43 protein-coding genes (2 of these 43 cut by a window edge) are annotated in these 57,671 nt (G+C 70.3%); 11 read left to right on the top strand and 32 right to left on the bottom strand.

Annotation, left to right across the window (positions count from 1 at the left end; genetic code table 11):
• Both ACFVYF_RS32270 and ACFVYF_RS32265 read left to right on the top strand, forming a co-directional pair.
• On the top strand, positions 1 to 1,072 hold the 3' portion of the coding sequence (locus ACFVYF_RS32270; protein WP_389461105.1) for an ATP-binding protein. It extends 836 nt beyond the left edge of the window; 1,072 of the gene's 1,908 nt are visible here — the last part of the coding sequence; the start codon falls outside the window, past its left edge; it ends in the stop codon at positions 1,070 to 1,072.
• Entirely contained in the window at positions 1,069 to 1,749 is a 681-nt protein-coding gene (locus ACFVYF_RS32265) for a response regulator (protein ID WP_389461103.1), read from the top strand. The genes ACFVYF_RS32270 and ACFVYF_RS32265 overlap by 4 nt, the downstream gene beginning before the upstream one ends.
• 198 nt (positions 1,750 to 1,947) lie before the next feature.
• Here the strand turns inward: ACFVYF_RS32265 and ACFVYF_RS32260 are convergent, their stop codons facing one another.
• The 3 genes from ACFVYF_RS32260 to ACFVYF_RS32250 all read right to left on the bottom strand — a co-directional run bounded on the left by ACFVYF_RS32260 (position 1,948) and on the right by ACFVYF_RS32250 (position 4,878).
• Positions 1,948 to 3,018, bottom strand: a complete 1,071-nt coding sequence (locus ACFVYF_RS32260; protein ID WP_389461101.1) for an ABC transporter substrate-binding protein — start codon at positions 3,016 to 3,018, stop codon at positions 1,948 to 1,950.
• 179 nt (positions 3,019 to 3,197) lie between these two features.
• Positions 3,198 to 4,073 carry an ABC transporter permease gene (locus tag ACFVYF_RS32255; RefSeq protein WP_389461098.1) on the bottom strand — a complete coding sequence of 292 codons (876 nt, stop codon included), beginning with the start codon at positions 4,071 to 4,073 and terminating at the stop codon, positions 3,198 to 3,200.
• Positions 4,063 to 4,878 carry an ABC transporter ATP-binding protein gene (locus ACFVYF_RS32250; RefSeq protein ID WP_389461096.1) on the bottom strand — a complete coding sequence of 272 codons (816 nt, stop codon included), beginning with the start codon at positions 4,876 to 4,878 and terminating at the stop codon, positions 4,063 to 4,065. The genes ACFVYF_RS32255 and ACFVYF_RS32250 overlap by 11 nt, the downstream gene beginning before the upstream one ends.
• Before the next feature lie 160 nt (positions 4,879 to 5,038).
• Between ACFVYF_RS32250 and ACFVYF_RS32245 the strand changes: the two genes are divergently transcribed.
• Positions 5,039 to 5,731, top strand: coding sequence for a response regulator (locus tag ACFVYF_RS32245; protein WP_383288855.1), 693 nt, complete (start codon positions 5,039 to 5,041; stop codon positions 5,729 to 5,731).
• Positions 5,732 to 5,793: 62 nt separating this feature from the next.
• Here ACFVYF_RS32245 and ACFVYF_RS32240 read toward each other — a convergent pair whose 3' ends face one another.
• From ACFVYF_RS32240 to ACFVYF_RS32215, 6 genes are all read right to left on the bottom strand, one after another.
• Positions 5,794 to 7,386 carry a cation acetate symporter gene (locus ACFVYF_RS32240; RefSeq protein WP_389461094.1) on the bottom strand — a complete coding sequence of 531 codons (1,593 nt, stop codon included), beginning with the start codon at positions 7,384 to 7,386 and terminating at the stop codon, positions 5,794 to 5,796.
• Positions 7,383 to 7,946: a DUF485 domain-containing protein gene (locus ACFVYF_RS32235; protein WP_389461092.1), complete on the bottom strand. Its 564-nt coding sequence runs from the start codon at positions 7,944 to 7,946 to the stop codon at positions 7,383 to 7,385. The genes ACFVYF_RS32240 and ACFVYF_RS32235 overlap by 4 nt, the downstream gene beginning before the upstream one ends.
• A 74-nt stretch (positions 7,947 to 8,020) precedes the next feature.
• Complete coding sequence (locus ACFVYF_RS32230) at positions 8,021 to 8,704, bottom strand: response regulator (protein WP_389461090.1); 684 nt, start codon at positions 8,702 to 8,704, stop codon at positions 8,021 to 8,023.
• Positions 8,701 to 9,855 (bottom strand): sensor histidine kinase, encoded by a 1,155-nt coding sequence (locus tag ACFVYF_RS32225; RefSeq protein ID WP_389461088.1) that lies wholly within the window; start codon positions 9,853 to 9,855, stop codon positions 8,701 to 8,703. Before ACFVYF_RS32225 ends, ACFVYF_RS32230 begins: the two co-directional genes overlap by 4 nt.
• Positions 9,852 to 10,400 (bottom strand): DUF1453 domain-containing protein, encoded by a 549-nt coding sequence (locus ACFVYF_RS32220; RefSeq protein ID WP_389461087.1) that lies wholly within the window; start codon positions 10,398 to 10,400, stop codon positions 9,852 to 9,854. The genes ACFVYF_RS32225 and ACFVYF_RS32220 overlap by 4 nt, the downstream gene beginning before the upstream one ends.
• A gap of 389 nt (positions 10,401 to 10,789) precedes the next feature.
• Positions 10,790 to 12,913, bottom strand: coding sequence for a type IIA DNA topoisomerase subunit B (locus tag ACFVYF_RS32215; RefSeq protein ID WP_389461085.1), 2,124 nt, complete (start codon positions 12,911 to 12,913; stop codon positions 10,790 to 10,792).
• 439 nt (positions 12,914 to 13,352) lie between these two features.
• Between ACFVYF_RS32215 and ACFVYF_RS32210 the strand changes: the two genes are divergently transcribed.
• A complete protein-coding gene (locus ACFVYF_RS32210; RefSeq protein WP_369262824.1) occupies positions 13,353 to 13,583 on the top strand; it encodes a hypothetical protein in 231 nt (76 codons plus the stop codon).
• Positions 13,584 to 13,692: 109 nt separating this feature from the next.
• On the opposite strand, the gene ACFVYF_RS32205 is transcribed toward ACFVYF_RS32210, so the two are convergent.
• The 7 genes from ACFVYF_RS32205 to ACFVYF_RS32175 all read right to left on the bottom strand — a co-directional run bounded on the left by ACFVYF_RS32205 (position 13,693) and on the right by ACFVYF_RS32175 (position 25,021).
• Positions 13,693 to 14,511: a serine protease gene (locus tag ACFVYF_RS32205; RefSeq protein ID WP_389461083.1), complete on the bottom strand. Its 819-nt coding sequence runs from the start codon at positions 14,509 to 14,511 to the stop codon at positions 13,693 to 13,695.
• Between the two features lie 152 nt (positions 14,512 to 14,663).
• Positions 14,664 to 16,202, bottom strand: coding sequence for an RNA polymerase sigma factor (locus ACFVYF_RS32200; protein WP_389461081.1), 1,539 nt, complete (start codon positions 16,200 to 16,202; stop codon positions 14,664 to 14,666).
• Positions 16,203 to 16,607: 405 nt separating this feature from the next.
• A complete protein-coding gene (locus ACFVYF_RS32195; protein WP_389461079.1) occupies positions 16,608 to 17,495 on the bottom strand; it encodes a FadR/GntR family transcriptional regulator in 888 nt (295 codons plus the stop codon).
• 162 nt (positions 17,496 to 17,657) lie between these two features.
• Entirely contained in the window at positions 17,658 to 19,412 is a 1,755-nt protein-coding gene (locus ACFVYF_RS32190; protein ID WP_389461078.1) for an ATP-binding cassette domain-containing protein, read from the bottom strand.
• Between the two features lie 172 nt (positions 19,413 to 19,584).
• A complete protein-coding gene (locus tag ACFVYF_RS32185; protein WP_383288889.1) occupies positions 19,585 to 20,343 on the bottom strand; it encodes an NUDIX domain-containing protein in 759 nt (252 codons plus the stop codon).
• 142 nt (positions 20,344 to 20,485) lie between these two features.
• Positions 20,486 to 22,447, bottom strand: a complete 1,962-nt coding sequence (locus ACFVYF_RS32180; protein ID WP_389461176.1) for a glycogen debranching N-terminal domain-containing protein — start codon at positions 22,445 to 22,447, stop codon at positions 20,486 to 20,488.
• A 534-nt stretch (positions 22,448 to 22,981) separates the two neighbouring features.
• Positions 22,982 to 25,021 carry a DUF4192 domain-containing protein gene (locus ACFVYF_RS32175; RefSeq protein WP_389461076.1) on the bottom strand — a complete coding sequence of 680 codons (2,040 nt, stop codon included), beginning with the start codon at positions 25,019 to 25,021 and terminating at the stop codon, positions 22,982 to 22,984.
• 133 nt (positions 25,022 to 25,154) lie between these two features.
• Between ACFVYF_RS32175 and ACFVYF_RS32170 the strand changes: the two genes are divergently transcribed.
• Entirely contained in the window at positions 25,155 to 27,335 is a 2,181-nt protein-coding gene (locus ACFVYF_RS32170) for a RecQ family ATP-dependent DNA helicase (RefSeq protein ID WP_389461074.1), read from the top strand.
• 235 nt (positions 27,336 to 27,570) lie between these two features.
• Entirely contained in the window at positions 27,571 to 28,203 is a 633-nt protein-coding gene (locus ACFVYF_RS32165; protein WP_389461072.1) for a hypothetical protein, read from the top strand.
• Positions 28,204 to 28,727: 524 nt separating this feature from the next.
• Here the strand turns inward: ACFVYF_RS32165 and ACFVYF_RS32160 are convergent.
• The 3 genes from ACFVYF_RS32160 to ACFVYF_RS32150 all read right to left on the bottom strand — a co-directional run bounded on the left by ACFVYF_RS32160 (position 28,728) and on the right by ACFVYF_RS32150 (position 30,912).
• Positions 28,728 to 29,339: a hypothetical protein gene (locus ACFVYF_RS32160; protein WP_389461070.1), complete on the bottom strand. Its 612-nt coding sequence runs from the start codon at positions 29,337 to 29,339 to the stop codon at positions 28,728 to 28,730.
• Positions 29,340 to 29,407: 68 nt separating this feature from the next.
• Positions 29,408 to 30,109 (bottom strand): ribonuclease HII, encoded by a 702-nt coding sequence (locus ACFVYF_RS32155; RefSeq protein ID WP_389461068.1) that lies wholly within the window; start codon positions 30,107 to 30,109, stop codon positions 29,408 to 29,410.
• A 179-nt stretch (positions 30,110 to 30,288) separates the two neighbouring features.
• A complete protein-coding gene (locus ACFVYF_RS32150; protein ID WP_389461066.1) occupies positions 30,289 to 30,912 on the bottom strand; it encodes a TetR/AcrR family transcriptional regulator in 624 nt (207 codons plus the stop codon).
• A 179-nt stretch (positions 30,913 to 31,091) separates the two neighbouring features.
• Between ACFVYF_RS32150 and ACFVYF_RS32145 the strand changes: the two genes are divergently transcribed.
• Positions 31,092 to 32,639, top strand: coding sequence for an MFS transporter (locus ACFVYF_RS32145; protein ID WP_389461064.1), 1,548 nt, complete (start codon positions 31,092 to 31,094; stop codon positions 32,637 to 32,639).
• Positions 32,640 to 32,802: 163 nt separating this feature from the next.
• Here ACFVYF_RS32145 and ACFVYF_RS32140 read toward each other — a convergent pair whose 3' ends face one another.
• The 4 genes from ACFVYF_RS32140 to ACFVYF_RS32125 form a co-directional block, all read right to left on the bottom strand.
• Positions 32,803 to 34,476 carry a DUF4153 domain-containing protein gene (locus tag ACFVYF_RS32140; RefSeq protein ID WP_389461063.1) on the bottom strand — a complete coding sequence of 558 codons (1,674 nt, stop codon included), beginning with the start codon at positions 34,474 to 34,476 and terminating at the stop codon, positions 32,803 to 32,805.
• A gap of 360 nt (positions 34,477 to 34,836) precedes the next feature.
• Complete coding sequence (locus ACFVYF_RS32135; RefSeq protein ID WP_389461061.1) at positions 34,837 to 35,742, bottom strand: ADP-ribosylglycohydrolase family protein; 906 nt, start codon at positions 35,740 to 35,742, stop codon at positions 34,837 to 34,839.
• 12 nt (positions 35,743 to 35,754) lie between these two features.
• Positions 35,755 to 36,414 carry a histidine phosphatase family protein gene (locus tag ACFVYF_RS32130; RefSeq protein ID WP_389461059.1) on the bottom strand — a complete coding sequence of 220 codons (660 nt, stop codon included), beginning with the start codon at positions 36,412 to 36,414 and terminating at the stop codon, positions 35,755 to 35,757.
• A gap of 310 nt (positions 36,415 to 36,724) precedes the next feature.
• Positions 36,725 to 37,330, bottom strand: a complete 606-nt coding sequence (locus ACFVYF_RS32125) for a YdbC family protein (RefSeq protein WP_389461057.1) — start codon at positions 37,328 to 37,330, stop codon at positions 36,725 to 36,727.
• Positions 37,331 to 37,484: 154 nt separating this feature from the next.
• Here ACFVYF_RS32125 and ACFVYF_RS32120 point away from each other — a divergent pair, with 154 nt between their 5' ends.
• Positions 37,485 to 38,018: a TerD family protein gene (locus tag ACFVYF_RS32120; protein WP_389461174.1), complete on the top strand. Its 534-nt coding sequence runs from the start codon at positions 37,485 to 37,487 to the stop codon at positions 38,016 to 38,018.
• Between the two features lie 191 nt (positions 38,019 to 38,209).
• Here ACFVYF_RS32120 and ACFVYF_RS32115 read toward each other — a convergent pair whose 3' ends face one another.
• Together ACFVYF_RS32115 and nrdR are read right to left on the bottom strand one after the other, a co-directional pair.
• On the bottom strand, positions 38,210 to 41,104 hold the full coding sequence (locus tag ACFVYF_RS32115) for a vitamin B12-dependent ribonucleotide reductase (RefSeq protein ID WP_389461055.1): 2,895 nt from the start codon (positions 41,102 to 41,104) through the stop codon (positions 38,210 to 38,212).
• Positions 41,105 to 41,270: 166 nt separating this feature from the next.
• Positions 41,271 to 41,831, bottom strand: a complete 561-nt coding sequence (gene nrdR / locus ACFVYF_RS32110; protein ID WP_383288935.1) for a transcriptional regulator NrdR — start codon at positions 41,829 to 41,831, stop codon at positions 41,271 to 41,273.
• A gap of 506 nt (positions 41,832 to 42,337) precedes the next feature.
• On the opposite strand from nrdR, the gene lexA reads away from it, so the two are divergent.
• Positions 42,338 to 43,114 carry a transcriptional repressor LexA gene (gene lexA, locus ACFVYF_RS32105; RefSeq protein WP_389461053.1) on the top strand — a complete coding sequence of 259 codons (777 nt, stop codon included), beginning with the start codon at positions 42,338 to 42,340 and terminating at the stop codon, positions 43,112 to 43,114.
• Between the two features lie 278 nt (positions 43,115 to 43,392).
• On the opposite strand, the gene ACFVYF_RS32100 is transcribed toward lexA, so the two are convergent.
• From ACFVYF_RS32100 to ACFVYF_RS32085, 4 genes are all read right to left on the bottom strand, one after another.
• A complete protein-coding gene (locus ACFVYF_RS32100) occupies positions 43,393 to 45,369 on the bottom strand; it encodes an ATP-dependent DNA helicase (protein WP_389461051.1) in 1,977 nt (658 codons plus the stop codon).
• 333 nt (positions 45,370 to 45,702) lie between these two features.
• Positions 45,703 to 46,500, bottom strand: a complete 798-nt coding sequence (locus ACFVYF_RS32095) for a GNAT family N-acetyltransferase (RefSeq protein WP_389461049.1) — start codon at positions 46,498 to 46,500, stop codon at positions 45,703 to 45,705.
• 39 nt (positions 46,501 to 46,539) lie between these two features.
• Positions 46,540 to 48,705, bottom strand: coding sequence for an IucA/IucC family protein (locus ACFVYF_RS32090; protein ID WP_389461048.1), 2,166 nt, complete (start codon positions 48,703 to 48,705; stop codon positions 46,540 to 46,542).
• Between the two features lie 246 nt (positions 48,706 to 48,951).
• The gene (locus ACFVYF_RS32085; protein ID WP_389461172.1) at positions 48,952 to 50,481 is read right to left on the bottom strand and encodes a diaminobutyrate--2-oxoglutarate transaminase family protein; all 1,530 of its coding nucleotides are present in this window, start codon (positions 50,479 to 50,481) and stop codon (positions 48,952 to 48,954) included.
• A 478-nt stretch (positions 50,482 to 50,959) separates the two neighbouring features.
• Here ACFVYF_RS32085 and ACFVYF_RS32080 point away from each other — a divergent pair, with 478 nt between their 5' ends.
• Together ACFVYF_RS32080 and ACFVYF_RS32075 are read left to right on the top strand one after the other, a co-directional pair.
• Complete coding sequence (locus ACFVYF_RS32080; protein WP_389461046.1) at positions 50,960 to 52,189, top strand: trypsin-like serine peptidase; 1,230 nt, start codon at positions 50,960 to 50,962, stop codon at positions 52,187 to 52,189.
• 227 nt (positions 52,190 to 52,416) lie between these two features.
• Positions 52,417 to 53,616 carry a trypsin-like serine peptidase gene (locus ACFVYF_RS32075; protein ID WP_389461045.1) on the top strand — a complete coding sequence of 400 codons (1,200 nt, stop codon included), beginning with the start codon at positions 52,417 to 52,419 and terminating at the stop codon, positions 53,614 to 53,616.
• A gap of 93 nt (positions 53,617 to 53,709) precedes the next feature.
• Here ACFVYF_RS32075 and hflX read toward each other — a convergent pair whose 3' ends face one another.
• From hflX to ACFVYF_RS32060, 3 genes are all read right to left on the bottom strand, one after another.
• The gene (gene hflX, locus ACFVYF_RS32070; protein ID WP_389461043.1) at positions 53,710 to 55,203 is read right to left on the bottom strand and encodes a GTPase HflX; all 1,494 of its coding nucleotides are present in this window, start codon (positions 55,201 to 55,203) and stop codon (positions 53,710 to 53,712) included.
• A gap of 166 nt (positions 55,204 to 55,369) precedes the next feature.
• A complete protein-coding gene (locus ACFVYF_RS32065) occupies positions 55,370 to 56,854 on the bottom strand; it encodes a M1 family metallopeptidase (RefSeq protein WP_389461042.1) in 1,485 nt (494 codons plus the stop codon).
• A 91-nt stretch (positions 56,855 to 56,945) separates the two neighbouring features.
• Positions 56,946 to 57,671, bottom strand: the final stretch of a protein-coding gene (locus ACFVYF_RS32060) for a RelA/SpoT family protein (RefSeq protein WP_389461040.1). It continues 1,437 nt past the right edge of the window; the window shows 726 of its 2,163 coding nt (coding positions 1,438–2,163); its start codon lies beyond the right edge, outside the window; the stop codon is at positions 56,946 to 56,948.

Raw genomic sequence — 57,671 nt, 5'->3', positions numbered from 1 at the left:
TGTGCTGGCGGGCCGCGTCACCGGTACCGATCTGCTGACCGTCCGCGGCCAGCGGGTCCTGGTCGCCAACCGGATGCCCACCGACGACGGCGGTGCGGTCGCCACCCTGCGCGACCGCACCGAGCTGGAGCAGCTCGGCCGCGAGCTCGACTCCACTCGCGGTCTGATCGACGCGCTGCGCGCCCAGGACCACGAGCACGCCAACCGTATGCACACGCTCCTGGGTCTGCTGGAACTGGAGATGTACGACGACGCCGTGGAGTTCGTCGGCGAGGTGGTGGGCGACCACAGGGCTACGGCGGAACAGGTCACGGAGAAGATCCACGATCCGCTGCTCGCCGCCCTGTTGGTCGGCAAGGCCACCGTCGCGGCGGAGCGCGGCGTCGCCCTGTGGATCTCGGACGGGACTCTGCTGCCGGACCGGCTGATCGACCCCAGGGGGCTGGTCACGGTGGTCGGCAATCTTGTCGACAACGCCCTGGACGCCGTCGCGGGCACGCCCCACGCACGCGTGGAGGTCGAATTGCGGTCCGAGGGGCGGACCGCCGTGCTGCGGGTGCGGGACACGGGGCCCGGAATCCCGGCGGAGCGGCGGGAGTTGATCTTCACGGACGGCTGGTCCACCAAGAAGCCGCCGGCGCACGGCAAGCGCGGCATCGGTCTCTCCTTGGTGCGACGGCTCGCCGAACGCCAAGGAGGCAGCGCGCGGGTGGCCGAGGCGGCAGGCGGTGGCGCGGAGTTCACCGTCGTACTGCCCGAGGCCCTGACGGATCCGCATGCCATGGCAGATCCGGATGCCCTGACCGCGCCACATGGTCTGACGGATCCACATGGACTGACCGCGCCACATGGACTGATAGATCCACATGGACTGATGGATCCACATGGACTGACGGGTCCGAGTGGTGGCCTGTCGGATCCTGATCAGGATCAGGATCCCGAGCCGGGCGTGCCGGCCCCCTCCCGGCAGAGCGCCCCACCCGCCGCGCGCAACCCCGAAACGGCGCCCGCCCCCATCCCGTCCGCCCCATCCGCCCCACCCACCCGAGCCGCTCAGGAGGAGTCGCGATGATCGAGGTCCTGGTCGTGGACGACGACATCCGGGTCGCGCGGGTCAACGCGGCCTACGTCGAGAAGGTGGCGGGCTTCCATGTCGCGGGTGAGGCGCACACCGCCGCCGAGGCACTGCACCGGATGGAGACCCTGCCGCATCTGGACCTGGTCCTCATGGACCATTACCTGCCGGACGAGACGGGTCTCGCGGTCGTCCAGGAGATGCGCCGCCGCGGCCACCAGACCGACGTCATCATGGTGACCGCGGCGCGGGACATCGCCACGGTCCAGGCGGCCATGCGCCAGGGCGCGCTCCAGTACCTGGTCAAGCCGTTCGCCTTCGCGGGGCTGCGCGCCAAACTGGAGGCGTACGCGGCACTGCGCCGTACCCTCGACGTCGGGGGCGAGGCCGAACAGGCCGAGGTGGACCGGATCTTCGGCGCCCTCTCGGCAGGCGGGGAGACGGACCTGCCCAAGGGGCACTCCCCCACCACCGCCGAACTCGTCCGCCGTGCCCTCGTGCACGCCGAGGGCCCGTTGTCGGCCCAGGAGATCGCGGACCGGACCGGGTTGAGCCGGCAGACGGCCCAGCGCTATCTGAAGCTGCTGGAGCGCACGGGACGCGCCAGGCTGACCCTCAAGTACGGCGACGCGGGCCGCCCGGAGCACCGGTACATCTGGGCGACCCGCGCCTGAGGGCACGGCCACGCAGGCGGGGAAATGACCGCGCCCACCGCGCGTACGGCCGCCGTCGTCGGTGAAAAAGCCGACCGCGTTGCCGCCCTCGGTGGGCTGTCAGGGGAGAACAGCCGTACGCGCGGCCCGTATTTGAGACGTCGGGTTGAGTTGCCCGCGAGGAACGTCCGCCGTACGCGTGCACGCTCATCCCGACGCTCATCCCGCGGCCTTCGCGGCTTCGTCCACGAACTCCGTGGTGTACGTCTTGCTCAGATCCACCTCGGTGTTCTTGATGTTGGGGTTGAAGGCCTTGAGCACCTTCTCGACGGTCTCGGGGCCGTCGTCGGGCATCACGCCGTCCTTGGTGAACATCGGCATCGTGCTCTTGATCGCCCCGGCGTACAGCGTTCTGTTGCCCTGCGAGTAGTCGGCGGGCATCGTGTCCGCGATCTCGGACGCGCTGTGCGTGGCCATCCACTTGAGGGTCTTCACGAAGGCGTTGGCCAGCTTCTGGACCGTCTCCTTGTGGCTGTTCACCCAGTCCGTCTGCATGTAGAGGCTGGACGACGGGTACGGGCCGCCCAGCGCGTCCTGAGATCCCTTGGGCGTCCGCATGTCGAGGAGGACCCTGCCGAGGTTCTTCTCCACGATCGTCGCGACGGTCGGGTCCGTCGTCATGCCGCCGTCGATGGCGCCCTTCTGGAGAGCGGAGATGAAAGTCGGCCCCGCGCCCACCGCGACCGGTGTGAACTCGCTGACGTCGACGCCGTTCTTGACCGCGAGGTACTTGGTGAGAAAGTCGGTCGACGAGCCGAGGCCGGTGATGCCGAGCTTGCGGCCCTTGAAGTCCTTGGGCGAAGTGATGTCGTCCGCACGCTTGTTGGAGATGATCTCGACCTCTCCGGGCGCCCGCGAGAACTGCACCACGGACTCCACGCGCTTGCCCTTGGTCTGCAGGTCGAGCGTGTGGTCGTAGAAGCCGACGGCTCCTTGGACCTGACCGGAGACGAGTGCTGTCTCGGCCTGCACGCCGGCCGGCTCACTGAGGAGTTCGACATCCAAACCCTCGTCGGAGAAGTAGCCGAGCCGCTGGGTGAGCATGGCGGGGAGGTAGATGACCTTGTCGAGCCCGCCGACCATGATCTTGACGTCTTCGCCCTTGCCGCCACCCCCGTTGTTGCCGGAGTTGGCCGTCGAACTGGCCGCGTCATTGGCGCAGGCGGTGAGGGAGGAGACAGCCAGCAGTCCGGCGGCTGCCAACGCGGTGTATCTGGCGGGCTTACGCATGATCGTTCACGTCCTTGTGAGAGATGCGGGAGAGGCGTCGGCCGGTTCGGAGCGGTCGGAGCGGTCGGAGCCGGCGATCGAAGTCGACGGTCGAAGCCACCGAAGTCCACGGTCGGAGCCGGCGGCCGAAGTCAACGGTCGGAGCCAGCGGCCGAAGTCGACAGTCGAAGCCACCGAGGTCAACGGTCGGTTTCCGACGGCTTCCACCGGAAGATGCGCCGCTCGGCGAAGGTGAGCAGCCCCTCGGCCAGCAGCGCGACGACGGCGAGGATGACCATCGCGGCGTACACACCGGCCGCGTTGAAGGTGCCCTGTGACTGGGCGACGAGCAGGCCGATGCCCTTGGTGGCGCCGATGTACTCGCCGACGATGGCACCGATGAGCGCGAAGCCGAAGCTGACGTGGAGGCTGGTGAAGATCCATGAGGTGGCGGACGGGATGACCACCTGAAGGGTCACCCGGCGGTCGCTGGCGCCGAGGATCCGGGCGTTGGCAACGAGGTTGCGGTCGACTTCACGGGCGCCCTGGAAGGCGTTGAAGAAGACCGGGAAGAAGACGAGCACCACAGCCGACGCCACCTTGGAGGCGGGGCCGAGGCCGAACCAGATCACGAAGATCGGCGCGAGGACGATCCTCGGTATGGAGTTGAGCACCTTGATGTATGGACCAAGAACATCGGCGAGGAAGGTGATACGCCCCAGCGCGATGCCGAAGACGACACCGGCGATCACCCCGATGACCCAGCCGAGCAATGCCTCGTGGAGCGTGAACCAGATCTGCTCACCCAGGGAGCCGAGCGCCGTCCCGTGGGTCACCCAGGTGTCGATCTGGTCCCAGATCTTCGACGGCATCGAGAAGTTGAAGGGGTCGATGACCTCGGCCCGCGCGAGCACCTCCCACAGGCCGAGCACGGCGACCAGGAGGAATGCGCGGGCGGCGGCGACGATCACCTTGCGTCTGCGGGCGGCCTGAGCACGGGAGTACGCCCGGCCGGTCTTGGCGGGTTCGGTGCCCTTCAGCGGCACGACGGTTTCGGGCATGGTCTCAGGCGACATGGGCGGCACTCCGCTCACGGGTGATGCGGACCTCTTCACCGAGTGACTCCCAGATCTCGCGGTAGATCTCGATGAACCGCGGCTCCAGACGCACCGATTCCACCTTGCGCGGCCGCGGCAGATCGATGTCGAAGACGTGCTTCACGGTGGCGGGGCCCGCCGTCATCACGACGACCTTGTCGGCGAGCGCGATGGACTCCTCGAGGTCGTGGGTGACGAAGACGACGGAGGCGCGCGTGCCCTCCCACAGTTCGAGCAGCTCGTCCGACATGAGGGCCCTGGTCTGCACGTCGAGCGCCGAGAAGGGCTCGTCCATCAGCAGGATCTCGGGGTCGTTGACGAAGGTCGCGGCGAGCGCGACGCGCTTGCGCTGACCGCCGGAGAGCTGGTGCGGGTAACGGTCCTCGAAGGCCGTGAGCCCGACCCGGGCGAGCCATTCGCGGGCCTTCCGCCTGGCCTCCGCCTTCGGTACGCCGCGGAAACGCGGGCCCGCCATCACATTCGACAGGACCGTACGCCACGGGAAGGTGGCGTCCTGCTGGAAGACGAAGCCGACCTTGTCGCCGACGCCGGCGACCGGCTCACCGGCCACCAGGACCTCGCCCTCAGTGGGCTCCTCCAGACCGCTGACCAGGGTCAGCGTGGTCGACTTCCCGCAACCCGTGGGGCCCACGACGGCCACGAACTCGCCCCGCCCGACGCTCAGATCCAGTCCGCTGACAGCCGTGTGCAGTCCCCCGGACGGGGTCCTGAAGATCTTGCTCGCGCCCCGCAGCTCGATGGCGGGGCTGGTGTCTGCGCTCATGGCGGGGACCGTAGATGTGGCGCGCGCCACAGCATCAGTCTTCTGGTCGCAAGGCCTTCTTCTGCTTGCAAGAGTCTGTTGTGCTCGTTTTGCTCGCGCTACAACAGCGGAGCCGAAACACGGGCTTGATGCCCGACTGGCCTTGACAGAAAGAGGCCCGATGATTGACGTCCTGGTCGTGGACGACGACTTCCGCGTCGCTGAGATCAACGCCAAGTACGTGGGGAAGGTTCCCGGATTCCGGGTGGCCGCCCGCGCACACAGTGCTGCCCAGGCCCTCGCCGCGGTGGAACGCGCCCCCATCGACCTGGTACTGCTCGACCACTACCTGCCCGACCAGACGGGTCTCGAACTGGTCCACCGGATGCGGGAACACGGCCACGGCACCGACGTCATCATGATCACGGCAGCCAGCGATGTGACGACCGTCCAGGCCGCGATGCGCCTGGGTGCCCTGCACTACCTCGTCAAACCGTTCACCTTCGCGGCGCTTCGCACCCGTCTCGATTCGTACGCCGCACTGCGTCGCACCGTCGACCGCGTGGGCGGCCGGGGCCTGGCCGGGCAGGAGCAGGTCGACCGGATCTTCGGCGCCCTGAGAACCACGCCTGCTCCCCCGGCCCCCGGGCTCCCGAGCGGGCACTCGGAACCGACCACGGATCTCATCTGCGACGTCCTGCACCGCGCGGACCACCCGCTGTCGGCCCACGAGGTGGCTGCCGAGACCGGCCTCAGCCGCTCCACCGCCCAGCGCTATCTCCGCCACCTGGAACAGGCCGGACGACTCCATCTCTCCCTCAAGTACGGCGACACCGGGCGCCCGGAGCACCGGTACGCGTGGGTGACGCCTTAACCCCTTGAATCCGAACCCGCCGCTACGCCCTTGAGCCCCGCTGTACGCCCCTGGAGGGGCCCTCAGACCGCTCCCGCCCCGGTGAGCGAGCGGACCTCGGTCTCCGCGTGCTTGGCCTCGTCAGGGGGCTCGGCAGAGGTGACCGTGCCGAGCCAGCCCGCCAGGAAGCCCAGGGGGATCGAGACCAGTCCGGGGTTCTCCAGTGGGAAGTACTGGAAGTCGACGCCCGGGAACAGCGATTGGGGACTCCCGGAGACCACGGGAGACAGCACCACCAGGACCAGCGCGGGCACCAGACCGCCGTACACGGCCCACACCGCGCCGCGCGTCGTGAAGCCCCGCCAGAACAGCGAGTACAGCAGCACCGGCAGATTCGCGGACGCGGCGACAGCGAAGGCGAGGCCGACCAGGAAGGCCACATTGAGGTCGCGGGCCAGCAGACCGAGCCCGATGGCGACCACACCGATACCGACCGCGGCCAGCCGAGCCACCGCGACCTCGCTGCGCGGCTTCGCATGCCGGCGCCGCAGCGATGCATACAGGTCGTGGGCGACGGACGCGGAGGAGGCCAGCGTGATGCCGGCGACCACCGCGAGGATCGTGGCGAACGCGATCGCGGCGACGATCGCGAAAAGAACCGTTCCGCCCGTGGAGGATGCTCCGCCGCCGAGATCGAGCGCGAGCAGCGGGATCGCGGTGTTCCCGGCCGCGTTCGACCCTCGCACCGCGTCCGGGCCGACGATCGCCGCCGCACCGAAGCCCAGCACGATCGTCATCAGGTAGAAGCCGCCGATGAGCCCGATCGCCCAGACCACCGAGCGGCGCGCGGCCCGCGCGGTCGGCACGGTGTAGAAGCGGGACAGAATGTGCGGCAGCCCCGCGGTGCCGAGCACCAGGGCCAGCCCCAGGCTGATGAAGTCGAACCGCGCGGTCCACGTCCCGCCGTACTTGAGACCGGGTGCGAGGAACGAGTCCCCGTGCCCGCTGCGCGCCGCCGCCGCACGCAGCAACTGGTCGAAGTCCCCGTGAAATCGCACGAGGACGAGCACCGTCAGCACGATCGTGCCACCCAGCAGCAGGACCGCCTTGACGATCTGGATCCAGGTGGTGGCCCGCATGCCTCCCATCGACACATAGATCACCATGAGCGCGCCTACGCCGATCACGGTCCAGTTCCGCGCCGCCTCGCTCGTGCCTCCCAGCAGCAGCGCGACCAGGCTTCCCGCACCCACCATCTGAGCCACCAGATACAGAACGGACACCGTCACCGAGGACGTTCCCGCCGCGATCCGCACCGGCCGCTCGCTCATCCGGGCCGCCACCACGTCGGCCATGGTGAACCGGCCGCAGTTGCGCACCAGTTCCGCCACCAGGAACAGCACGACGAGCCAGGCGACGAGGAAGCCCACCACATACAGCAGACCGTCGTACCCGAAGAGCGCGATGAGTCCCGTGACACCGAGGAAGGACGCGGCGGACATGTAGTCGCCCGAGATGGCAAAACCATTCTCCATGGGCGAGAACAGCCGCCCTCCCGCGTAGAACTCCTCCGCGGAACCATGCCGGTTACGGCTCACCCATGTCGTGATCGCCAGCGTCACCGCGACGAACACGCTGAACAGCAGCAGTGCGAGGGTCTGATGGTGTCCGGTCATCGCTGACCACCCCCCGCACTCCGCGTCAGTTCCTGCGTGTCCCAGCGCAGGTCGAGCGCCGGCCGGTCCCTGCGCAACCGCGCATGCCGCGCATACGCCCAGGTGAAGAGGAAGGTGGTGAGGAATTGTCCGAGACCCGCGAGCATCCCCACGTTCACCGCGCCTGCCACCGGCCGGGCCATCAGCCCGGGTGCGGTCGTCGCGGTCACCACATAGCCCACGTACCAGGTGAGGAAGACGGCGACGCCCGGGATCACGAACCGCCGGTACCGGCCGCGCACTTCCTGGAAGGCCGCACTGCGCTGCACCTCCAGATAGATCTCGGCCGCACCACCGACCCGGCCCTCGTCCTCGCGGCGCGCCGGCGGTACGACGGGAGCCGGCGCTCCCGTCCCGTCCAACTCACCCCAGCCGGAGGCAAGCGCGTCGTACCAGGGGTCGTCGAATCCCACGCTGGTCTCCCCCGCCTGAACGGGGACACCATCACGCCCTTCGTGGTCCTCTGCCGGGCTCTCAGGTCCCTCTCCGCGCAGGCGGGGACGACCGTTCCTTGACTGCATGCCCCAGGATGGGCAGATCGCGGAGATCCGGGGCTCTTCAATCCGTGCTCTTCACTCCATCAGGTGACGCACTTTCATGATGGCCGCGCCAGGCCCTTCCCGTAGGCGTAACGGACCGCCTGCGCACGGTCCTTGAGTCCGGTCTTGGCGAACAGATTGTTGATGTGGGTCTTTACCGTGGCGGTGGAGACATGCAGCTTGCGGGCGATTTCCTGGTTGGTGAGGCCTTCGGCGATCAGTACGAGCACTTCCGTCTCACGCGTGGTGAGCCCGTCCGGCGCCGGCGCGGGCTCTGGGGGCTCCCGCTTCGGCTGCGGCTCCGACAGCCGCTCCAGCAACCGCCGTTGGACACTGGGTGACAGCCCCGCGTCACCGGACAGCACGCTTTCCACCGCCCGTACGATCTCCTCGCCGCCCGCGTCCTTGGTCAGATAGCCCCGGGCCCCGGCTCTGAGCGCGGGGAACAGCGACTCGTCGTCCGCGAACGTCGTGAGCACGACCACCTGGGTGCCGGGGTGCTCGGCCCTGATGCGCCGGGTCGCCTCGACCCCGTCGCAGCGCGGCATCCGCAGATCCATCAGGACGACGTCAGGGGCGAGTTCCGCCACGAGGGCCACAGCTTCGTCCCCGTCGCCGGCCGCGCCCACCACCTCGATCCCGGGCAGCAGCCCCAGCAGCATCACGATGCCCTCGCGCACCACGGTCTGATCGTCCGCCACCACGACGCGCGCCGGCTTCCGGACTGCCTCGTCCGTCATACGGGCACCTTCAGCGTCACCACGAACCCCTCCTCGTCCGGCCCGGCCTCCAACGAGCCACCCAGCAGCTCGGCACGCTCCCGCATGCCCAGCAGACCGTACCCGGCGCCGGTGCCGGTCAGCTCGCCCGGCGGCCCTCCCGAGTCCCGTACGTCCAGCCGCACTTGGTGCTCGGTGTAGCCGAGCCGGATGTGGACCTTGGCGCCCGGCGCATGCTTGCGGACGTTCGTCAGTGCCTCCTGAGCGACCCGGCGCACGGCCTGCGAAGCCTCCGCGGGCAGCAACCGCCGCTCGCCCGTGACGGTGAGGTCCGCGCCGTCCTCCGTGGCGACGATCTCGCTCAGGAAGTCCTCCAGCGGAGACATCTCACCGCGGAGGGCGGAGAGCGCCTGCCGTGTCTCGGCGAGGCCCTCCCGGGCCATTCCCCGGGCCGCCACCACCCGTTCGAGAATCTGGTCCTGGCCGGCGCCCCGCTCGATGAGCAGCCGGGCCGCCTCCAGGTGCACCATCTGCGCCGAGAGGCTGTGGGCCAGCACATCGTGGATCTCCCTGGCAATCCTGGCCCGCTCCGCGAGCGCGGCCGACTCCGCCTCGGCCACCCGCGCCGCCCGCTCCTGGGTGAGCAGCCGCTGGGCGTTGCCGCGCGCCTCGGCATCGAGACGCAGGACATACCCGGCCAGGGCGAGCCCGGCGGTGGTCGCCGCCGTGGTCAGCCAGACATCGTTGTTCGCCGCCGCGTAAGCACTCAGCGCCACCGAGGTGGCGGGCAGCGCGACCGCGAGGGGCAACCGCTCGATGGCGCTGACGGCGCACCCGCACCACAGGACGAGGGCCGGAATCCGGAAGCCCGCCGTCAGCGCCACCGTCGCGATCGCCACCAGCCCCGCGAGCAGCACCAGCGAAGGCAGCAGACGGTGTTCCAGCGTGGTCCGGAAGAAGGCCCAGGCGGTGAGCCCGCTCAGCAGAACTCCTGCCACCGCCGCGGCGCCGGTGCCCCAGCCGTGGATCTCACCGTCCGAGAAGATCGACCACAGGAAGATGGCGAGGACGATGAGGCGCGATGTCCGGGCGAGCGCGCGGCGCGCCCTGGGCACTCCTGCCCGGGACAGGGCTTCGCGGGACGGCCAGCGCGTCCAGACGTTCTCGGTCACACAGCCTCCTTCCACGCGGCCCGGGCCACACCGTCACCGGATGCCTGGGCCACGCCGTCACCGTACGCCGGGCTCCGATCGGCCGCCGGGTTCAGCGACTGCGACCGCCAGAGCAAGACGCCGGAGCGGACGAGGAGGGTGATCGCGAGCCCCAGCAGCAGGGCTGAGCTGTCCTGGTGCACACCGAGCAGCAGGCCGCAGCCGAACAGTCCGGCTCGCAGGCCTATCCCCAGGCCCCAGACGACGACGCTGGCTTTGGTGCTCCTGCTCCACAGGGTCCCGTCCGCCTCGGTCCACAACCGCGTGGTCCAAGCCCAGCCGGCTCCGGTGGCGAGGCCGATGAGCAGCTCTGTGCCCAGCAGGAGTATCGCCATGACCTCGTGGTGGGAGTCGATCAGGCCGGGCTCCCGCAGGGCGAGGAAGGCGAGAATGGCGGGCACGAGCCACCAACGCCTGTCCGCGCTGATCCTGCGCGTACGGAATTGGCGCGAGATCACGAGGACGGCGACGGCGAGGATCGCCAAGGCGTTGACAAGCCCGGACATCAGAGCCTCCGTGGGCGAAGAGCGGCTGACGACAGCGAGCGCTGCCGACGCCTTCGACGCTACGGAAATCGCCAGGTCAGCAGATCGGACCCGGGGTGGATCGTGGGTGGATCCCTCAACACCCCGTCCTCCACCCCCAGGTGGAGACCCCAGGCGCCTGGCACGCGCCGCCGCTTCCCGCGTACCAGGCCGGGCCCCCGAACAGGAGCGACCGAGCGGCACAACAGCTCAACACCCGAGGCAGAGCGAAGTGCCCATGAGGTGGCGCGCGGATGTGCCGACACGGACCCCGGCCCACCCACCGCGGGCCGACCGCCACCCCCGGCCGGCGCACCCGCACTAGGCGACCACGCCGGCAAAGACACCCCGCCCGCCCCGTCGGCGGACCGCTACGCGTCGATCCGCGACCGATCCAGCGTGGCCGCCGAGCTGGAGATGAACTCCTTGCGCGGCGCCACATCGTTCCCCATCAGCAGGTCGAACACCTGCTCGGACGCCTCCAGGTCGGAGATGTTGATCCGGCGCAGGGTGCGGAAACGCGGATCCATCGTCGTCTCGGCCAGCTGGTCGGCATCCATCTCGCCGAGACCCTTGTAGCGCTGGATCGAGTCCTTGTACCGCACGTTCTTGCGCTGCAGCTCCAGCAGCGTCTCCCGCAGCTCACGGTCCGAGTACGTGTAGACGTACTTGTCCTGCCCCTTCTTGGGCTGGCTGAGCTCGATGCGGTGGAGCGGCGGCACCGCCGCGAACACCCGCCCCGCCTCGACCATCGGCCGCATGTACCGCTGGAACAGTGTCAGCAGCAGAATCCGGATGTGCGCGCCGTCGACATCGGCGTCAACGAGAAGAATGATCTTCCCGTAGCGCGCCGCGTCGATGTCGAAGGTCCGGCCGGACCCCGCTCCTATGACCTGGATGATCGCCCCGCACTCGGCGTTCTTCAGCATGTCCGTCACGGACGCCTTCTGAACGTTGAGGATCTTGCCGCGGATCGGCAGCAGCGCCTGGAACTCGGAGTTCCGGGCGAGCTTGGCCGTACCCAGCGCGGAGTCGCCCTCGACGATGAACAGCTCACTGCGCTCGACATCGTCACTGCGGCAGTCGGCGAGCTTGGCGGGCAGCGAGGAGGACTCGAGGGCCGTCTTCCGGCGCTGCGCGTCCTTGTGCTGACGGGCGGCGATACGGGTACGGGCCGCCGCGACGGTCTTCTCCAGGACGACCCGGGCCTGCGCGGCCGTGTCCCGCTTCGTGGAGGTCAGGAACGCCTTGAGCTCCTGGGAGACCACGTTCGTCACGATGCGGCGGGCGGCCGAGGTGCCGAGCACCTCCTTGGTCTGGCCCTCGAACTGCGGCTCGGCGAGACGCACCGTGACGACGGCGGTGAGGCCCTCCAGGGCGTCGTCCTTGACGATGTCGTCCTCGGCGACACGCAGCAGCTTCTTGGACCTGAGCACCTCGTTGACAGTCTTGGCGATGGCCTGCTCGAAGCCCGCCACGTGGGTGCCGCCCTTGGGGGTGGCGATGATGTTCACGTACGACCTGAGCGTCGTGTCGTAGCCGGTGCCCCAGCGCAGGGCCACGTCGACGCCGAGCTCGCGGGTGACCTCCTTGGGAGTCATCTGGCCGCTGTCGTCGAGGACCGGGACCGTCTCCTTGAAGGTGCCCTGCCCGGAGAAGCGCTGGACGTCACAGACGGGCTTGTCGGTCGCCAGGTACTCACAGAATTCGCTGATGCCGCCGTCGAAGCGGAAGGACTCTTCGCCCTTGCTGCCGCCTTCGCCGAGCCCGTACTCGTCGCGGACGACGATGGTCAGGCCGGGCACCAGGAAGGCGGTCTGGCGGGCGCGCTGGTGCAGATTCTCCAGGGAGAGCTTGGCTTCCTTGAGGAAGATCTGCAGGTCGGCCCAGTAGCGCACGCGCGTGCCGACCCTGGCCCTGGGGATCTTCTTGGTCTTGCGCAGGCCGCTGGCCGCCTCGAACTTCGCGTCCGGGCCGGCACCCGCGAAAGCCCCCGGCACGCCACGCCGGAAGCTGATCGAGTGGGTGTGCCCGCCGCGGTCGACCTCGACGTCTAGCCGCGCGGAGAGTGCGTTCACCACGGAGGCGCCCACGCCGTGCAGACCGCCGGAGGCCGCGTACGAGCCGCCGCCGAACTTGCCGCCGGCGTGCAGCTTGGTCATCACGACCTCGACACCGGAGAGGCCGGTCTTGGGTTCCACGTCCACGGGGATGCCGCGGCCGTTGTCCCGCACCTCGACGGAGGCGTCGTCGTGCAGGATCACCTCGATGTGGTCGCAGTGGCCCCCGAGGGCCTCGTCCACGGAGTTGTCGATGATCTCCCAGAGGCAGTGCATCAGGCCACGGCTGTCGGTGGACCCGATGTACATGCCAGGGCGCTTACGTACGGCTTCGAGCCCCTCAAGGACGAGCAGGTGCCGCGCGGTGTAGTTGGAACCGTCACGGTCTGCTCCGGTCAGCAGCGCTGTGGACGGCACGGACGTCTCGGCGGTCACGCGGTTCGCTCCTCGCTGAATTTCAGATGGGACCCTTTGGGGTAAGGGCCCGGCTTCGTTAGCCGCTCAGAGGGTACCGAGGCCTGGTAGAGCCGTTGTAACGCCACCCTCGTCCAAACTCAGACTAGTCCAGCGTCGCATAGGTGTTCGATCCCTCAATGGAGTGAAGTACATATCACGTTCCCTTCGGGGCATGAACCATTTAGGCTCCGGGCACGTCCTCATGAACAACCGGCAATCCAGCCGGGAGGACCGACACTGACAGACAACGCGAACCCGTAAGACGCGAACCACGTAATACGGCACATTCGCCGCCAACCGGCAGCAGCCAGCCACCGCGGAAAGAAATTTTCAAGGAGAAGCCACGAGCGGGAACGTTTTCGGCCTGGTTGGATGTTGACCCTGGTACGACAGCTCGTCGAGCTAGAGAAGAGGCGACGTGACTACTGTTCTGACCCCCGCGAGCCCGCTGACGGCCGCTGACCGCTGCGACCGTTGCGGCGCCCAGGCATATCTGCGCGTCGTCCTCCTGAGCGGCGGAGAACTGCTCTTCTGCGCCCACCACGGTCGCAAGTTCGAGCCGGAACTCAAGAAGATCGCCGCTGAGATACAGGACGAGACGGAGCGGCTGACGTCCGTTCCTGCAAGCGTCAACGAAGAAGAACGCTGACACTTCGCGTCGACGACGAGCGAGTGCCGGCATCAGGCCGGTTCACGGGCGGCCACCCCCTGGATACAGGGAGTGGCCGCCCGTACTTCTGCCGCCGGACGCTCCGCCCTCAGCGGCTCCTGCGGAGCTTCTGGACGACGTCCGAGACCCGCGTGTAGACACCAGGGCTCCCAGCGCGCCCGCAGCCGCTTCCCCAGGACACCAGGCCGATAAGCCGCCCGCGGGCCACCAGCGGCCCGCCGGAGTCCCCCTGGCAGGCATCCCGGCCGCCGGCCAGCTGCCCGGCACAGAGCATCGAAGCGGGGTCGTACGACCCGTCGGCATTACCGGGGTACGCCTCCGCGCAGGCGGCGTCCGGCAGCACCTTCACCCGGGCGGCCCGCAGACTGCGCGCGTAGTCGGCGCCGCCCGTGGTGTCCCCCCAGCCGTAGACCAGGGCACCCGTCCCGGGCGCGTACGCCGGGTCGCCGGCCGCCGCTGTACGGACGACGTAGCTCTCCGGGAGCGGGGCAGCGAGGGTGAGTACGCCGAAGTCCCCGGCGTTCGTATAGGCGTCGTATGCGGGGTTGACCCACGTGCCGCGCACCGCGATCTCCTTGCCCGCGCGCGACAACAGGTCCCCCCGGCCCGCGATGACCTTCAGGTCGCGAACCCGCCGCGGTGGCGCGCCCAGGACGTCCGCAGCCAGGCAGTGGGCCGCGGTCAGGACGGTGGTCCGGTCGATCACCACACCTCCGCAGAACTGACCCGCCCGCGTACCTCCGAATCGGTCACGGCTGGACAGTGCCACCGTCCACGGGCTCTGGGAAATCTCGACCGGATAGCCACCGATGACGACGCTGTCGGCTGCCACGGGGGCAGGTGAGGCCAGCGGTATCACGGCCGCCGTGGCCGCAAGGGCCAGGGCTCGGGCGAAGGGACGACGCATACGCGCTCCTCACTCAGGGGTGGTCGTGGAAAACCCAGAGTGATCCAGCGCCGTGTCGCCCGCACCCGCGCGCATACGTCGAGGGCCCGACTCCCCTGCGGGAGTCGGGCCCTCGATGACGTACGACCTGATGCGGCCGAGCGGTCGGCCCCCTAGTCGAGGTAGTCGCGCAGCACCTGCGAGCGCGACGGGTGACGCAGCTTCGACATCGTCTTCGACTCGATCTGGCGGATCCGCTCACGCGTCACGCCGTACACCTTGCCGATCTCGTCGAGGGTCTTCGGCTGACCGTCGGTGAGACCGAAGCGCATCGAGACGACGCCCGCCTCGCGCTCGGACAGGGTGTCGAGAACGGAGTGCAGCTGCTCCTGGAGGAGCGTGAAGCTGACCGCGTCGGCCGGGACGACCGCCTCGGAGTCCTCGATGAGGTCACCGAACTCGCTGTCGCCGTCCTCACCCAGAGGGGTGTGCAGCGAGATGGGCTCGCGACCGTACTTCTGGACCTCGATGACCTTCTCAGGGGTCATGTCGAGCTCCTTGGCCAGCTCCTCCGGGGTGGGCTCACGGCCCAGGTCCTGGAGCATCTGGCGCTGCACGCGCGCGAGCTTGTTGATGACCTCGACCATGTGCACCGGGATACGGATGGTGCGGGCCTGGTCGGCCATGGCGCGGGTGATCGCCTGACGGATCCACCAGGTGGCGTACGTGGAGAACTTGTAGCCCTTGGTGTAGTCGAACTTCTCGACCGCGCGGATCAGACCGAGGTTTCCCTCCTGGATGAGGTCCAGGAAGAGCATGCCGCGGCCGGTGTAGCGCTTGGCCAGGGAGACCACCAGACGGAGGTTGGCCTCCAGGAGGTGGTTCTTTGCGCGGCGGCCGTCCTCGGCGATGATCTCCAGCTCGCGCTTGAGCTTGGGGGCGAGCTTGTCGGCGTTGGCCAGCTTGTCCTCGGCGAACAGACCGGCCTCGATGCGCTTGGCGAGCTCCACCTCCTGCTCGGCGTTGAGCAGCGGGACCTTGCCGATCTGCTTGAGGTAGTCCTTGACCGGGTCGGCGGTGGCACCGGCCACGGCGACCTGCTGGGCCGGGGCGTCGTCCTCGTCGTCGTCGGAGAGGACGAAGCCCTTGTTCTCGGCGCCTTCCTCTTCCTCCTCGCCCGGCTTGACGGCTCCCGGGGTCTCCTCGGCCGCCTCGTCGTCGACGTGCTCGTCGTCCTTCTTGGCGGTGGTCTTCTTGGCCGCCGTCTTCTTGGCGACGGTCTTCTTCGCGACCGTCTTCTTGGCGGTCGCCTTCTTGGCGGCGACCGTCTTGGTGGCGGCGTCCTCAGCCGGTTCGTCGGCGGCGGGCACTGCCGGGGCGGCGGTGGCGGTGGCCTTCTTGGCGGTCACCGTCTTGGCCGCGACCGTCTTGGTGGCGGTGCGCTTGGCCGGACTCTTCGCTGCGACGCTCTTGCGGGTGCGCTTGGGCTCCGCGGCACTGACCATCAGCGTCACACCCTCTTCCTCGAGGATCTGGTTGAGGCTGCGCAGTACGTTCTTCCACTGAGTGGCCGGAATCTGGTCAGCTTCGAAGGCCCGACGCACGTCATCGCCGGCGATCTGCCCCTCAGCCTTTCCCCGCTCGATGAGCGCCATGACAGAGACGGACTCGGCGATCTCCGGCGGGAGCGTACGGGATGTGCTGGCCGACACGAACAACCTCTCGGAACGTTGGAAAACGGCTTCCGGCCCCGTCCACTGTGGACAGGAGCCGACGACCGCCGACTTGGGGATGGGCCGACGGCGCGGGCAAGGGCCGGGAGGATGCACAGCGCCGTAAACGGCGTCCGTATTCCCTCCTCGGCTGTCACCTCTTAGGTCATCGCGTTGTTCCGAGGAGCGTTACGCCCAATCTGCGTGGCCCGAGTCACACCCCGTAAGCGCTCAAAAGCGCCCAGATATGGTCAGACATGGTCAGTCTGGGGGCTCTGGACCGCATCGCACCGCCGGACCCCGTCGATCCCAGGGGATCCGACGGGGTCCGGCGGGAGATGCTGCGCCGGCCAAGCGATGCCACGCGAGGGCCCTCGCCCCCTCCGCGCCGCCCTCGGTACGCGGTCAGTGCTCGCGCGGGGCGGGCACCACGCGCTCCACCTCGGGGTGGATGGTGAGCAGTTGGCGCATGGCCGTCTCGGCCGCGGCTCCGTCGCCCGCGCCGAGGGCGTCGGCGATCCTGGCGTGGTGCGCCAGGGAGATCTCGGTCGGGCGGTCGCAGCCGGTGATGGGGCCGCCGGAGACGTGCAGGGCGGAGGAGACGATGCCGGAGAGGTGCTCCAGCATCCGGTTGCCCGCGAGCTGGATGAGCAGGGAGTGGTACTCCGCGTCGGCGCGGGAGAAGGTCAGCGCGTCGCCCTGGCTCATGGCGTGCCCCATGATCTCGACCATGTCACCGAGGCGCTGCTGCACATCCTCGCGCCCGTGGCCCGCGGCCAGACGCGCGGCGAGCGGCTCGATCGTCCAGCGCAGCTCGCTGAGCTCACGGCGCTGGTCGTCGCGCTGCGGCCCGTATGCCCGCCATTCGATGATGTCCGGGTCGAGGAGATTCCAGTCACTGACAGGGCGCACGCGCGTGCCGACATTGGGCCGGGCGCTGACGAGGCCTTTCGCCTCCAGTACACGGAGCGACTCGCGGACGACGGTACGGGACACCTCGAATCGCTGGCCGATCTCCTCGGGCACGAGGGGGCGGTCCGCCCCCAGGTCGCCGGAGACGATCATCTGACCCAGCTGTTGAACGAGTTGGCCGTGGAGTCCGCGGCCACGGCTGCCCGCGGCGCGGCGGCCCACGCGGCCCAGCTCGGAGTCCCCGCTCTCCCAGGCGGGGACGCCGACGCGGTCCGCACCGGGTGCGTCGGCGAAGGGGTAGCGGTCGAGTTCGCCCGGGCCGGCCAGGCCGGAGTCTGCGGAGCGGGCGGCGGTCATCATGGTGTGCGCAAGGGTACTCACGGATCCTTTGTCGGCGCCCCGTTCAACTCCCTTGAGGTCTTTGGTGAAAAGCACACGAAAGGGTGATCGCTCACCCCGTCGCAATTGACGCCTTATCGGAAAGAAATGGCCGTTCTCCGGGGAGTTGTGCGCAGCTGCGGATCGGAAGGGTGCGGACGGTCGTCATCGGACCCTGCTACGCAGGGTCGTGAGCAGATATGCGCAGAGCAGAGCGGTCAGCGACAACGTCAGCGCGCCGCCCACAGGTTGGACGACGACCCGTGCACCGGCGGCCAGATAACGCCCTCCTCCGAACGGCCACTGCACCAGCAGCAGCTCGCGCAGCCGCAGGGAGAACCCGGCCGCAGTCCGTACAGACGGCCCCTCCACGGCCTTCTGTACGAGGGGTACGACGAGGATCGGGACCGCGAGTACGGCCGCCAGCCCGGCCGACGTCGACCGGAAGATGCCCGCCGCCAGTACGCCCGCCCAGGCACACCCCACGACGAGTCCGAGCCAACTCGCGCCCAGCGCAAGCCAGTCCTCGGGAACTTCCGTGAGCTCCCGTCCGTATACGAGATAGAGCATCTCCAGGTCGCAGCCCACGGTGAGAATGGCCAGCAGCAGCCCGGTCGCGGCGGAGACCAGCAGTTTGGCCGCGAGAAGGCCCAGGCGGCGGGGCACGGTGCCGCGGTCCACAGCCAGGGCGGGATGACGGAATTCGTCCCCGAAGGCGATCGCGCCGAGCAGTCCCGCACCGAGCGCGGCGGGCGGCAGCGGAAACTCCCGCGGCCACGCGGCGAGGAGACGAGCCTGTGGCGTGTGGCCGATTCTGGCCAGCAGGACGGAGAGAAGCGCCGAGGCGACCAGCACGGCGGCCGCGGTGAGGTAGCCGGTGCCGACTCCCGCGGCGCGGCGCAGCTCATAGCGCAGCGGCCGCAGCGGGCTGGGTGCCGGCCGGACGCTGATGGGGGGCGGCAGGGGCGACAGGTCGTCCCCGGCCAACGTCTCGACCGGTCGCTGCTCATCGCCTCCCTGCTCGGCCCCCGGCGGCGCACTCCGCGGCCCCATGTCACCGGTTTCTTCGGCCAGTTGGTGTACGAGGATGCCGTGCCGGAAGGCCGTCTCGCCGACGTCGGCACAGGTGCTGCCGTACACGGACAGGCGGTTGCCGTCCTCGCGTACGACCTCCACCGAGCGCCGGCCGGTCCGGGCCTCCTTGGTGAGCAGGGCGCCGAGCCGGGCGGCGTACGGGCTGCGTACGGCGACCCGGGGGCGCAGCCGGGTGCGGGCGAAGTCGGTGGCCTCCTGGTCGGCCACGAGCCTGCCCTTCTCCAGCGTGACGACCCGGTCGGCGACCCCGGCGGCCTCCTTCGGGTCGTCGGTGGTGAACAGCACGGTGCCGCCCTGCTGGGCGTGTGCCCGCAGGATCCCGTGCAGCCAGTGGCCTTCGCGCGCGGCGAGACCGCGGGTGGGGTCGTCCAGCACGAGAGTGTGCGGGTCGGACAGCAGCGCGCACGCGAGGCCCAGGCGACGGTCCATCCCGCGAGAGAGCGTGCCCAGGCGTTCGTCGCGCAGGCTGACCAGTCCCACGACCTCGAGGACTTCGTCGGCGCGGCGCACGGGGACACCGACGGCGGCGCACACCATGCGGAGTTGACCGCGCACGGTACGGGCCGGATGGCCCGGCACGTCGCCGAGCATGACGCCCACCTCGCGGGACGGGTGAGCGATGCGGTGCAGGGGGCGCCCGCGGAAGTAGGTGATTCCACGGCCCTGTTGGAGTTCGAGCATGAGCTTCAGCGCCGTCGTCTTGCCCGCGCCCTGGGCTCCGAGGAGCGCCGTGACATGGCCCGCGTGCGCGTCGAACGACACGTCGTCGAGGGCGGGCGGTAGCTCCTTGCGAGAGTTGCTGGTCAGTCCGATGGCCTGGATCACTCGAAGCAAGATAGCGCGATATTCCCGTTTTTCCGGGCACCTTGAGACATGCCTCAGGCCTGTCCTGGCCTCGCTCGCCGCTACGCCCCGATGCAGTGCCGGACCTCGGCTCTCCGCCTCGCTGCCGGCCGCCCGCCCACGACCGGGCAGGCCCGCACCGACCGACCCGGAGTCAGACCTCGGGGCGCAGCATCGGTGGGTTCAGCAACGTGGCACCACCGGCCCGGAAGAGCTGCGCGGGACGGCCGCCCTGACGGGTGGTCGTACCCCCCGTAGGCACGAGGAAGCCCGGCGTGCCCGTCACCTTGCGGTGAAAGTTGCGCGGGTCCAGCGCCACTCCCCATACGGCCTCGTACACCCGGCGCAGTTCCCCGACAGTGAACTCGGTGGGGCAGAACGCCGTGGCCAGCGACGAGTACTCGATCTTGGACCGGGCGCGCTCCACACCGTCCGACAGGATCTGCGCATGATCGAAGGCGAGCGGTGCCGCCTGCTCTCCGTCGCGGCCGTACCCGCCCTGCTGCAACAGCTCCTCGACCGGCGCCCAGCGCGCGCTCTTGGCGTCCCCGCCCGCCCGGGGGGCCGGCAGGTCCGGGGCCAGAGCGAGATGAGCGACGCTGACGACCCGCATCCGCGGGTCACGCTTGGGATCGCCGTAGGTCGCGAGCTGCTCCAGGTGTGCACCGTTGTCCTGCGTGGGGGCCGACGGGTCATGGGCGCACAGGCCGGTCTCCTCGGCCAGTTCGCGCGCTGCAGCCTGCGACAGATCTTCGTCCTCCCGCACGAAGCCACCGGGCAGTGCCCACCTTCCCTGGAACGGCTGCTCGCCCCTCCTTACCGCCAGCGCACACAGGGCATGGCGACGCACGGTCAGCACGACCAGGTCCACGGTCACGGCAAAGGGCGGAAAGGCCGACGGGTCGTAGGGCATGCCGCGATCATAGTCGTCTGCCTGACGATAAACACTCCCTTCGCCGGCCGCATCCATGGCTGATCCACTTCTGTCCGGTCAGGCGTTCACGGCCGTCCGCCGGACCTGGGCCCGCAGCCGTCACGCCTGGTCACACACCTCGTCACACCCCCAGCTGCAGTCCGTCGGCCGCCTCCTCGACCATGGCGAGGCCGAGCCGGCCGACGCGTACGGAGAAGGGGGCGCCCGCGACCCGTAGTCCCGTGAGCCCGAGCTCGCCCAGGGGTGCGCTGCCGACGGGGCGCAGGGTCACCGTCCCGGCCGGGGCGTCGGGGCGGATCCCGGCGAGGGTGGTCAGGAGCAGCACTCCGGCGGCCGCGGCGGTGGCGGCCGGCCGGCAGGCCGCCGGGTGCGGCAGCGGGGCACCGCCTTCTGTGCGCTGCTCTCCCGCGTACATCTCGGGCAGCCTGTGACCGAAGGCCTCAGCGGCTGCCAGGACGCCTCGCAGCAGTGAGGTCGCTTCCTTCTCGAAGCCGGAGGCGGACAGTCCCGCGACCGCGACCGCCGTCTCCTGGATCCGCACGGCACCACCGCGATGCCCGAAGGGGTTGTACGCGGCCTCCTTCGCACCCAGGCTCCGCAGCCCCCAGCCCGAGTCCATCCCAGGCCCACCGAACAACCGGGCCAGCTGCTCGGTCTGCACCTTGTCGAGCAGCCCCGGTGCCAGTGATCCCGCGCCGAGCAGGCCGGTGTCGAGGAGGTGGACCGCTCCCGCGCCGAGGTGGGTCAGGGGGCGTCCGTCCGGCGCTCGGGCGGCGGCGGGCCTGCCACCGCCCAGGTCCTCGACCCAGAAGTCCTCCTGAAAGGCACCGCGCAGCTCCTGGGCCCAGTGCCGCAGCTCGGACCCGCCCGGTCTGCCGTACGCGTCGAGCAGATCGGCGCCCAGGAGCGCGGCACGGTGGGCGTGGGCCTGTGTCTCGCAGCGCACGGGCCCGCCGGGGTGCGGGTCGGGCAGAAGGGTGCCGTCGCCGGTGGTAGCCAGCAGCCATCCGAGGCAGCGCTCAGCCGCGGGCAGCAACTCCTCGGTGTCCTGTTCCGGAAGCCCCCACCGCCTGGCCTCGGCCAGGAGTGCGGGGAAGAGGAGGGTCGCCTCGGTCGCCGTGCAGCCCGGCGGCAGATGCGGGCCCGCGTCACGGCGCGGGCCCGGGATCATGCCGGACTGCGCAGCGGAGCCGGTGAGTTGGGTACGTGCAAGGGTTCGCAGGGTGCCCGCCGCGAGCCGGGTGCCGAGCGGCAACGTCATCCGCGCCGCTGCGAGCGCCTCGGCCGGGGCCATTCCACAGCGCCACGGAGCCCCTGCCGCGAGGTGCATGTCGGACGGGTGCCCGGGGTCGCGCAGCAGCAAGGCCTGGAGGTCCTCGACGCATGTGTCCAGGAGCGCCTGGACTCGGGGGTCGTCCCCTGTGGCCCGGGCCTGCGCCAATGGACACACCGCACCACGCCCCACCGCTCTTCCGAGCCCTGGGCCGTCCTGCCGTACGCGAAGCTCCACGCTTCGCGTGCCTCCGGGCGGTAGTTCGATCTCCCAGCGCAGCAGGCCCGCGGAGGCCAGGGCGTCGGTGGGCGGCGGATCGGCGGTGACTGCCGAGTGGCCCGTGGTGCTGGACCAGCGCAGTCCGGAGTCGTGCACGCTGGCGGACAGTTCGGGTCCCGCAGTGCCGGAGGCGACCGATGCGAGTTCCGCCAGATCCGTACCGAGGGCCACCTCGACGGGCAGCCGCAGCGGGCGAAGGGAGGCACTGCGCAACGTGATCCGCTCCGTGCCGTCCGCGCATCTGGTCCGCTCGACGACCACGTCCGGGTCGGGGCCACTGTCGGGCGACACCCGTACGGTCCCCACGAATCGGGCCCGGTCGGCTGCGACCATCCTGGCCTGCAGGGCAAGCGGTTCCCGCCCTGCCACGCGCACCTGGCAGCGGGAGAGCAGACGCCGTCCGCCACGGTAGAACCCGTCCAGTCCCCGGCCGGTCAACTGCCCCTGGTCCGTGGAGATCGCCAGTCCCGGAAGGGCGACACAGATCAGCGCCGTGTGCGCGGGCGGCAGATCCACCGCCCTGCGGGGCATGGCAAGCGGCGGGTTCACGGCGGCCGCGCCACTTGCGCCTGGCTGCCGAGTCAACGGGCCGGGCCTGTCGGTGTGCGGAGCCGGGAGCCCGGCTCCGCCGGCCTGTTGAGCGGTCGGTCTGTCCGCATCCTGGAGAGGGCGTGGCGGATCGCTCGAGCGCGCGGAGGCGTGCGCAGGCCCGTGCCAGGCCGAGCGGTCGTCGTCGGGGGTGGAGGACGGGGTGGGCAGGGGCATGGGCGGCTTCTTCTGCGCTCGGTACGCCTTGGGTGCACTCGGCGCCGGATGGACAGCTCCGGAGGGTCGTGGGAAGTACGGCGGCTCGGCCCGGCCCCGGGTTCCGCCACTCAGGTGAACGGAACGGGCCTGCCGGGGGTCACGCCCCGGAGCGGGGAAGCCGACCGAATGGCGGGGGCGCGGCGGGGCCTGCGGGTGCAGTGGCGGCACGTCATTCCTCCCCGCCACAACCCGCGGGGTGCGGCAGAGCCTGCGGACGCAGTGGCGGCACGCCATACCTCCCCGCCACCACGCCGGCCCTCATGTGCCCTCCCCCGTACCAGGCCGTGCGCTCCGGCGACGAACCGGCGATCGCCCCTTCGATCCCTCGTCCGCACGGCCCGGGCCCTCCCCGGCCGGCGATGTCCCGTCGACGGGACGATGCCGGCGGGCGACCGGAGTTCCCGGAGCAGGGGCGGTCGCACTTCCCGGAGTACGACGGGACGGGTGGGTGCCGGCGGCGGCGCCACGGACCCTTCGGCGACGACGGGAACCTGCGCCCGACGGCTGCGGGGCCGCTGCGGACCGGCCGGAGCTCGTCGGCTTGCAGGTGTCCCTTTCGGCCGGACGACGGGCCGCATCCGATGGATCGACGTGTTCAGTCGAAGGGCGGGCCGCATTCGACAGGTCAACGTGTTCGGCCGGCCGGCGGGCCACACCCGACAGGTCGCCGCGCTCGGCCGGACGGCAGGCCGCATCCGGCAGGTCGACATGCTCCTCGGCACGACCGATGCGCTCCGCTCGCAGACAACGGCGAATCGACTCCGGGTCCAGGCCCTCGTTGCACGCCTGGTGCAGGAGACGAGCGAAGAGATAGCTGGGATCCGCGCCCAGCGCCATGGCCAGCGCCTCCCGGGCCTCCAGTTCGTCGCCGGACGACCATGCGACCCATCCGGCGAGGGTCAGCGGCGCCGCGGCATGTTCGCCGTACGGGCCGACGCAGCGGCGGGCCAGCGTGCGCCAAAGACGCAGCGCCGGTCCCGCGTCGTCGCCCTCCATCCACTCGGCCGCGCGGTCGCGGGTGGTGCGGTCCTGGAGGGCGAGGACAAGGGTGGCCGCTTCGTCGTGGCCAAGCAGCTCGTCGTCGCGGAGGTCGGACTGGAGTGTGCCGGAGACGGGAGGTACCTCCGCGAGTCGGCCCATGAGCCTCCGGGCCAGTCCGAGTGCCTCCTCTGCCACTTCCGCTCGGCTTTCCGCCTCCAGGATCCGGGGGACGAGGTCCATGCTCGCGGCGTCGAGTGCGGCTTCCTGTTCCAGGGCTGCGGCCGTCTCCCACGGAGCGAGCCTCGCCCTGAACTCGCGCAGACTTCCCCGCACTTGGAGGCCCGCGTAAGTCGCGGCGGCGGCCAGAACGGAGGTGCCCGGCAGCCCCATCGACTCACCCTGCGGCGAACAGCAGTCCTCGCTCGGGCAGCAGTACGACCAGAAGCGGCCCCCTGAAATGCACAGGGCTTCGACCACGGGGACGTCGAGGCTGCCGCAAGCCGTGCGCAGCAAGTGCGCGAGTGGCCGCAGGCGCTCCATGACGTCCCGCCCCGTCTCGCCGCTGCGCGGTTCCTGACACAGATAGGCGACCATGCTCTCGGGCCGGGCACCCCTGCGCTCGCTGCCTGTCACCAGCCCCCTTGCCAACTGCTGTGCCACGGACGGCCAGTCGTCGGTCTGGCCCGGGATGCCGAGCCGCGCTCGCCCTCCGAACCGTCCGCGCCACTCCCGGTCGTGCAGGGCGACGAGGACAATGCTGTCCTCCGGGCGATAGCCGAGCAGATACGGCAGCGCGTCGGCCAGTTCAGCCGGCGTCCGCAGCGTCACCTGCTGGCCACCGGACGGACCCGCGACCGTCCCGTGTCCCATCAAGGTGAGGGGTTCCGGAGGGCTTGGTCGCGCGGCGGACTCTCCGTGCCCGCGGACACCTCCCCCGGAGTCGCTGTCCGTCACTCCCCCGGGCACGCAGCCCCCCGCGCTTGCCGGGGAACCGTCGCGCCCGAGGCTCTCGAAGAACTCGTCGGGCTGCTCGTACGTTCGTGACGGCGCCTCCCCGAGGCCGCCGTCGGACTCCGCCGGATCGGTGAGCCCCATGGCCTCTTCGTCCCCGGTGAAGTCAGAGGCATCCGCATCGTCCGGATATCCAGGACAACCCCGGTAGTCCGCGTAGCTGTCTCCCCGGCCCCGCTCGCCGGCTCCGGAAGCCAGGCCGGAGAATCCGTCGGCGGGCCGGCCGGCAGCGCTCGGCCCCTGCATACCGCGCTCGCTGATGTCACCGTCACCGGACGTACCAGTCGTTTCGCTGTGATTCGTCATGCCGTGACCATCCCGCGGATCCGAAATTCCCGCTGCGACCTGTGGATAACCATGACCATGGGCATGACAGGGCTTGTCCACAGGCCGGCCTGCTCGTTCGCGCTATGTCCGACCCATCGGGTTGCATGGGGCCATGAGCAACGACGATCCACGCCCCACGGCCAACGAAGACCTCCGCACCGCGGCCGATGCCGTCCTCGCCCGGCTGGTCGGCGCACCGGCGGAGAAGGCCCGGCTCCGCGAGGATCAGTGGCGTGCCATCGAGGCGCTGGTCGCCGACAAGCGGAGAGCTCTGGTCGTCCAGCGCACCGGCTGGGGCAAGTCCGCGGTGTATTTCGTCGCGACAGCGCTGCTGCGCGAGCAGGGGGCCGGTCCCACCGTCATCGTGTCCCCGCTCCTCGCGCTCATGCGCAACCAGGTGGAGGCGGCCGCCCGGGCCGGCATCCACGCGCGCACGATCAACTCGTCCAACACCGAGGAGTGGGACACCATCCAGGAAGAGGTGGCCGCGGGCAAGGTCGATGTCCTCCTGGTGAGTCCGGAGCGGCTCAACAATCCGGACTTCCGCGACCAGGTCCTGCCGAGACTGTCCGCAGCGACCGGCCTGCTCGTGGTCGACGAGGCGCACTGCATCTCGGACTGGGGACATGACTTCCGGCCCGATTACCGCCGACTGCGCACCATGCTCGCCGACCTCCCCTCCGGCGTTCCCGTCCTGGCCACCACGGCGACGGCCAACGCGCGCGTGACGGCCGACGTGGCCGAGCAACTGGGCACCGGCGGCAGCACGGACGCACTTGTCCTGCGCGGGCCTCTGGACCGGGAGAGCCTGAGTCTCGGGGTGCTGCAACTGCCGGACGCGGCGAACCGGATGGCCTGGCTGGCCGAGCACCTCAACGACCTGCCGGGGTCGGGCATCATCTACACGCTCACGGTGGCCGCCGCCGAGGAAGTCACCGCTTTCCTGCGGCAAAGCGGCCACACCGTCACCTCGTACACCGGAAAAACGGAGAACGCGGACCGGCAGCAGGCCGAGGAGGACCTGCTCGCCAACCGGGTCAAGGCCCTGGTCGCCACGTCCGCTCTGGGCATGGGTTTCGACAAGCCCGACCTCGGCTTCGTGGTGCACCTCGGGTCGCCTTCCTCCCCCATCGCGTACTACCAGCAGGTGGGACGCGCGGGCCGCGGTGTGGAGCATGCCGAGGTGCTGCTGCTGCCGGGCAAGGAGGACCAGGCGATCTGGCAGTACTTCGCCTCGATCGCGTTCCCGCCCGAGGAGCAGGTCCGCCGCACCCTGGACGTGCTGGGCGCGGCAGGAAGGCCCCTCTCGCTGCCGGCCCTCGAACCGCTGGTTGAACTGCGCCGCTCCCGGCTGGAGACAATGCTCAAGGTCCTCGACGTGGACGGTGCGGTGCGGCGCGTCCAGGGCGGCTGGATCTCGACGGGCACTCCTTGGACGTACGACGGCGAGCGCTATGCCTGGGTCGCCAAGCAGCGGTCGACGGAGCAGCAGGCGATGCGGGACTACGTCACGACGACCGGCTGCCGGATGGAGTTCCTGCGGCGGCAGCTGGACGACGAGGGCGCGGCGCCGTGCGGGCGCTGCGACAACTGCGCGGGGCCGCGGTTCACCGAGGCGGTTTCTGCCACGGCGCTGGAAGCCGCCCGGGGCGAGCTCGGTCGTGCCGGCGTCGAGGTCGAGCCGCGGAAGATGTGGCCGACGGGCCTGCCCGCGGTCGGCGTGGACTTGAAGGGACGTATCCCTGCAGGGGAGCAGTTCACTCCGGGGCGCGCCCTGGGACGGCTGTCGGACATCGGCTGGGGAAACCGGCTGCGGCCGATGCTCTCACCCCAGGCCCCGGACGGGCCGGTGCCGGACGATGTCGCGCAGGCCGTGGTCGGCGTACTGGCCGACTGGGCGAAGGGGCCGGGCGGCTGGGCCTCGGGAGGACCCGACGCGCAGCCGCGTCCGGTCGGTGTCGTGACCATGGCCTCGCGGACCCACCCTCAGTTGATCCAGTCGCTGGGCGCCCGGATCGCGGAGGTCGGCCGGCTGCCGCTGCTGGGATCGCTGGAGTACACGGGTGAGGTCTCGCAGGTCTCCCGCAGCAACAGCGCGCAGCGGCTCAAGGCGCTCGACGGGGCTCTCGCCGTCCCGCCCGCGCTGGCCGACGCGCTCCGGGACGCGGGCGGTCCCGTGCTGCTCGTGGACGATGCGACGGAGACCGGATGGACGTTGGCGATGGCCGCGCGTGTCCTCCGCCGGGCCGGCGCACCGGGGGTGTTGCCGCTGGTCCTTGCCGTGCAAGCGTGACCCAGGGGTCGCCGACGCGAGGACTGGGCAGGGATAGAGCAGGGATATTGACGGCCTATCGTCGCAAACCACTCGGTGGCCCCAATTGCTCGTTGCCGCAACCAAGTTCGCCAGGAAGAATTGAACTCCGCTCCCCGCACGGCTCGTCCGTGGTCCGGCAGGGCTTCGCTGCGGTGTGCGCCCCCCAAAGTCCGACCCCCGCCCGAAGTGTGGGCGCGTAGCCGAAGGGAGGACCGTGACCTTCGGATTCGCTCCGTCCTCGGCGGCATCCATGTCGACGTCTGCTGACCTGGCCGCCGCTTCCACCAACCCGCTGACCCGGATGCTCGAACCCGCGGAGTGGGCCGCCGCGGGGATCCCGCTGCTGCGTGATCCCCGGGAGGTCGTCAGCGGGCTGCACACCCGGCACCGGCCCCAGCCCGCGACAGCGATCGTGGCTGTCCTCGACCCGGACGAGCGGCTGCGGGCGAGCGCCTCGTTCACCCGGCGTCCGGCTCCGGCCGACGGCTGGATGTTCCGCAACGTGCTGCTCGCGCAGCTGCGCAAGGTCATCCCGCACGACCTGCGCCGCCGCACCCCGATCCGTACGGCGGTGTTGCTCTACTGCCGTGAGGGCGACGCGCGTTGGACCGAGGAGGACGGGGCCTGGATGTGGGGACTGCGGGACGCCTGCACGCTGCACGGGCTGCGCTGCGGGGCGTACATCACGCTGACGCATGACGGCTGGCAGGTCCTCGGCGAGGGCCGGGGCGGACGCCGCCCGAGCGCGGACTCGGCGCCCGAAGCCTTCGCCGGCGAGGCACAGCCCCCGCCGCCGCGCACCGGGGGCGCCGCTTCCGAGCTGCTGCGCCGGGCAGCGGCACGCTGAGCCGAGGTGCGGGGCGCCGTTGCGCGCGGCACCGTTTGGCCAGGTTGAGCCCGAAGCCCCGGGCAGCGGCCCGCTGAGCCGAGGTGCGGGGCGCCAGGGCCAGGTGAGCCCGAAGCGCCGGGCAGCGACCCGCCGAGACGAGGCGCGGGGCACCGTTTGGCCAGGTGAGCCCAAAGCCCCGGACAACGGCATGCTGAGACGAGGCGCGCGGCACCGCAGCCATAAGCAGTGACGTCACCAAGTCGCAGCCGCGCAGCACGTCTCCGTACCCGCCACCCAGCCCCGGCCCGCCCCGACGCGCACCCTGAAGTGCCCGCCGTACAGGTGCCGTAGCTGTGGCACGGTCATCGTGCCGTCACGCCGACACCCCCATCACCCACGGGACGTAAGGACGTGCCACGGACGTGCTCCGGTCGCGTCCCGGGCGCACGCGCACGGAACACACCGGAGTCTCCGACCGAACATCCCAGGGCTCAAGGGCTCCAGAGCCCCCGACTGCGTCCCGGACCAGGTCCGGGACCCGCTCAGACCCCCGCGCCCAGCGCCGAGTTGATCTGCTGCGGGTCGCCGCAGACGATCAGCAGGGCGCCGGCCCGGCCCAGGGCCAGCGGCAGGGCGGTGGCGGCGGTGTCGGGACCGCCGTTGACGGCGACCACGACCACGGGACGGGACGCTGCCCGGCCCGCGACGGATGCATCGGCGTAGAAGACGTCGTCACCGGCGTCGTGCTGCGCCCAGTAGGCGGTGTCACCGAAGGAGAGTTCGTGCGCGGCCCACGGGTGCGGTTCGCCGGTGGTGAGCACCAGCACCTCACCCGGGGCACGGCCCGACTCCAGCAGCAGATCGACCGCTTCTTCGGCGGCGTCCAGCGCACCCTCGGCCGAGGCCGGGATCAGCTGGACCTGAGGGGTCGCGGCAGCGGCCGGGGCGGCAGGCGCCGAGGCGGCCACGGCCGGTTCGCGCGGCGTGCGTTGGGCCGGCATCGGCCGGACAGGACCCGGACGGCCGGGACGCGGCGGAGCCGCGGGACGGGGGCCGGGTACGGGACGGGGGGTCGGCGTGCGGCCGCTGGCCGGCGTCACGCGGGGACCCTGGGCGCTCTCGTGAATCTGAGGCTCCTCGGGAATGAGAGGCATGAGCTGATTTTTATCAAACGCCGGTGCGGATCGCTCCGGCGGGTGGCACATGAGTGCGAACGGAAACGTCAGAAATCGAAGCCGAGCTGGCCCTCGATCGCCGGAACGCTTCCGTCCGCCCAGTTGCGGGCCTTCTTGAGGTGCCGCCACTGGGGCAGCGCATCAAGATACGCCCACGACAGTCGGTGGTGGGGGGTGGGCCCCCGCTCCGCAAGCGCGGCCTTGTGCACCGGTGACGGATACCCGGCGTTGGCCGCAAAACCGAAGTCTGCATGGTCGATGCCCAGTTCGGCCATCATTTTGTCGCGCTGGACCTTGGCGAGCACCGAGGCCGCGGCGACGGCCACACAGGACTGGTCGCCCTTGATCACCGTACGGACGCGCCAGGGCGAGCCGAGGTAGTCGTGTTTCCCGTCGAGGATGACCGCGTCGGGACGGACCGGCAGGGCTTCCAGGGCGCGGCCCGCCGCGAGCCGCAGCGCGGCTGTCATCCCCAGGTCGTCGATCTCCTCCGGGGAGGAATGACCGAGGGCGTACGACGTCACCCAGGTGCTCAGCGCCTCAGCCAGCGCGGTCCGGCGCTTGAGGGTGAGGAGCTTGGAGTCGGTGAGGCCTTCGGGGGGTCGGCGCAGTCCGGTGATCGCGGCGCAGACGGTGACGGGGCCGGCCCACGCTCCCCGCCCCACCTCGTCGATCCCGGCAATGACCTTCGCTCCGGTCGTGGCGCGGAGGGAGCGCTCGACGGTGTGAGTGGGTGCTTCGTACGGCATGGCGTTCTTAGCGTACGCCGCGCGGAAGCCGCCGCGACACCCGGTTCCCGGGTGCCGCCGCGACACCCGGTTCCCGGGTGGGGCGGGTGGCCTCCGTGACGGGGCGGGTGGCCGCGGTCGGCCCGAAGCACCGCGAGCCGCTGGGTCACTCGGCCCCACCGAGCGCCATACCTCGCCGATCAGGCCCTCCTCGGCCGCAGCAACGGAACCATCAGCTGATCGATCATCCCCTCCAGATCCTCCTCGCCCCATTCGCTGGCGCACACTTTCGAGCGGTACATCATCATCGCCGGAATGGCGTCGAAGACATAGCTGTTGGCGGCGTCGGGGCGCACGTCTCCCCGCTCGATACCACGGTGAATGACCTCGCGGAGCAGATCCATGGTCGGTTCGATGACTCCGCCGAAGATCACGGCCTGGAAGCGTTCAGCCTGAGAAGCATCGCATTCGTGAAGAACTGAACGGAGTGCGAAACCGGGCCGCGAGAACATGGCCTCCCGCACCCGTCGGCACAGCTCGAGCAGATCGTCTCGGACGCTCCCGAGGTCGGGCGCTTCCGTCAGCCGGGGCAGTGCGGCCTGGAGCGCGTCGGCGACGAGGTCCTCCTTGGAGGCCCAGCGGCGGTAGACCGCCGCCTTGCCGGTCTGGGCGCCGGCGGCGATGCCTTCCATGGTGAGGCCGTTCCAGCCGACCGTGCTGAGCTGATCCAGCGCGGCATCGAGGATCGCGCGTTCGAGCACGGCACCGCGCCGACGCAGGGAGACCGGCCGAGCGGGGGCGGCCGTCCAGCGCGAAGTAACCATGTGAGTGTCTCCGTTGAGCATGGGGGGAAGCGGGGATTCCAGTTGGGAGCGGGCTGATCCATCAGGTCACGCGGGCGGCAGCGACATAAGTGAACGCTTGCGTTCACTGTCGGGGACTCACTACCGTTGACGCGACAGTGAACGCGAGCGTTCACTAACGCACTTGTGGGGGAACCATAGTGACAACCTCTCAGTTGATTCCAGATCAGAAGCCGGGAGCCGCCCGCCGGGAGGGGCATCCCGGCATCGCGCTCACCGTCATCGCGGCCTGCCAGCTCATGGTGGTCCTCGACGCCACGATTGTGAACATCGCGCTCCCGCACATTCAAGACGCGCTCAAGTTCAGCACAACGGACCTGACGTGGGTGGTCAGCGCCTACACGCTCACCTTCGGCGGTCTGCTGCTCCTCGGCGGCCGGGCCGGTGACATCCTCGGCCGGCGCCGCGTCTTCATGACCGGCATCCTGCTGTTCACCGCCGCTTCGCTGCTCGGCGGACTCGCCCAGGAACCCTGGCAACTGCTGGCCGCACGCGCCCTGCAGGGCGTCGGCGGCGCGATCGCGTCGCCCACTTCGCTGGCACTGATCACCACCACGTTCCCCGAAGGCCCGGAGCGGAACCGTGCCTTCGGTGTCTTCGCCGCGGTCTCCGCGGGCGGCGGCGCCATTGGGCTGCTCACCGGCGGCATGCTCACGGAGTGGCTCGACTGGCGCTGGGTGCTCTTCGTGAACGTCCCCATCGGCGTGCTGATCGCCGTGGTGGCGCCGCTGTACATCAGCGAGTCCGAGCGTCATCCGGGGCGCTTCGACATCGCCGGCGCGCTCACCTCGACCCTCGGCATGGCCTCGCTGGTGTACGGGTTCATCCGGGCCGCGGAGGAGGGCTGGCGGGACAGTCTCACCATCGGGTCCTTCACCGCGGCGGTCGTGCTGCTGCTGGCCTTCGGGTTCGTCGAGAAGCGGGCCAAGGAGCCGATCACTCCGCTGAGGATGTTCGCCGACCGCAACCGCTCGGGCACGTATCTGATCATGCTGAGCCTGGCGGCGGCGATGTTCGGCATGTTCTTCTACATCGTTCTCTTCGTGCAGAACGTGCTCGGGTACAGCCCGATCTCGGCCGGTGTCGCCTTCCTGCCGGTGACCGTGGCGATCGTGACCGGCGCGGGCCTGTCGCAGCGCTTCCTGCCCGTGCTCGGGCCGAAGCCGTTCATGGTCGTGGGCTCGGCTCTTGTCGCGGTCGGGCTCGGCTGGCTGACCTTCATCGGCCCCGGCAGCTCGTACGCCGGTGGAATCCTCGGCCCCATGCTGCTGTTCGGCTTCGGTATGGGTCTCAACTTCGTGACCCTGACCCTCACCGCGGTCTCCGGTGTCGCCACGCATGAAGCGGGCGCGGCGTCGGGTCTGCTCAACGTGACACAGCAGGTCGGTGGCGCACTCGGCCTCTCCATCCTGACCACCGTCTTCGGCACGGCCAGCCGGAACGAGGCGGCGAAGCAGGTGCCCCCGTTCATGAGCGAGGCCTCGGCCGAGCAGAAGGCGGAGTTCGCCAAGACCCACCAACTGCCCGGTTCCTGGGGGCACGAGGTGCTCTCCGAGGGCATCGCGACGGCCTTCATCCCGGCCGTGGCCATGGCCGTACTGGCTCTGATCGTCGCCACATCGGTGATCCGGGTCCGCAAGAGCGACCTGGACGCCCTGGCGGGCACGGCGGGACCCGCGGCGGGCTGACGCGGGAGTGCCATGGAGGCCGGGCCACGTCCCGCGGATCACCGCCGCGGACGAGGGCCCGGCCTGCCACGCAGACAGGCCCCCGGAGCGCAGCGCTCCCGGCCCGGCGGAGGCGCTCCTCAGGCCCTGCCCGGACCCCTCTCAGGCCCTTCTCAGGCCCTTCTCAGCGGTACATGACGTCGATGCCCAGTTGGTTGCACACACTCCAGTCCGCGTCGTCCGTCAGCGGACGCTCGTCGAGGATGCGCCGGGCGCGCGCTTCTCCCCAACTGGTGGCGTACCAGGGCGCGTCGCGGTCTGCCAAACCGTCGGCCAGGGACCGCAGCGCGCAGGTGCGCAGCGGCTCCTCGAGCTTGTCGAGCGCGGGTACGGCGTCGGCGGAGAGGCCCCGCGCGTAGCCGAGGTCGAACGTGCCCGTGTCCGCGTACCGCTGGACGTTGCGCTCGGCGATCAGCGCGTCCGGCGAGGCCAGTCCGAAGGCGAGGACTCCGGCGGCGGCACTGGCGGCGACGGCGCGCGGCAGCCAGCGGGCACCCCACACCCCGGCCGCCATGATGAACACGATGACCAGCCCGAGCCACAGCTCACCGGCCACCACCGAGACTCTCAGTCGCGTCAGTCCATACGCCTCCACGTACATGTCCATGCGTCGCACGGCGGATGCCACGACAACGAGCGCGAGCGCGCACAGAGTTCCCAGCACTCCGCGCACCAGCGTCCGGTCGCGTGACCCGTCGCGCGGCGCCCAGCGCAGGGCGACGACGATGACGAGCAGGGTCAGGACGGTGACCAGAAGCAGCTGCCAGAAGCCCTGGCGCGCGTACTGGGCGTAGGTCTGGCCGGTCTGTTCCAGTACGGCGTCGTATCCGCCGAAGAGCACGGCGAGCTGGACGGCGTTGAAGGCCGCGAAGAGCACCGCGAGCACGACCAGCGGCAGCGCCCACTCGACGCGCCCGCGGGCACGGCCCGCAGGGATCTCCGCCCGGTCCCAGTGCACGGGCGCGGCCGCCGTGTGCGCCGCTGCGAGCGCGCAGACCAGGCCGAGCGCCAGGAGTACGACGTGCCAGGGGCCGCCGGAGACAGAGGCGTCCGGCAGCAGGTCACCGAGCAGATCGGCGAAGGCCGCGTCAGCTCCCGCGAACAATGCACCGAAGACCAGCAGCAGGACGGCGGTCACGGCCAGGGCGCGCAGCATCGGCCCGACGCTCCCGCGTGCGCCGCCCGATCGTTCGCGCAGCCCCCGCCAGCCCCAGACGGGCCCTGTGACGATCGAGTTGAACATCCCGAGCGGGCTGAGCAGAACGGATATCCAGCTGCGGCCGCCGTTCAGGGCCAGCGAGCTCAGCGCGATCGCGGCGACCACGGCCAGGAAGGACGGCCAGTCCGCGTCACGCAGGGCCGGCACCGCCAGCAGTGCCAGGCCGCCGACACCCCAGACGAGGGTCCACGCGCGCGGGCGGCGGCCGGCGGCCTCGGCGGCGAAGTAGGCCGCGAGCGCGGCCGGGATCGCGACGAGGAAGAGGTTGAGCGCCAGGCCGTCGCCCAGGAGCAGCATGCTGAGGAGACCGGTGGCCAGCACCGCCCACAGGGTGGCGGTGCGTACGGGAGCGGGTGACTCGATCCGGAGATCGGAGAGCCACGGCACGGGGCCGGCCGACGGGGCGGCCCAGTTGTCGCCCTCGTAGTCCTCCTCGTCCGTCTCCTGCTCGGTCCGGTGGTCCTGCGGGCCGGATGCCTCAGCGGCGTCGTCGGGCTCGCCGCTCTTGGCCAGTCCGACGCTGCCGGGCGTTTCCGGCCCCGGATCACTCGGCTCGGGCGTGGACGGTCTTTCGGACACGGGACCCCCTCCCAACCGGCCGTGGCACGCCGTGGCACACCACGGCGGCGGAGCGCGCCGCTGCGCGGAACGCGGACGACCGGTGTCTCTTCGGCGCTCGCCCGGCATGATCAACAGGCGGCGTGGGCGGCAAGGCTATCCACGGGCGGCGCGCTCCTGGACGTCGGGAGTCACGCTGTAGCGAGCCTGTGACAGAGGGGGCTCATGTGACGCTTGTGGCACACGGGCCGCATTCCGATTCCGTATGTGGCGCCATGTGGCACAGGGCGCATGGGGGCGCAGGGCGACCGCCGCCGAACGAACCGAGGCCCGGCGACCGCCGCCGAACAAATACCGGCCCCGCGACACACCCCCGCTGCTCTACACCGAGCCGGGCATCCACTCCGGCAGTGGCTCCGTCTGCTCCAGCCACGCGCTCGGCGGCGCCCCCGCCTTGCCCGAGCCGACCACTCCGCCCACGATGGCGCAGGTCGTGTCCATGTCGCCGCCGACCTGGGCGGTCGACCAGAACGACTCCTCGTAGTCACCGAGGGCACGGGCCGCCGACCACAGCGCGAAGGGCACCGTGTCGTGTGCCGTCGTACGCCGTCCGCAGCCCAGTACGGCGGCGACCGTCGCGGTGTCGCCGTAGTCGAGCATGTCGCGGGCGCGACGCAGCCCGGCTCCGACCGCGCTGCGGGGCACGAGCGCGATCACGCCGTCGAGCAGCGCCCCGGGGCTGGGCGGTCCGGCCGGATCGGCGGCCAGCGCGGCCGCCGCGGCAACGGCCATGGCGCCGACCACGGCCTCGCGGTGCTGATGCGTGGGGTACGCCGAGATCTCCGCCTGGTGTGTCGCCTGCTCCGGGTCGTCGGCGTACCAGGCGCCGAGCGGGGCGATCCGCATCGCGGCGCCGTTCCCCCAGGAACCCTGTCCCTTGAAGAGGGCGGAGGCCAGCTCGCGCCAGTCGCCGCCTTCCCTGACCAGCCGCAGGAGCCGGTTGACCGCGGGCCCGTAGCCCCGGTCGAAGTCGTGGTGCTCCGCGAACGAGTGAGCCAGGGCGTCCTGGTCGATGCGGTGGTGGGTGGCCAGAACGGCCACTACGGAGGAGGCCATTTCGGTGTCGTCGGTCCACTGCCAGGGACCGGGCGGCAGCTCGCGGCGCTTCAGCAGCGGGTAGTTCGCGGGCACGAAGAACTGCGAGCCCAGCGCGTCTCCCACCGCGAGTCCGCGCAGGCTGGACAGGGCGCGGTCCAGGCGCCCGTCGGGAGAGGAGTCAGCGGTCATCGCCCTGCCACTCTATCCGGTGACTCCGTACGGTTCCGGATCACGCCAGCGTTCGAAAGGACGGTCAAGCGTGTATCTGCCGTCGTCCCCGAGAACGAGCATCCGCACCTCCGCGTTCCCCGGATTCGACAGTGACTCGAAATCCGCCACGGTCCAGTGGAACCACCGCATACAGAAGAGCCGCATCGCCAGACCGTGGGTCACCAGGAGCACGTTCGGCGGATGGTCGGGCGCCTCGAAACTCCGGTACAGACTCTCCAGGAACCCGCCGACCCGGTCGTACACGTCGGCGCCCGACTCGCCCTGTGCGAAGCGGTAGAAGAAGTGCCCGTACGCGTCGCGGTACGCCTTCTGGAGGCGTACGTCGTCGCGGTCCTGCCAGTTTCCCCAGTCCTGTTCCCGCAGCCGTGGCTCCTCGCGCACGCGCACCAGGTCGGGGTCGAGGTGGAAGGCGCGGAACGTCTCGTGCGTACGGCGGTAGGGGGAGACGTAAACGCTTACGCGCTCACGGCCGAAGATCTCCCGCAGCTGTGCGCCCGTCTCCTCCGCCTGCTGCCACCCCTTCTCGGTGAGGGCCAGTGCGTGGTCGGGCTCGCGTTCGTAAACGGTGTCATCGGCGTTGCCCGCTGACTCGCCGTGCCGGACAAGGACGATGCGCCGTGGTCGTGCCATGCCAAAACCCTAGATCGGGTGACGGCCGATCGAGCACTCGTACGGGCCCCATACGGCGTAGGTCACACAAAAAAACACACTCCCGGGAACCGGGCTGGGTCCACCGTACGGCCCTCTGCGGGGGCGCACCGGCCCCCTCCGGACCTCGATCACTCCCCGGGCCACAGCCGGCGGCCATGCACCCGCCCCAGGCCTCCAGCGATCCCGCCCTGGCCCCTCCCAGGGCCTCCGTGGCAGCCACGCTCCAGCCTCAGCCCTGCCGCGATCCCGCGATCCCGCCCCGACCCCTCCGTGGAGCCTCGACCCGGACTCAGACCGTCCAGCCCGGCTCGAGCTGGACTATGTCGCCGGCCAGAGCGGCGACGTCCGCCTCCGTCTGGGCCCGCAGGACGAGGCGCTCCACCCGCTCGGCCCGGTACTTGCCGTGTTCCGCGGCCGACTTCCACATGGAAAGGATCAGAAACTCCGGCCCCGGAGCCTCGCCGAACAGTCCACGGATCATCCCGGGGGAACCCGCCATCGCGGGGTTCCAGACCTTCTCCTGCATCAGCGCGAAGTGCTCGGCACGCTCTTCGTGGACCCGGCAGTGCGCCACCCGCACCAGGTCGGCGTCCGTGAAGCGCGGCTCGAAACCGGTCTTCACGTCGAAACGGTGATCGAAGAGTTTCGCCTGGGAGTCCTTGAAGGTGCCCGACTGCGCGGTGGCCAGCCGGTCATGGGAACGGGCCATGAAGGAGTCGTAGAAGGCGCGGCTCTCCCAGAAGGCGAAGATGTGCGCCACTCCGGGCCTGCCCCGGCTCCAGCCCCCGCCCTGCCCCCGGAAACCCGGCTCCCCCAGAAGCCCCGCCCACTTTCGCTGCCCCCGCTCGAAACCGCGGCGGTCCACCACGGTGCAGCGAATCCACTTGACCAGCACCGCGCCATCGTAAGGCCACGAAGCGTGGCGCCGGTCACGCTCCGGCGGAGTGCACCCGCGCGAGCGCCCGGGTACGCGTGGCACGATGGGCAACCTGCTTCAGCTGTACCGCAGTTGGGGCAGAAGGCAGTGGATACGGGCAGGGGGAGATCTGGTGAGCGGTTTCAACAAGGGCATTCGCAAGGTCGAGTTGGCGGTGAAGTGGGACCCGAGTCCCGCCGGCGAGCCGGACACCGATCTCGACATCGTCGCCGCGACCTTCCTGTCGGACGACCCGTACGGCGATCCCTCCTATGTGGTGCATTTCGACAGCCGTTCCCCGGACGGGACCATCTATCTCAACCGGGACAGCAAGGACGGCAAGGGCTTCGGCTGGGACGAGGTCATGACGCTCGAACTGCAGCGGCTCGACAGCCGCTACACGCGCGTGGTCGTCGGTGTCGTCATCCAGCAGCGCTCGGGCCACAAGACGTTCGTCGGCGTGCTCAACCCCGGTCTGCGGATGCGCGAGGGCTACACCGTCCTGGCCGAGGACGACTTCAGCGAAGTCCTGGGGGCCACAGCGGCCACCGTCGGGGAGTTCGTACGCGACGACTCCGGAGAATGGACGTTCCACCCGGGGATCCAGGGCTACGACACGGACCCGGCGTCCTTCACCAGGATCATGGGCCGCCGTCAGGACTCCTGATTCCGCCTCGGGACTCCTGACTCCGCCTCGGGACCCCCGAAGCGGCCGAACGACGCCGTGACGAGACGCACCGCCGGCGCCGAGCTGCGGCAGACACGACGGCCCTGGGTCGACACACGCCGAGGGCGGTGCAGCCGGATACCGGCTGCACCGCCCTGGCCTGCTACTTCGTGATCAGCAGATGACCGACATCAGCTGCAACCGCTGGTCGAGCCGCAGCCCTCGCAGATGTAGCAGGAACCGGCCCGCTGCATCTTCGTACCGCAGGAGAAGCACAGCGGGGCGTCCGCCTGGATGCCCAGCTGCATCTCCACGAGTTCGGCGCTGGTATGCACCTGCTGCGGGGCGGGCTGGGCCGCCTCGACCTCCGCCTTGGGCGTGACGACGGCCTTCAGCTCCTGCGCCCGGGGCGCCGACTGGGCCAGGCCCTCGACGTCGACCTCGTCGTCGGACGGCTCGTACGAACCGGTCTCCAGATGACGCTGACGCTCCTCGGCGGAGTGGATGCCGAGGGCGGAGCGCGTCTCGAAGGGCAGGAAGTCGAGCGCCAGGCGGCGGAAGATGTAGTCGACGATCGACTGCGCCATCCGCACGTCCGGGTCGTCCGTCATGCCGGCCGGCTCGAAGCGCATGTTCGTGAACTTGGAGACGTACGTCTCCAGGGGCACGCCGTACTGCAGGCCGACCGAGACGGCGATGGAGAAGGCGTCCATCATGCCGGCGAGGGTGGAGCCCTGCTTCGACATCTTCAGGAAGACCTCGCCGAGACCGTCGTCCGGGTAGGAGTTGGCGGTCATGTACCCCTCGGCGCCACCCACGGTGAAGGAGGTGGTGATGCCGGGACGGCCCTTGGGGAGACGCTTGCGGACCGGGCGGTACTCGACGACCTTCTCGACCGCGCTACGGATGGTCTCTTCAGCCTTGGCCGTGACCTCGGTCTTCTCCTTCTCCTTGGTCTTCGCGGAGAGGGGCTGGCCGACCTTGCAGTTGTCGCGGTAGATCGCGAGCGCCTTGACGCCCATCTTCCACGCCTCGAAGTAGACCTCTTCGACGTCCTCGACGGTCGCCGTCTCCGGCAGGTTGACCGTCTTGGAGAGCGCGCCGGAGATCCAGGGCTGGATCGCGGCCATCATGCGGACGTGGCCCATCGCGGAGATGGAACGCTCGCCCATGGCGCAGTCGAAGACCTCGTAGTGCTCCTGCTTGAGACCCGGGGCGTCGATCACATTGCCGTTCTCGGCGATGTGGGCGACGATCGCCTCGATCTGCTCCTCCTGGTAGCCCAGGCGGCGCAGGGCCTGCGGCACGGTGCCGTTGACGATCTGCATCGAGCCGCCGCCGACCAGCTTCTTGAACTTGACCAGCGCGAGGTCGGGCTCAAGACCGGTGGTGTCGCAGGACATCGCGAGACCGATGGTGCCGGTCGGGGCGATGACGGAGGCCTGCGCGTTGCGGAAGCCGTTCTTCTCGCCGAGGTGGAGCACGTCCTGCCAGGACTCCGTGGCAGCGGCCCAGATCGGGCTGTCCAGGTCGTCGACACGAGGAGCCACGGCGTTGGCGTCGGAGTGCTGCTTCATGACCCGCAGGTGCGGCTGCGCGTTACGGGCGTAGCCGTCGTACGGGCCGACGACCGCGGCGAGTTCGGCGGAGCGCTTGTACGAGGTGCCGGTCATCAGCGAGGTGATGGCACCGGCGAGCGAGCGGCCGCCGTCGGAGTCGTAGGCGTGGCCGGTCGCCATCAGCAGGGCGCCGAGGTTGGCGTAACCGATGCCCAGCTGACGGAAGGCGCGGGTGTTCTCGCCGATCTTCTGGGTCGGGAAGTCCGCGAAGCAGATGGAGATGTCCATCGCGGTGATGACCAGCTCGACGACCTTCGAGAAGCGGTCGACGTCGAAGGACTGGTGGCCCTTGCCGTCGTCCTTCAGGAACTTCATCAGGTTCAGCGAGGCGAGGTTGCAGGACGTGTTGTCCAGGTGCATGTACTCGCTGCACGGGTTCGAGCCGTTGATACGGCCGGACTCCGGGCACGTGTGCCAGGCGTTGATGGTGTCGTCGTACTGGATGCCGGGGTCGGCACAGGCCCAGGCCGCCTCGGCCATCTTGCGGAAGAGCGACTTGGCGTCGACCTCCTCGATGACCTCGCCGGTCATGCGGGACGTCAGGCCGAACTTGCCGCCCGCCTCGACCGCCTTCATGAACGTGTCGTTCACACGGACCGAGTTGTTGGCGTTCTGGTACTGGACGGACGTGATGTCGTCGCCGCCCAGGTCCATGTCGAAGCCCGCGTCACGCAGGGCGCGGATCTTCTCCTCTTCCTTCACCTTGGTCTCGATGAAGCCCTCGATGTCGGGGTGGTCGACGTCGAGGATGACCATCTTGGCCGCGCGGCGCGTGGCGCCACCCGACTTGATCGTTCCCGCGGAGGCGTCGGCACCGCGCATGAAGGAGACGGGACCCGAGGCGTTGCCGCCCGAGGAGAGGAGCTCCTTGGAGGAGCGGATGCGGGAGAGGTTCAGGCCGGCGCCGGAGCCGCCCTTGAAGATCATGCCCTCTTCCTTGTACCAGTCGAGGATCGACTCCATGGAGTCGTCGACGGCCAGGATGAAGCAGGCGGAGACCTGCTGGGGCTGGGGCGTCCCGACGTTGAACCAGACGGGGCTGTTGAAGCTGAAGATCTGGTGCAGGAGGGCGTACGCCAGCTCGTGCTCGAAGATCTCGGCGTCGGCGGGCGAGGCGAAGTACTTGTAGTCCTCACCGGCCTTCCGGTACGTCTTCACGATGCGGTCGATGAGCTGCCGGAGGCTCACCTCGCGCTGCGGGGTGCCGACGGCACCCCGGAAGTACTTGCTGGTGACGATGTTGACCGCGTTCACCGACCAGAAGCCGGGGAACTCGACGCCACGCTGCTCGAAGTTGACCGAGCCGTCGCGCCAATTGGTCATGACGACGTCACGGCGCTCCCACTCCACCTCGTCGTACGGGTGCACGCCCGGAGTGGTGTGGATGCGCTCGATGCGCAGTCCCTTGCTGGCCTTGGTGCCCTTGGTGCGGGAACCCCGTGCCGGACCGCTCGCCGTCTCTGTCATGCCGCCTCCCTGTATCAGGCTAAAACGCCCTGAAGTGCCTCGTTCTTCCCGTGGCACGGTGTGTGTCTGGTACTGCGCGCGCCGTATAAACGGCCGCTCGCAGCAGGTCTTGGGTCGCCGCCGGGCGCTCCGGGGCCGGACGGTCCGTCCGGCCCCGGGCCTCCGGTCAGTCGGCGGCGCTGGCGGGCACGGGGACCTGTGCAGTCCCTCCGGACCCGCGGTCGCTTTCCTGGCGCTCCGCGGAGGCGTCTTCGTCGTCCGCCTCGTCCGCGGCGGGGCGCCGCGTCTGTTCTCTGAGTTCCGCGATGTTGGCCTCGAAGTCCTCGAGCGAGTCGAACGCCCGGTACACGGACGCGAACCGCAGATAGGCGACGAGGTCGAGCTCCTGCAACGGGCCGAGTATGGCCAGCCCCACGTCGTGGGTGGTCAGTTCGGCGCTTCCGGTGGCGCGCACCGCCTCTTCGACCCGCTGGCCGAGCTGGGCGAGCGCGTCCTCGGTGACCGGTCGTCCCTGGCATGCCTTGCGGACACCATTGATGACCTTGGTACGACTGAAGGGCTCGGTGACGCCGGACCGCTTGACGACCATCAGCGAGCACGTCTCCACCGTCGTGAAACGGCGGGAGCAGTCGGGGCACTGGCGGCGCCTGCGGATCGACGTGCCGTCATCGGTCGTACGACTGTCGACGACGCGGCTGTCGGGGTGCCTGCAGAAGGGGCAGTGCATGGCTCCAACCCTCCTTCACGGCACGACTCATAGACCTCAAGGGCCTCTTGGGCCCCTCGAAGCAGCCCCCAGCATAGGCGATGACCGGTGGCCTGAAGACCCGGGGGACCACAACTTCTGGGCTGCTGCCGCAATCCAACCACTACATGTGGTGCCAGGCACGTAAATTCACACACGGCGCGCGTGTCGCACATGAATTGGCACGTGCCGCGCGGTCATACCGGTGCGGGGCGCGCGGAGATACGGTGGGCGCCGCACCGATGGGGGCCGGTACCCGGCCGAAGGGGTGCCGGATGGCAGACTGGGCCTCGACCTGCGAGGTCGCCGTCCCGGCGGTGAAGAGTACAGCAATCAGGCACTTTGTCCGTGAGTCACGGCGTTGGCTATACACCTAGACAGATGATCGCGGCAGGCAATCTGCGATTTTTCACTCGAACGTGTGTTTGGCGCAACCTTTCGAAAGCAACTACCGTTGTCCAGCAGGGAGACCATCGAGAGGGGCCGACGTGACCACCACCGCAGACAGCGCCACCATCACTGCCCAGGAGCGCTCCCAGGGCCGACTCGAGCCGGTGCATGCGATGAACGAAGCCATGAATCATGAGGGGCCCAAGCGATCCCTGCCGGGCCGACCTCCAGGCATCCGGGCGGACAGTTCCGGGCTCACCGACCGGCAGCGCCGGGTGATCGAGGTCATCAGGGACTCCGTGCAGCGGCGCGGTTACCCGCCGTCGATGCGCGAGATCGGCCAGGCGGTCGGCCTGTCCAGCACGTCATCGGTCGCCCATCAGCTGATGGCGCTGGAGCGCAAGGGCTTCCTGCGCCGGGACCCGCACCGCCCGCGCGCGTACGAGGTGCGGGGCTCCGACCAGTCCTCCGCACAGCCCACGGACACCGCGGGCAAGCCCGCCGCGTCGTACGTCCCGCTCGTGGGCCGCATCGCCGCCGGTGGCCCCATCCTCGCCGAGGAATCGGTCGAGGACGTCTTCCCTCTCCCCCGGCAGCTGGTCGGCGACGGCGAGCTGTTCGTCCTGAAGGTCGTCGGTGACTCGATGATCGAGGCGGCCATCTGTGACGGCGACTGGGTGACGGTCCGCCGCCAGCCGGTCGCGGAGAACGGCGACATCGTGGCCGCCATGCTCGACGGCGAGGCCACGGTGAAGCGCTTCAAGCGCGAGGACGGCCATGTGTGGCTGCTGCCGCACAACTCGGCCTACCAGCCGATCCCCGGTGACGAGGCGACCATCCTGGGCAAGGTGGTGGCGGTGTTGCGGCGGGTGTGACAACCCGCGGCGGGCGAAGACACGTCGCGCCTGCCCCTGATCCGGGCCCCGGGACCACCTGCGCCGGTTCCGGGGCCCTGTGCTGTCCGCACGCCGGTCACCGGTGCGGCGGCCTGCGGCTCTTCCGGCCGGTCACCGCTACGGCGGCGGCCTGCGGCTTTGCGGCTTTGCGGCTCTGCTGTCGTCCGCAGGCCGGTCACCACTACATCCTCCGGCCGTCCGTCGATCCTGCTGTCCGGCTGTCCAGGTGTCCGGCAACTCGCCGGCCGAGGCCGGCGCTATGCGCTCTCGGTCTTCCGCGCCGTCTCGTCGATCGCGGCCAGCGACCTGCGCACCTGATGACGGTCCGTCGTGTACCAGAAGTCGGGCAGTGACGCCTTCAGGTAGCTGCCGTAGCGGGCCGTCGCGAGGCGCTGATCCAGTACGGCCACGACGCCGCGGTCTCCCGAGGCGCGGACGAGGCGGCCGGCACCCTGGGCCATCAGCAGCGCCGCGTGCGTGGCGGCCACGGCCATGAAGCCGTTGCCCCCCGCGTCCTCGACCGCCTTCTGGCGGGCGCTCATCAGCGGATCGTCGGGCCGTGGGAAGGGGATCTTGTCCATGACGACCAGCTGGCAGCTGGGGCCGGGGACGTCGACGCCCTGCCAGAGCGACAGCGTGCCGAACAGACAGGTCTTGGGGTCGGCCGCGAAGTTCTTGATCAGCTCGCCGAGCGTCTCCTCGCCCTGCAGCAGGATGGGGAACTCGGGGATGCGGGTGCGCAGTTCCTCGGCGGCCAGCTGCGCGGCGCGCATCGAGGAGAAGAGGCCGAGGGTGCGTCCGCCGGCCGACTGGATCAGTTCGGTGAGCTCGTCCAGCATGTCGGCGCGGTCCCCGTCGCGGGCGGGGCGCGCGAGGTGTTTGGCGACGTAGAGGATGCCCTGCTTGGGGTAGTCGAACGGCGAGCCGACGTCGACGCCCTTCCACTGCGGGAGGTCCTCGCCCTCCGTGCCCTCCGGGGCCAGGCCGAGGGACGCCCCGACTCCGTTGAAGTCGCCGCCCAGCTTCAGAGTCGCGGAGGTCAGTACGACGGAGCGGTCCGTAAAGAGCTTCTCCCGCAGCAGGCCCGACACCGACATGGGGGCGACCCGCAGGGAAGCGCCGAATCGGTCGTGCCGCTCGTACCAGACGACGTCCCACTCGGAGCCGTTCGTGATCCGCTCGGCCACGTCGTGCACGGACTCCACCGAGGCCAGGGCCTGTTTGCGGACGGCGTCCTCGTCCTGGACGGACTTGTCGCGGGTGGCTCCGATCGCGGAGATGACCGTACGAGCGGCGTCGCGCAGCGCCATCAGCGCGTACCCGAGGTCCTCCGGGACCTCCTCGAGGCGGCCGGGCAGTGCCAGCTCCATGACCCGCTCGAAGCCCTCGGCGGCGGTCTGCAGCTGGTCGGCGGCCTTCTCATTGGCCAGCTTGGCGGCTCGGCGGACGGCTCGGTTGACCTGGCCCGGAGTGAGCTCGCCGGTCGCCACACCGGTGACGCGGGAGACCAGCTCATGGGCCTCGTCCACGATCAGCACCTCGTGCTGCGGCAGGACCGGCGCGCCCTCGATGGCGTCGATCGCGAGCAGCGCGTGGTTGGTGACGACGACCTCGGCGAGCTTGGCGCGCTCGCGGGCCATCTCCGCGAAGCACTCGGCGCCGTACGCGCACTTCTGGGCGCCGAGGCACTCCCTGGACGACACGGAGATCTGGGCCCAGGCCCGGTCGGACACACCGGGCGTCAGGTTGTCGCGGTCGCCGGTCTCCGTCTCGTCCGACCACTCCCGCAGCCGGACCAGGTCCTGCCCCAGCTTGCTGGTGGGGGCGGCGGCCTCGAACTGGTCGAAGAGGCCTTCCTCCTCGTCCTGCGGCATGCCCTCGTGCAGGCGGTGCAGACACAAATAGTTCGACCGGCCCTTGAGCATGGCGAACTCGGGGCGGCGGCGCAGCAGCGGGTGCAGCGCGTCGACCGTCCGCGGCAGGTCCCGCTCGACGAGCTGCCGCTGCAGCGCCAGGGTGGCCGTCGCCACGATGACGCGCTCCCCGTGCGCGAGCGCGGGCACCAGATATCCCAGCGATTTACCGGTGCCGGTGCCGGCCTGGACCAGCAGATGGGAGCTGTCGTCGATCGCTTCCGCGACGGCTTCGGCCATGGTCACCTGGCCGGGGCGCTCCGTACCGCCGACGGCAGTGACGGCAGCATGCAGGAGTTCGGGGAGTGAGGGCTTCGTCATAGCCCGACCACCCTACGGGGCGGGACTGACAACCGTGCGATCACTACGGGAGCGACGGCAGCGACGGCAGCGACTGGCGTGATCACGACGGGTGCGTGGTGCGTTCTCGCGGTGGCTACGACGTCGTGGATCGCCTCGGCCGGGACGGACACGGGCCGCCTGTCGGTCCCCCGGCCGCCTTTCCCCAGCTCAGAAGGGTCGTGGTGGCGCCAGGCCGACGGCCTCCGCCCCGGTCGCGGCCCGGCTGCGACCGGGGCGGCGGACGGGATCTGCAAGAAGGACTCCTCGGATGGGAACCGGATCGCGGCGACCGGTGTACCAAAAGTGATGGCGCTACAACACATCGCGCAGGGCCCGGTCTCTGACCATGAGGGCGGCTCGCTTGGCGGGCAGGCCGACCTCGGCGGAGAACCGGAAACCGGCGCTCAGGAATGCGGAGACGGAGGGGGTGTTGCGCAGGTCGGGTTCCGCGACGACGCGGGCGCACGACGGGCGCTTGTCGAGCACGAGGTCGGCGACGCTTCTGAGCAGGGCGGAGCCGAAGCCTCGCCCACGGTTGGCGACATCGCCGATGAGGAGGTGGATTCCGGTGTCGTGAGGGCGGGCGGGATAGTGGCGGGCCAATGGGTCGAGGTCCGCGCGGTAGATCTCCCAGTAGCTCATCGGGGTGCCGTCCAGCACGCCGAGGCAGGGCACGCTGCGTCCGTCCCCGCCGAGCTGGGTGCTGAGGTGATCTTCGGTCGCGGACTGGGGACCGGCCAGCTCCCAGAACGCGGCGACGGCGGGGTCGTTCATCCAGCGGGCGATGAGCGGGAGATCGCGCTGGAGGCGTACGGGGACGAGGTGGAAGTCGCCGACGGGGGTGGTCGTGGGCCCCCAGTCGCCGACGCGGTCGAGCAGGTCGTCGCTCGCCGGGTTGCCGGAAGCCGCCTCGCGCGTGCTCCCTTCCTCGGCGGTGCCCTCGACGTGAGCCTTGGCGTCCTCGGCGAAGAGCGCGATGAATTCGTCGGGCAGGCGAAGTTCGAGGGTGTCCTCACTGTCCGAGTCCGGGCCGGGACCCGGGTCGGCGCCTTCGTCGGTGACGGGGGCAGGGGCGGTTTTGGCGTCGGTGCTCGCATCGGTGGGAGGCACGGCGACGCTCCTCTCAGCAGACGGGGTGGGTCATGTTCCTCAGGGATGAAGGGGGTTGGCGATGGTGACGTAGACGGACTGGGTGTCGACGGGACCGATGAGTTCGTCGAGGCCGTGCAGCCGGGTGAGCAGGTTGGCCTTGCAGCGCAGGTGCGGCGAGTCCAGGAGGTGGGCGGGCAGGGAGGTGCGCAGCCGGTCCGGACCGGTGGCCACGCCGGTGAGAAAGCGGCGGAACGCGGCGAGCAACAGCCGCTCGTCGGCGAGGCGTTGGGAGCCGAACGCGCCGATGAGGCCGAGCACGTTGTTGATGGCGAGGTAGTAGGCGAAGCGTTCGTCGGTGACCTCGTCGGATACGAAGGTGTCGCTGTGCTCTCCGATGCCGGGCAGCCGGGCGTCGAGTTCCGCGCGGCGCGACGCGCGGAAGTAGTAGCCCTGGTTGTCGCGGTAGCGGCCGCCCGCGGGCCACCCCTCGGGGTCCAGCAGGAGCAGCGTGTTCTGCTGGTGTGCCTCCAGGGCGATCCCGGCCTCACTGTCCAGCCAGAGCACCGGGCGCACGACCTCCTGCAGATAGCGCAGGAACCACTCGGCGGCCACGGCTCCGCGCGCACGGCCAGTGCGGCCGGCGAGCCGGGTGATGACCTCGGCGAGCCGGGACGTCATGCGGGGACGGTCTCCGCCGGCAGCGGGACGGAGACGGTCTCCGTCCGCAGCGGGACGGGGTGAGACGAAGCCGGCGATGCAGGAGACGTCGTCCGTCGGGCCGAACGGGTTGTGCCGGATCATCACGTCGAGGCCTGGCGCGGGCCTGCCGTCGGTGCCGGTGACGGCGAGCCACGCAGGATCGCGCACGATGTCGAACCCGGGGTGGGCTGCGCGCCACTGCCCGGACAGGCCGGTGCGCAGCAGGCGGTGGACCTCGACGCCGCGGTGGAGTTCCTTGCGGAGGTTCTCACGACGGGAGTTGGTAATGCGCAGGCCAAGCGACAGCTTCAGCATCGCGGGGGCGCCGGAGCGGTAGAGGGTGCGTACGGAGGAGGTGGGGTGCCACGCGGGGCCATGCGGGCCGAGGTCCTGGAGCAGGCCGGCGTCGAACAAGGCCCCGATGTCGGGGCGGTGGCGGATCTCGCGGGCCTGCCAGGGGTGCAGGGGCAGGGCGGCATGTCCCTCGGGCAGCGGCAGTCCGGTGCCGGCGAGCCGCGCGGTCAGCTGCGCGGCGGCCACGGGGCGACCGCGTTCCGTCCACGCGGAGTCAGACGCGAGCAGCTCGGGCGCGACCGACATCCAGTGGAGGGGGAAGGAGCCGCGCGTCTCCGGAGAGTAGCGACGCAGTTCGGCTTCGGAGAGCCCCTCGCGGCTCTTCGGCGTCGGGTGCAGCGGGTGCCCGAGAAGCAGCGCCTGCTCGGCGGCGAGGAACAGGTCGGGCCCATCACCGGGGTGCTCGCGGCGCTCGGTGACGAAGATGACGGTGCGACGCAGGGAGTCGGCGACCCGTTCGGTCAGGTCACTGCGGTCGCTGTTCCCGCCGTGGGGTGCGTGGGGTGCATGGCGGGGTGCCGCCCCGGCCCCTGAGCCGGTATCGGGATCGGTGTCGATGTCGGAGTCGGAGTCGGAGTAGATGTCAGTGCCGGAGCCGGAGCCGGAGCCGGAGCCGGCGGGGGTGACGGCCGTCGGTTCCGGCGACGTCACCGCTCCTGACCCCGCCGCTTCCCGGGCCAGCAAGGTCGCCACCGTGACGGCATCGGCAGGGGGCGCCCACTCGGGTGCGTCGGCGACGCAGGGCAGGCCGAAGCGGTGCCATCCGGTGGAGGACCAGTAGCGGACGGGGACGAGGAGGGCCGTGGCGGTGGCGGGGAGGGGGATGCGGAGGATGCCGTCGTCCGGGGCCGGGAGGTCGTTCTCGCGTACCCAGCAGCGCAGGAGGTTCTCCACGGCAGCCGCCTGTGCGGCCGCGTAGGGATCGGGCTGCTCCAGCGGGTCCGTGACGGCGCCGCTCGGCAGCGGCCTCGACAGATCCGTCTCCGAGGCGTGGACCCGTTGCCGGGGGACCGACTCGACTCCGGGCTGCGGAGGAGCCTGAGTACCCCCGAACTGCCGCTCGGGCGGGACCTGGGTCCCGCGGGTTGCCGACGCGGGCAGCGCTTGCGTGCCGTGGCCTTCCCGCTTGGGGGCGTGGGACTGACCATCGGATGCGGGGGTGGCGTTCACGAGACTTCCTTGCGAGGTCTGAGACGGTTCAGGTTTCTTCTGGCCCTGGCGAGTCAGCGTGAGTCAGGCTTCTGGTCCCGGCGAGGTGTGAGGCGCCCTGGGCCGGTTCGGGGCGGGCGATTGAGGACGACCGCTGCGCGAACCGCAAGACGGGCTACGGACGTGGCCTCGGACGGTGCCGCGGAGCATCGGGCCCCTCTTGAGGTCATGTTCTTGAGGTGCCGTGCACTCCGCACCAGTCCCGAGCTAGTGCCGGCCCGGCCGAACAGATCGGACGCCCCCGACGTGGCCACCATCGACGCCCCCGCCCTCGACGCGCCCCAGCCCAGCCGGGCTCGGCTCATCCGGGCTCGGCTCATCCGGGCTCGGCTCATCCGGGCTCCGCCCACCCCGGCTCCGCCCAGTGGGTCCCCCACCAGCGGGCCCCCGAGCCACCGCTTCGACCGCGTCGGCCAGCCGGTCCAGTACGGCGGCTGTCTGCTCGTCTGTGATCGTCAGAGGGGGCAGGAGTCGGACGACGCTCGCGTGGCGGCCGCCGAGGTCCACGATCAGGCCCCGTCGCAGGCACTCCTGCTGCACGGCGGAGGCCAGATCGGGTGCGGCGGGACGCGGTCCGGAGTCGGTGGACTCCGGGTCGACCAGCTCGACGCCGATCATCAGCCCACGGCCGCGTACGTCGCCGACACAGGCGAACTCCTCGGTGAGCGGGCGGAGTTGTCGCCGTATGCGGGTGCCCAGGACAGCGGCACGCGCGGCGAGGTCGTTCTCTCGGACGTATGCGAGAGTCGCCGTGCCCGCGGCCATGGCCAGCTGATTGCCACGGAAGGCCCCCGCGTGGGTGCCCGGTTGACCCACGTCGAGGTCGTCGCGGTGGACCACGACGGCCAGCGGGAGGCTGCCGCCGATGGCCTTGGACAGGACCATGACGTCGGGTGTGATGCCGCTGTGCTCGACGGCCCAGAAGGTGCCGGTGCGGCCGACGCCGGTGTCGACCTCGTCGGCGATCAGCGGGATGGAGCGGGCCCGGGTGATCTCCCGCATCCGGCGCATCCAGGTGTCCGGGGCGGGGATCACGCCGCCCTCGCCCTGGACCGGTTCCAGGATCATCCCGGCGGGGTGCGGCACGCCCGACCTGGGGTCGTCGAGGACGGATTCGGTCCAGTGGGCGGCGAGTTCGGCCCCGCGGTCGCCGCCGACGCCGAAGGGGCAGCGGTAGTCCTGCGGATACGGCAGCCGCGCCACCCGTGCGCCGGACGCGCCCCCGGACGCTTCGAGCGCCCCCGCGGTCATGTCGTGACAGGCACCGGTGAAGGCGAGCACCCCGGTACGTCCGGTCGCGGCACGTACGAGGGTGACCGCGGCGTCGACGGCATCCGTGCCCGCCGGACCGCAGAACCGCACACGCGCCCGGTCGGCGAACGCGGGCGGCAGCGTACGGAACAGCTCGGTCGTGAAGGCGTCCTTGACGGGCGTGGCGAGGTCCAGGGCCTGCAGCGGCGCACCGGAGTCGAGGACCTTTCTGATCGCCTCCAGGACCACCGGGTGGTTGTGGCCGAGGGCCAGGGTCCCGGCGCCGGAGAGACAGTCGAGATAGCGGCGCCCGTCGGCACCTTCGATCGTCAGCCCCCGTGCCCGCACGGGCACGATCGGCAGGGCGCGCGCATAGGTGCGGGCGGCCGGCTCGCGCGCCGACTGACGGCGCAGGATCCCTTCGTGCGCCGCGCGCTCACCCCCGGCTCCGCTCCCCTCCCGCGTCCTGTCGGGCTCCCGCCCCATCGGCATCACCGCAGACTCGGTCACGTCCACGACTCCTGGTCCTCCCGCTGTTCAGAGGCGAGTTGGCGGGGAAACTGAGCGCAGGCTGCAGGTCCCCCGTACGTACCAACGACGGGGCCCTCAGGGGGAAGCGGGTGAGCCGAAGATCCTTGCCGTGACGGAACCGTTGCCGTTCCGTGGGAAGTCCCCCACAGCGACCGCATAGTCTTTGGTGCCGTTCGGGGATGCGGAACGATCACCGGTTCCGGCCGGTTGACCGGCAGTCCCGGTCCGTACCCAGGGGGTCCGGACCGGCCGGTCCGTACGAGGCTGCATGCGTACGGAACTGTCTTCGTACGAGGTTGCGTTCCACGCGGCAGCCTCCGTGCGCGGCGGTTCCCGTGCCACGTGGCACCCGGGCGAGTGCGTACGACGCTGCATCCGTACGTACTCGCCGAGGCACTGCACAGTTCACTCACGTCCAGGGGGAGTTCAGCCCATGCGATCCATACGCCCGCCCTTCGCCGCTCGCCGAGGGAGGAGTGCGCGCCGCGGAACGTCCCCCGCGCTGGCCGCCGTCGGCCTGGCCGCGGCGCTCGCGCTCACCGCCACCGCCTGCGACACGGGCGACAGCAAGGCGAAGGCCGACGCCACGGTGTCCGCGTCCCCGAGTGGCGACGACAAGATCAAGATCCCGGACGACATCAGGGACAGGCTCAAAGAGCACGGGATCGACGTCGACAAGTGGAAGGACGGCGCCTGGAAGAACTGGGACAGGGACGACTGGCTCCGCGAGGCCGACGACTTCATCAACCCCATCATCAAGGGGCTGTGGGACCCGGACCGGATGCGTGACGCCGACGACCCCGACCAGGACAAGGGCGTCGACGACAACGACCTCTCCGGTGACCAGGGTGTCACCGACCCGACGCCCGCTCCGGTGGTCGCCCAGGCCGTGAAGGCCGCGTATCACGACAGCGCGCCCGAGGCGGGCAAGGTGTTCTTCGACTCGCCCGAGGGCACGATGGTCTGCTCGGCGACCGTGGTCGAGGACCCGGCCCACCCGGGCAAGTCCAACATGGTCTGGACGGCGGGCCACTGCGTGCACGCCGGCAAGAAGGGCGGCTGGTACCGCAACATCGCGTTCGTGCCCGCGTACAACAACGCCGGCAAGACCGCCGACCAGTTGCAGGACGCCACGAAGGCGGAGATCGCGCCGTACGGCGTCTGGTGGAGTGACTGGGCGCAGACCTCGGACCAGTGGATCGAGCAGGGCGGGGCGACGGGCGGCCAGGGTGCGCCGTACGACTTCGCGGTGCTGCATGTGACGCCGGAGAAGGGCAGCAACGGCAAGTCCCTCGAGGAGACGGTCGGTTCGGCGCTGCCGGTGAACTTCAACGCGCCTGCCGTGCCGAAGGTGGCGAGCATCACGGCGACCGGTTACCCGGCGGCGCCGCCGTTCGACGGGCAGAAGCTCTTCCAGTGCACGGACAGGCCGGGGCGGCTGTCGGTCGTGAAGTCCGACCCGACGATGTACCGCGTCGGCTGCACCATGACCGGCGGTTCGTCCGGCGGTGGCTGGGTCGCGAAGGGGTCGGACGGCAAGCCGGCGCTGGTGTCCAACACCTCGATCGGCCCGGTGAGTTCGGGCTGGCTGGCCGGACCGCACCTGGGCACCGAGGCCAAGGGCATCTACGACTCGGTAAGCAAGAAGTTCGCCGGTCGGTGAACCGACTGACCTGACCGGTCGGTGACCCGACGGACATGGCCGGGTCCGGACAGACGGCGGCGGGGTGGTGCACGGACATCGGTGCACGAAAACCTTCACCACCCCACCGTCGTTCGTCCTCAATCGCACGGGCATAGTGGGGTGTCGCGTCCGAGCGGGCTCCGCGGAGAGCCGCCCCGCGTCTGACAAGCACATGACATAACCGTTCCAACGGGGGTTATCACAGCATGCGTTCCGTACGTACGTCTGTCGCGCGCAGGCGCGGCCGGCGCGACGTTCTCGTCGCCACCGCGCTCGTCGCGGCCCTGGCAGCCACGGCCACCGCCTGCAACTCGGGCGACGACAAGGCGGAGGACAAGCCCGCCGCCACGGCATCCCAGGGAAGCGGCCAGGACGACGTCCAGGTCCCCGGCAACATCGCCGACAAGCTCAAGGACCACGGCATCGATCCCGACCAGTGGAAGTCCGGGGGCTGGAGGAACTGGGACAAGGACAAGTGGCTCAGTGAGGCCAAGGACTTCGTCAACCCGGTGATCAAGGGGCTGTGGAAGCCCGACCGGATGAAGTCCGCCAAGGACCCGGACAAGACGATCTCGGCGAAGGACGCGGCGGCCGACCAGGGCGTCACCGACCCGACGCCGGAGCCGGTGCAGGCGAAGGCGGAGAAGTCGCCGTACCACGAGAACGCGGCCCCGGTCGGCAAGGTCTTCTTCGACTCCCCCGAGGGCTCGATGGTCTGCTCCGGGACGGTCGTCAAGGACGTCAACCACCCGGGCAAGTCCAACCTCGTGTGGACCGCGGGCCACTGCGTCCACGCGGGCGGCAGCGGCGGCTGGTACCGCAACATCGCCTTCGTCCCGTCCTACAACGACCTCAACAAGTCCGAGGCGCAGCTGAGCAACGCCACCACCTCCGAGATCGCCCCGTACGGCCAGTGGTGGGCGGACTGGGCCTCGACCTCCAACGAGTGGATCTCCGGCGGCGACGAGACGGGCGGCGCCGGTGCGCCGTACGACTACTCCGTGCTGCATGTGAAGCCGGAGCAGGGCAGCAAGTCGCTCGAGGAGACGGTCGGCAACGCGCTGGCCGTGGACTTCTCCGCGCCCTCCGCCCAGAGCGTCGGCACGATGGGCGCCTGGGGCTACCCGGCGGCGCCGCCGTACAACGGTCTGAGCATGTTCAAATGCCTCGACCGGCCGGGCCGTCTCTCGCTCAGCCCGAGCCTGCCGACGATGTACCGCATCGGCTGCACCATGACCGGCGGTTCGTCCGGCGGCGGCTGGTTCCGCGTCGTCGACGGCAAGACGAAGCTGGTCTCGAACACGTCGATCGGCCCGTCCGACAACACCTGGCTCGCGGGACCGCAGCTGGGCCGGGGCGCCGAGGCACTGTACGAGAACATGAGCAAGAAGTACGGCGGACGGTAGTCACCGAGCGCCCGACATGCACACGGCGAAGGCCCGCCCCCTGCGAAAGGGGGCGGGCCTTCGGCCGTTACGTGCTGTCCGTGCGGCAGCCGCTCAGGCGAGGGGGGCCGGAACGTACGGCGCGAGATCCGCCGCCAGCTCCTCGTGCACCCGTGCCTTGAGCAGGGTGCCCTCCGGGGTGTGCTCCTCGGAGAGGACCTCGCCCTCGTTGTGCGCGCGGGCGATCAGCTGGCCGTGCGTGTACGGCACGAGAGCCTCGATCTCGACCTTGGGGCGCGGCAGCTCGTTGTCGATGAGCGCGAGCAGCTCGGCGATGCCCTGGCCGGTCCGGGCCGAGACCGCGATGGAGCGCTTCTCGATCCGCAGCAGCCGCTGGAGCACCAGCGGGTCGGCCGCGTCCGCCTTGTTGATCACCACGATCTCGGGCACGTCCGTCGCGCCCACGTCACGGACGACCTCGCGCACGGCGGCCAGCTGCTCCTCCGGCGCGGGGTGCGAACCGTCCACCACGTGCAGGATCAGGTCGGAGTCCCCGACCTCCTCCATCGTGGAACGGAACGCCTCGACCAGGTGGTGCGGCAGGTGTCGTACGAAACCGACCGTGTCGGCCAGCGTGTACAGCCGTCCGCTCGGGGTCTCGGCCCGGCGCACGGTCGGGTCGAGGGTCGCGAACAGGGAGTTCTCGACCAGCACGCCCGCGCCCGTGAGGCGGTTGAGCAGGGACGACTTGCCGGCGTTCGTGTAACCGGCGATCGCTACCGAGGGCACCTTGTGGCGACGGCGCTCCTGGCGCTTGATGTCGCGGCCCGTCTTCATGGCCGCGATCTCCCGGCGCATCTTCGCCATCTTCTCGCGGATCCGGCGCCGGTCCGTCTCGATCTTGGTCTCACCGGGACCACGGGTGGCGAGGCCGCCGCCCGAGCCGCCGCCCATCTGACGGGACAGCGACTGACCCCAGCCGCGCAGCCTCGGCAGCATGTACTGCATCTGCGCGAGCGCGACCTGCGCCTTGCCCTCTCGGGACTTGGCGTGCTGGGCGAAAATGTCGAGGATCAGGGCCGTACGGTCGATGACCTTGACCTTGACGACGTCTTCGAGGTGGATCAGCTGGCCCGGACTCAGCTCACCGTCGCAGATCACGGTGTCGGCGCCGGTCTCCAGGACGATGTCCCGCAGCTCGTTCGCCTTGCCGGAGCCGATGTAGGTGGCCGCGTCGGGCTTGTCGCGACGCTGCACGACGCCGTCGAGCACGAGCGCTCCCGCGGTCTCCGCGAGGGCGGCCAGCTCGGCCAGCGAATTGTCCGCGTCGGTCGCGGTCCCCGTGGTCCACACACCGACGAGCACGACGCGCTCCAGACGGAGCTGTCGGTACTCGACCTCGGTGACGTCCTCGAGCTCGGTGGAGAGGCCGGCCACGCGGCGCAGGGCCGCGCGCTCGGACCGGTCGAACTGGTCGCCGTCCCGCTCTCCGTCGATCTCGTGGCTCCAGGCGACGTCCTCTTCCATCAGGGCATCGGCCCGAAGACCTTCGGGGTGGGTCTGCGCGAGGCTCTGCGCGTCCTGGGAAGGGGAAGAAGAGGAGGTCATTGGATCCTTACGTCGATGGGGTTACCGCTTCGACGACAGACGCCGTCATGTACAGGAACGTCCGAGGCCGCCGGGAGATTCCCGGATTCCGTCGGGCCCGGCCCCTGCGGGCCGTGCCGTCGACCTGAAAGATGGTCGCACGGCACGCCCCGTCTCGTCACGCGAGTTAACGGGCTCCCTTACGCGCGCGTGGAGCGTCGCTCTTCCAGTCCGGGTGCCCGGGCATCGGCGGGGTCTTCTCGCCGTAGAGCCAGCCCTTGAAGAAGCCGCTCAGGTCCCGCCCGGACATGCTCGACGCGAGGTCCTCGAAGTCCTCCGTCGTCGCCGTGCCGTCCTGGTGGAGGGCCACCCAGGTCCGTTCCAGGCGCTCGAAGGCCGGGTGTCCGATCTCCTCGCGGAGTGCGTACAGGGCCAGCGCGGCACCGTCGTAGACGTTCGGCCGGAAGATGCTGATCTTCTGGCCGGGCTGCGGCTTCCTGGGCGCGGCCGGCGGCCCGCCGGCCGCCCGCCAGGTGTCGGACGCACGGTAGGCCGCCTTCATCCGCGCCTCCATGGGCTTCTGCGCCTTCTCCTCCGCGTACAGGGCCTCGTACCAGGTGGCGTGCCCTTCGTTGAGCCACAGGTCGGACCACGCGCGGGGGCTCACGCTGTCGCCGAACCACTGGTGCGACAGCTCGTGCACCATGATCGACTCGACGTACCACTTCGGGTAGGCGGGTTCGGTGAAGAGATCCTTCTCAAAGAGGGAGAGGGTCTGGGTCTCCAGCTCGAAGCCGGTCCGGGCCTCGGCCATCAGCAGGCCGTACGTCTCGAAGGGGTACAGCCCGACCTTCCCCTCCATCCACGCGATCTGGCCGGGGGTCTTCGCGAGCCATGGCTCCAGCTTCGCGCGGTCCTTGGTGGGCACGACATCGCGTACGGGCAGGCCGTGCGGTCCGGTCCGGTGCAGCACGGTGGAGCGGCCGATCGACACCTGGGCCAGCTCGGTGGCCATGGGGTGCTCGGTCCGGTACGTCCAGGTGGTGGCGCGGGCGCCCCGGTCCACGCCCACGGGCAGACCGTTCGCGACGGCCGTGTACCCCTCGGGCGCGGTGATGTGGATCGTGAAGAGCGCCTTGTCGGAGGGGTGGTCGTTGGACGGGAAGACCAGGTGGGCCGCGTCCGCCTGGTTGGCCATGGCCAGGCCGTCCTTCGTCCGCACCCAGCCGCCGTCCTGGCCCTCGGCGGGCACGGGGTCACTGGTGTGCCGCACGGTGATGCGCACGACGCTGCCTTCGGAGAGCGGCTCCCCAGGGGTGACGACCAGATCGTCACCCGCGCTCGTGAAGGCCGCGGGCACGCCGTTGACCTCGACGGATCCGACGGTTCCGTGCGAGAAGTCGAGATTGATCCGCTCCAGTGCGGCCGTCGTCACCGCGTCGATCGTGGTGACGGCCGTGAGCGGTTTGCTGTTGCTGCCGGAATAGGTGAAGGCGAGGTCGTACGACGCGACGTCGTAGCCGGGGTTGCCCAGCTGCGGGAAGAGGCGGTCGCCGACACCGAGCGGCGCGGCCGGTGAGGGGGCGCTCGCGGCGAGGAGGCAGACGGAGACGGCGGAGGCGAGCAGCGCCGTCGTGACGTGGCGGGTCCTGGGACGGGGGGTGAGGGCCATGGAACACCGCTACCAGCGCGCACCCGCCGCACGGCGACGGCGCGCACCGGGCCCACCCGAACGGGTTCGCGCCTGGTTCCGCCTCAGCGCCTCACTGGGCGCCGGCCGCCGGATGCTGGGCGCGGCTCACGTCGAACACACCGGGTACGTTGCGCATCGCGCGCATCAGGGCGGGCAGGAGGGCGGCGTCCGGGAGTTGGAGCGTGTACGTGTGCCGTACGCGCTGCTGGCTGGGTGGTTCGACGGTCGCCGAGACGATGGCGACGCCCTCCAGGGCGATGGCTTCGGTGAGGTCGGCGAGCAGATGGGGCCGTCCGAAGGACTCGGCGACGAGGGTGACCCGGCACTCGGTGGTGTCGCCCCAGCGCACGCCCACCTCCGCGCGCCCCACGTCCTTCATGCGGTCCACCGCCGCGCACTCCCGTCGGTGGACGGTCACCACTCCGCCGCGCACGGCGAAGCCGGTCACCTCGTCGGGCGGTACGGGCGTACAGCAGCCGGCGAGGCGTACGGAGGCGCCGGGCTGGTCGACGACCGCGTTGGCGGCACCCGGTCGTGCGACGGGCGTGTCGGGGGCCGGCCGGCGGGCCGCGGCGGGGGCCTCGGGGGGCTCCGTGTCACGCGGCGAGGGGTGGGCGGCGATCCAGCGCTGGATGGCGATCCGTGCGGCCGCCGTGTGCGCGTGCTCCAGCCACTCCCTGGAGGGCTCGGAGGCCGGGTCCTGCCCCATCAGGAGCTGCACCGTGTCGCCGTCCCGCAGGACCGTACTCAGCGTCGCCAGACGGCCGTTGACGCGCGCGCCGATACAGGCGTGCGC

The sequence above is a fragment of the Streptomyces sp. NPDC058274 genome, assembly GCF_042881375.1.
Classification (GTDB): Bacteria; Actinomycetota; Actinomycetes; order Streptomycetales; family Streptomycetaceae; genus Streptomyces.
This window is presented reverse-complemented; position numbering and strand designations above follow the sequence as displayed.

Excerpts from the sequence above, each read along its gene's own strand:
- ACFVYF_RS32080 (WP_389461046.1), top strand. The coding sequence starts at position 50,960 with ATGCGATCCATACGCCCGCCCTTCGCCGCTCGCCGAGGGAGGAGTGCG.
- ACFVYF_RS32135 (WP_389461061.1), bottom strand. The coding sequence starts at position 35,742 with ATGACCGCTGACTCCTCTCCCGACGGGCGCCTGGACCGCGCCCTGTCC.
- ACFVYF_RS32185 (WP_383288889.1), bottom strand. The coding sequence starts at position 20,343 with ATGCCCTACGACCCGTCGGCCTTTCCGCCCTTTGCCGTGACCGTGGAC.
- ACFVYF_RS32245 (WP_383288855.1), top strand. The coding sequence starts at position 5,039 with ATGATTGACGTCCTGGTCGTGGACGACGACTTCCGCGTCGCTGAGATC.
- ACFVYF_RS32115 (WP_389461055.1), bottom strand. The coding sequence starts at position 41,104 with ATGACAGAGACGGCGAGCGGTCCGGCACGGGGTTCCCGCACCAAGGGC.
- ACFVYF_RS32250 (WP_389461096.1), bottom strand. The coding sequence starts at position 4,878 with ATGAGCGCAGACACCAGCCCCGCCATCGAGCTGCGGGGCGCGAGCAAG.
- ACFVYF_RS32065 (WP_389461042.1), bottom strand. The coding sequence starts at position 56,854 with ATGGCCCTCACCCCCCGTCCCAGGACCCGCCACGTCACGACGGCGCTG.
- ACFVYF_RS32235 (WP_389461092.1), bottom strand. The coding sequence starts at position 7,946 with ATGCAGTCAAGGAACGGTCGTCCCCGCCTGCGCGGAGAGGGACCTGAG.
- ACFVYF_RS32230 (WP_389461090.1), bottom strand. The coding sequence starts at position 8,704 with ATGACGGACGAGGCAGTCCGGAAGCCGGCGCGCGTCGTGGTGGCGGAC.
- nrdR (WP_383288935.1), bottom strand. The coding sequence starts at position 41,831 with ATGCACTGCCCCTTCTGCAGGCACCCCGACAGCCGCGTCGTCGACAGT.
- ACFVYF_RS32100 (WP_389461051.1), bottom strand. The coding sequence starts at position 45,369 with ATGACGAAGCCCTCACTCCCCGAACTCCTGCATGCTGCCGTCACTGCC.
- ACFVYF_RS32155 (WP_389461068.1), bottom strand. The coding sequence starts at position 30,109 with ATGCCGTACGAAGCACCCACTCACACCGTCGAGCGCTCCCTCCGCGCC.
- ACFVYF_RS32260 (WP_389461101.1), bottom strand. The coding sequence starts at position 3,018 with ATGCGTAAGCCCGCCAGATACACCGCGTTGGCAGCCGCCGGACTGCTG.
- ACFVYF_RS32150 (WP_389461066.1), bottom strand. The coding sequence starts at position 30,912 with ATGGTTACTTCGCGCTGGACGGCCGCCCCCGCTCGGCCGGTCTCCCTG.
- ACFVYF_RS32170 (WP_389461074.1), top strand. The coding sequence starts at position 25,155 with ATGAGCAACGACGATCCACGCCCCACGGCCAACGAAGACCTCCGCACC.
- ACFVYF_RS32085 (WP_389461172.1), bottom strand. The coding sequence starts at position 50,481 with ATGGGGCGGGAGCCCGACAGGACGCGGGAGGGGAGCGGAGCCGGGGGT.
- hflX (WP_389461043.1), bottom strand. The coding sequence starts at position 55,203 with ATGACCTCCTCTTCTTCCCCTTCCCAGGACGCGCAGAGCCTCGCGCAG.
- ACFVYF_RS32265 (WP_389461103.1), top strand. The coding sequence starts at position 1,069 with ATGATCGAGGTCCTGGTCGTGGACGACGACATCCGGGTCGCGCGGGTC.
- ACFVYF_RS32075 (WP_389461045.1), top strand. The coding sequence starts at position 52,417 with ATGCGTTCCGTACGTACGTCTGTCGCGCGCAGGCGCGGCCGGCGCGAC.
- ACFVYF_RS32220 (WP_389461087.1), bottom strand. The coding sequence starts at position 10,400 with ATGTCCGGGCTTGTCAACGCCTTGGCGATCCTCGCCGTCGCCGTCCTC.
- ACFVYF_RS32160 (WP_389461070.1), bottom strand. The coding sequence starts at position 29,339 with ATGCCTCTCATTCCCGAGGAGCCTCAGATTCACGAGAGCGCCCAGGGT.
- ACFVYF_RS32175 (WP_389461076.1), bottom strand. The coding sequence starts at position 25,021 with ATGACGAATCACAGCGAAACGACTGGTACGTCCGGTGACGGTGACATC.
- ACFVYF_RS32205 (WP_389461083.1), bottom strand. The coding sequence starts at position 14,511 with ATGCGTCGTCCCTTCGCCCGAGCCCTGGCCCTTGCGGCCACGGCGGCC.
- ACFVYF_RS32255 (WP_389461098.1), bottom strand. The coding sequence starts at position 4,073 with ATGTCGCCTGAGACCATGCCCGAAACCGTCGTGCCGCTGAAGGGCACC.
- ACFVYF_RS32130 (WP_389461059.1), bottom strand. The coding sequence starts at position 36,414 with ATGGCACGACCACGGCGCATCGTCCTTGTCCGGCACGGCGAGTCAGCG.
- ACFVYF_RS32180 (WP_389461176.1), bottom strand. The coding sequence starts at position 22,447 with ATGCCCCGCAGGGCGGTGGATCTGCCGCCCGCGCACACGGCGCTGATC.
- ACFVYF_RS32240 (WP_389461094.1), bottom strand. The coding sequence starts at position 7,386 with ATGACCGGACACCATCAGACCCTCGCACTGCTGCTGTTCAGCGTGTTC.